Below are 57671 nucleotides of genomic sequence, written 5' to 3'. Positions count from 1 at the left end.
TTCTGGCGGTAACCGACGAACGCCTGCACGACCTCGGTCGCGTTGCGCCGGAAATCGGTTTCGAACTGATAGAAGAGGTGATCGCCGATCGTGCCAATCGCGCCGACGCGAAACTGGCGCAGCGTCGAGACGGTGATGTTGCGACGGTCGAAATCCGACCCCCCGGTCGAGGAGATATCCGCCAGCAACCGCCCGCGCATCTTGAACGTGAACTTTCCGTCGCGGCTGCTGAACACGGGCGCCCCCCGGCTCCAGTCGACCGCGAGATCGGCGGGCAGCGCGACGCCGCCGGCATTGACGACCTGCGGGTTGCCGACCGGCACGGGGGCGATCTTCGCGCCGGGATCGGCCGTCTGGTTGGCGACCTGCACGCGGGTCGGGGCCGCTGACGGGGGTGCTGGCACAGGCGCTGCCAGTTGCGGGGCCGTTGATGGCGCAGCGGCCGGAGGTGGGGCATTTGCGGCAAGCGCACGGCCGGCTTTCGCCTTGGCATTGGCGATCAGCGTATCGGCGCGCTCGCGGCTGACCAGCTTGTTCTCGACCATCTCGTCGATCAGCGCCAGCATCGTCTGGTACGACGGATCGGTATCGAGCGGAGACGCCGTCTGCGCCCGCGCTGCCGATGGCAGCACGGCTAGCAACGCACACAGCGATACGGCGTACGAATGACGCATACAGACATCCTCATCGATTGGGATCGTCCGTCTTGCGCGGCGCGACATCCTGGAACCAGCTTCACTGGCGTAAGATGATCCTAATGTCCGTACAAATGCGCTGTCAACACGGTTTTGCGCGGCGACCCGATCCGGGGTGCACCGATCAGGGCATATGCGGGATCGTCGTACGTGGCGCGAGATCGGGCCGCATCCGGATTAATCCCTCCTGCGTGACATGCGCGATCGCTCGCCCGTCGCGGCTATGGAAGACACCGCGTGCGATGCCGCGGCCATGTCCCGACCACGCGCTTTCGCTGGTATAGAGCAGCCAATCGTCCAGCGGCACGTCGTCGTGGAACCACATTGCGTGATCGAGGCTCGCGGTCTGCATGCTGTGCTCGAACATGTTGACCCCGTGCGGGATCAGCGACGCACTGAGCAGCGCATAATCGGACAGATAGGCGAGCACGCCGCGGCGCACGACGGGATCGGTTGGCACGCTTCCCCGAAACCGGATCCAGACATGGGATACGGGCGTGCCGGGCTTGGTCTGGAGGAACGCGGGAACGCCGCAGGGCCGGATATCGAAGGCGGACCGCTGGCCGAGGAACGCGACGGCTTGCGCGGAGATACCCGCATAGTCGCCAGCGAGGATGTCGAGCGAGCGCAGTTCCTCTGGCGGGGGAAGGTCGGGCATCGCGACCGCATGCTCCAGGCCGGATTCCGGGCGCTGGAACGATGCGGCCAGCGTCAGGATCGTCGCGCCGTTCTGGCTGGCGGTGACGCGGCGGTTCGCGAACGACTTGCCGTCGAAATCGCGCTCTACCCGGAAGATGATCGGTTGCGTCTCGGTGCCGGCGCGCAGGAAATAAGCGTGCATGCTGTGCGCCACGGCGGGTGCGTCGACCGAACGCTGCGCCGCCATCAGCGCCTGCGCCACGACCTGCCCGCCGAAGACGCGCGCGGTTGCGCCGGGTCGCTGGGGTCCGCGGAACAGGTCGGTATCAAGCGGTTCGAGGTCGAGCAGCGCGACCAGTTCGGCGGCGAGGTCGGGCGTCGATAAGGTTTCGGTCATCGCCGCCCGTACCGCGCGCGTCGCCAGCGGCAAAGTCGCGCGGTCAGCTTTGTTCGGCAGCGAGCACCTTGGTCGGGGCGATTTCGTCGACGCGACCGGCAAGGTCGAGCAGGTCGCGGTGAAGCCGTCCCGCGGCGAAGGCGAGCCCGAATACGCGGCCCGATGCGTCGAAATCCAGGGTCGCCGCGGCCTCGCTCCGTCGGAACAGATCGAGCGCGGTACCGAACATCCGATAACAGGCTTCGACGTCGCCCCGATCAACCTTGCCCCGCGTACGCAGCGCCTCCGAACACCGGCTCGCCAGCGCGGCATGCGCGGTCAGCATCGCCGCCGATGGCTTGGCGAGCGCTGCCATCGCCGCCGGGGGCAGCGGCTCGTCGAGTGCGCGACCGCTCAGCACCAAATCGTTGCGGATACGCCAGAGCGTGCGCGGTACGGCGGCGGGGATACCGTGATCGGCGAGGCGCGAGGCGCGTTCGCGGTCGGCGTCCTTCATCGCCAGCTCCACCGCGGCCAGCGCATGACGCAGCGCGGCGTGTTCGGGGGACGATGGCAGCGCCAGCCCGGTGGTCAACGCGTCGGCCTGCGCCCGCAGCATCCGTTCGATATGGCTCAGCACGGCAAGCGTCCGCGCGATCACCACGCCGTGCGAGCGTGCCGGCAGGATCAGCATCGCCGCCAGCACACCGATCATGCCGCCCAGGCCAATCTCGATGATGCGATCCCGGACGAAGATCTCCACCGAAGAGCCCGGCGGCGCGCTGAGCAGCATGATTGCCGCAGTGACCGGCGCGATCCGCAGCCGCGGTCGGATCGACGCGACGAGCGCCGCGATGCCGGTAACGGTGACGAGCACCAGCCCGAGTTCGAGCGTATCGGTTCGCCCGAGAGCCGCGCCGATGCCGCCCAGCACCGCGCCCAGCAAGGTTCCCAGCAACCGATCGGTCGCTGCGCCGAGCGTTCCCCCGATCGATGCCTGCATCACGATCAGCACGGTGAACACCGCCCAATAGCCTTCGTGCAGACCGAGCGTCTTGTACGCCGCAAACGCTGCTGCAGTAGCGACGATCACGCGGACCGTCTGGCGCAGGCTATCCGCATTCGCCTTGATCAACGCGCTCGGTCGGAGATCCAATGTCAGCGCTTTTCCCTCCAACTACCTGTAAATCAGTCCGTCGGCGGTAATGCTCGTACCTGCAATCGTAAATCGCCACGATTGGCTTAGCTACAGTTCGACTGGCTGATATCGCCGCCCTCCGGGCGAGGTCTTTGCCTCAGCCTTACGCTCGCGCAGGACGCCAATGATCTGATTCTCGGAAGATCGGCCATCCCGCATCACTCCCCTCCATCTGACGAGATAACTTGCCAATCGGATGAATTCTGAGGAGCGGGTCAAGGGAGATCATTGCACCAGATGTACGTCGCTTGCCCGCGCAAGCTGCTCCGTACCGCGGGCATGATTGAAAGCTCAAGTCAGCGGCGAACATGGACGGATATCGGAAGTTGGAACGGCAAAAGCCGCATCGGGATGACCGAATGTTGGTCTGGGCAGCCCTGCGATGCCCAACAGTTTCGCCCACTTCGGGACTTTTAGGCTGGCGATCCGGGCGCCAAATAACGGCTATTCGTTCAGCGCGATCTTTCCCATTTCTCCGTCTCCGATTGGCCATCTTGGGAAAGGCCAATCGGGAACGGATCTTGGGACGTAAGCTGCCCTAAGCTGTCTGCGTGATCGCCGGGGCGGCTGTCCCACTCTAAGTTCGTCTTTGGGAAGGTCTCTACAGTCACCCCGCCTGCGTCACTTTTCTTGTTGCGCCCCTCGCAGATCGGCATTGATCAGGGCCGCAACGTCGGTGACCGGAAAACCCTGCCGATCATTGAACGTGCCTGCCTTCGGCCAGGACACACCGCGACCGATCGCGAAGGCGGCGCGGTACTTACGCATCATGTTTTTCGGATCGTTCGCTAGCTCTTCCATCAGGAAAGGCACGGTCCAGACCGAACGCTTGAAGGCCCGGCCCAGTGCCACCTCCAACTTGTCTGCGACCTCACCATAACTGACGGTGTCACCGGCCAGGAAGACGATCTCGTTGCGGATCGTCGGCTCGAAGAACACGATCTCGGCAGTGAGCACACCGATGTCATCCGGCGTCGTCAGCGTCACAGCGGTATCGAGGCTGCCGAGCGCGTGAACCTCGCTCTTCTCCAGATCGACGACACCAAAGTCCGGCTCGAACAGGTAGCTCATGAACATGCCCGTGGAGATAATGACCCACTCGGTCCTCTCCTGCGAGCGCAGCAGCGCACGCACATCGAGCTGCGCATCGAAGATATCCTGCGGCCCGCCGCGGCCGATCGCCTCGAAGTCGACGCCGAACTGCCAGGGGAAATAGCGCGGAATCCCGGATTGCAGCGCCGCCTTGGCGAGCTTCATCGGCGTGTTGATCCCGGCTGCGTAGCCTGCACAGCCGATCACCGTATCGTAGTCCGAAAAGAGCGATGCCAGCTCCTCGATCGTGTCGTTCACCAGGTCGCCGAGCACGATCTCGATCCCGGCTTTGCGGATTTCGGCGATGTCACGCTGCTTGGAGGGATCGCCCGACTCCACGGCACTCTCGCGGAGAAGGACACTGATCCTGGCACCGTCGATGCCCTTGGCGTGACGCGCCAGATTGCGAAGCACGGGCATGCCAAGCTCGCCGGCACCCAGAACGAGGATATTGCGTGATTTCACATTGGAGACTGTATCGTTCATCGTTCTAACTCGTTTCACCGTGGATGCCGGTGATCTGGCAAGACACGGGCAAGCGTGAAAGACGGGTACATGCGTGATACTGCCGTTCAATCTCTAACCGAGGAGGACATCCTCCGATATTCGCAAACGGTTTGCGATGGCCTCCGGGACGATGACGACGGGGTGCGCCGTGAGGTGTTGGCCCATGCCGGTAACCGCTGGTCGCTTGGTGTCATCCATACGCTCGGCGTGTACGGCCAGCTTCGCCACGCGGAAATCGGCCGACGGATGCACGGTATTACGCAGCGGATGTTGACGCGCACGCTGCGCCATCTGGAGCGCGATGGATTGGTGGTGCGTCACGACTTCGAGGAGGTGGTTCCTCATGTAGAATATGCTCTATCCGAAACCGGATTGAAGCTACTGGTCATGATGGTCCCCCTGTGGACGTGGATCGTCGAGAACGTCGACAGCTTTCGCGCATCACGAGAGATGTTTGATCGGGAACATGCGGCAGAAGAGCCCTGAAGGCGACATCGGCTTACAGGCTTAACTTTCCAGAAATACCATCGTCTTTGGAAAAAGACCGCGTCCCGCTATGTCTGCCATTGCAATAAACCGCTCCGTAAGCCGCCCGTCGACGCACTTTCCTATGCGCGAACCGGCGGCATTCTCGTAGTATGGAAGCTCGACCGGCTTGACCGTACCATGAAAGAACTAAGAGGTGTCTGAGCCTTCATCTCGGGAGCGCCATTTAAAAGTCGGCGAATTCAAACGCTGTCGATGATCGGCAAAAATCAGCCAAGCTCGCTAAGCATTAATGTCGACTGGCTCGGTCGGAAAATCACTGAGATCAACTTATATCGTTTAAAGAACCCTAATTGCGTCGCCACCCGGTACAATAAGTCCGCTGCCAAATTATTATTAAATGTGGCACTTTCCACCGTCTTGGCATTCCGGCCCGGAACGAGGTTGGGCCCTAATGCTCAGTTTTGGCATCTTGGCTGTTGATGATTGCTGAGCCAGTCAGACGAACCAAGTTCTGCAGCGGTCAAATCCTGTCCCCGCAACCAAACCCTACGACAGCCCCGAAGCGAAATTTTTGGCGCTGTCGTCGTTATTATGCCAGCGCATGGTGCGAACACGAAGACCAACTCGCCCCATAGATAGATGGTGGAATCAGCTGTGGTCAAAGCCGGAGCGCTGGAACGTGCCTGCCCAAATTTGGCATTCGTTCACTGCGATGGATGCGAAACCGTAGCGATGCTCGACAGATCGGTTGTCGGATCGATCGGCACGCCGGAAGCCTTCCGTTCCGAATACCGGTCGACGAGCTGGGCCGCGTGAGGGCGGAGCAGGACCGTGAAGCGGACCATCTCCTCCATCACGTCGACGATGCGATCATAGTAGCTGGACGGCTTCATCCGGCCGGCGTCGTCAAACTTTTCGAACGCCTTGGCGACGCTCGACTGGTTCGGAATCGTCACCATCCGCATCCAGCGGCCGAGGAGGCGCAGCGTGTTCACGCTGTTGAACGACTGCGATCCGGCCGACACCTGCATGACGGCGAGCGTCCGGCCCTGCGTCGGTCGCATCCCGCCCATCGACAGCGGCAGGTGATCCACCTGCAGCTTCATGATGCCGGTGATCTGGCCGTGTCGCTCGGGGCTGCACCAGACATGCCCCTCGGACCACAGCGACAGCTCGCGCAGTTCATGGACCGCCGGATGGTCGTCGCCAGCCATCTGATCGGGCAGCGGCAGGGTCGAGGGATCAAATATGCGCGTCTCGGCTCCGAAGAACCGTAGCAGGCGCGCGGCCTCCTCGACGCAAAGTCGGGAATATGACCGCTCGCGCAGCGAGCCGTAGAGCAGCAGGATGCGCGGGGGCGGGTCTCCCGCACCCAGTCCGATGGCGGGCCGGTCGAGCGTGTAGCGTCGATCGAGTGCGGGCAGCTGGTCGGGGTCGGAAAGCGTGCGCAGGGGCATCAGGGGTATGTCCTGTCATTGGTTCGATTCCACGGCATCAGGCGGCACCGAGCCGCAGGGCGAGCGCGGCGAGCGTTACCAGCAGCACCGGGATCGTTAAGGTCGCGCCGATCCTGAAATAATAGCCCCAGCCGATGCGGATGCCCTTCTGCTCGAGCACGTGCAGCCACAGCAACGTCGCGAGCGAGCCGATCGGCGTGATCTTGGGGCCAAGGTCGCAGCCGATCACGTTGGCGTAGATCATGGCGTCCTTGATCGCACCCGTGGCGTGGGTCGCGTCGATCGACAGCGCGCCGACGAGCACGGTCGGCATGTTGTTCATGACCGACGACAGCAGCGCGGCGATGATGCCGGTGCCGAACGCCGCGCCCCACACACCGCCCTGGGCGGTGCGGTCGAGCAGACCGGCGAGGTGGTCGGTCAGGCCGGCGTTCCGCAGGCCGTAGACGACAAGGTACATGCCGAGCGAGAAGATCACGACCTGCCACGGCGCGCCGCGCAGCACCTTGCGCGTCTCGATGACGCGGCCGCGCCCGGCGACGACGAGCAGCAGCACCGCGCCGGCAGCGGCGACTGCACTGACCGGTATGCCGACAGGTTCGAGAAGGAAAAAGCCCGCCAGAAGGGCCGCAAGGACGACCCAACCGGCCCGGAATGTCGCCCGATCGCGGACGGCGTCGGCCGGCGCGCGGAGCTGCGCCACGTCGCAGTTTGCTGGGACGTCACGGCGGAAGTACAGCAGCAGCACGATCAGCGTCGCACCGATCGACGCGAGGTCGACCGGCACCATCACCGACGCATAGTCGGCGAACCCGATGCCGAAGAAGTCGGCCGACACGATGTTGACCAGGTTGGAGACGATCAGCGGCAGGCTTGCCGTGTCGGCGACGAAACCGGCCGCCATGACGAACGCCAGCGTCGCCCTGTCGCGGTAGCCCAGCGCCCGCAGCATTGCGATGACGATCGGGGTCAGGATCAGCGCCGCGCCGTCGTTCGCGAACAGCGCCGACACGGCCGCGCCGAGAAGGACAATCAGGACGAATAGCCTATGGCCATGTCCTCCCGCCCAGCGCGCGACGTGCAGCGCCGCCCATTCGAAGAAACCGGCCTCGTCCAACAGCAGGCTGACGATGATGATGGCGACGAACGTCGCGGTCGCGTTCCAGACGATACCCCACACCACCGGGACGTCGGAAAGCGAGACCACCCCGACGAGCAGCGCCACGACCGCCCCACCGAGCGCGCTCCACCCGATGCCGAGGCCCTTGGGCTGCCAGATGACGAGCGTGATCGTGGCGACGAAGATGGCCAGCGCGAGCAGCATCAAGCGACGCGCTGACCCAAGGCGTCCACCACCGCTTCGCCGTCTTCCTTGGCAAAGGCACCCAGTTGCGGCTCGGGAAGCAGACCGAGGACGGCTTCGGAAGGTCGGCACAGCTGCACGCCGAGCGGCGAGACGACCAGTGGCCGGTTGATGAGGATCGGATGCGCCATCATCGCGTCCACCAGTGCGTCGTCCGTCAGCGCCTCATCGCCAAGCCCCAACTCCGCATAGGGCGTCCCCTTCTCGCGCAGCAGTTCGCGAGGCGTCATACCGGCGCGGTCAATCAGCTGGACCAGCAAAGCGCGCGAGGGCGGGGTTTTCAGATATTCGATGACGTGCGGCTCGATGCCGGCATTACGGATCATCGCCAGCGTGTTGCGCGACGTGCCGCAGGCGGGGTTGTGGTAGATCACGATGTCGACGGCCATGACGCGTCCTTTCAGCAGCAGGGGGTGAGTTCGGCCAAAAGCGGCACGCACAGCTCGGGCGAGCCGGCGCAGCAGTCCTTGACCAGGAAGAGCGTGAGTGCGCGCAGGCCGTCCAGATCGGCGCGGTAGATGATCGACCGGCTCTGTCGCTCGGAGCGGACGATGCCGGCGCGCGCTAGGATGCCGAGATGCGCGGACATGGTGTTCTGCGGCACGTCGAGCCGGCGGGCGATTTCGCCCGCGGCCATTCCGTCCGGTTCGTGGCGCACCAGCAGCCGGAACACGTCGAGCCTTGTGCCCTGAGCGAGCGCGCCAAACGCAACGATAGCCGAATCATTATCCATAAATCCAGCATAGAGGATATGTTAGGCGGCAACAGCACGAACTTCCGACATGCCGGTTTTTGGAGACTGCCGACTGTTTTCGATGAGGGCGAGGGCGCAGCGCATCCCAGCCATCCACTTTGGATGCCCAATCGGACACCCCCGTGGCAATTCATACGCCCGAGAGCGGACATTCGCTCAGCCCGATGACGTCTGATCGTTCGTTTCCAGCGGTAACTTCCGAAAAGGTCTATCGAGAGAGTATTTCTTGAAAGCGGACTAACCCGGCGGATGTCAGTGCCAAAGGCGGGCTGTCCAACAGCGGGCTCCTGCTCCGGTAAACCGGCTCAGTGGGAACCGCCAAGATTTGCTAGCCGTCCAACATACACTATCCCTGCTGAACGGACTTGGCTGTTGATAAGCACTAGTGCTAATATCAACCGGCAGCTCAATAACGGAGACAAAGATGTTTGCCGTTGCTCTTATGTTTTCCGAGGCGGTGGCCGTCGCTTCCAACCCGCTCGAATCCGGCAACGTCGTCAGGAGCGTGCGGGAATCGATATGTGAACTGCGCGCACCCTCGATTGCCGATGACGCTATTGGTCTTCTGGCGCTGCCAGCGCCGAAGCAAAAGAACGAGATGGGGGTCTTGCTCCTGGTCAATTGTTCGAACCGAAAGATCATAAGCCTGCGGGACCCAAGTCGATCACGACGGCACGTGAACGAGTTTCCGTACGACCCGCGGGTCGTGACGAAATTGCGCCATGACCCCGGGCGCTACGAGATCCTCAACTTCAATGAGAGGGCCAACAATTCCGTTGGGGACGACACGACCCATTCAAAATCGACATATTGGACGGGGCCTTGCGAATATAAGGGGCTTCAACTGACAACCGCCGCCGCAGGCGACGATCCCAGCCGGCAAACGGTCGTCTTCGATCTCAACATCTGCAAGAACCAGATTCTCGCAATGCTCGAGCCCAACAAGGCGGGAATATCCCCGTAGGAAGACGCCAGAGAGCCGCCTGCAGAATACCATCGCGTGCCGCGATCAACGTCCTGCCCCGTACGTGGTTGGGCGAATGCCCCTCGTCAGGGCGGCGTCGCTGAAGTCATAGGGAGGCGGATGCGGTGGCGCAGTTAACACTCCACGTTCTGAAAACGTCCACCCGGCTTACCGCTCATCTATCGAGAGAGTCGGCATTCCTCTCCTGATCAGTCATTCACTGCTGCAAAGATAAAAGTTTCGCAATACAGTCGCTGATGCGAGGTCAGGCTTGCAGCGGTGCAAGGTGTGACTCGAAGTGGAGGCTTGGTGATGATTGCTTTATTCCTCGCATTGTCGCTGCAGGCAGCCGCCCCCGATATCGTAATTTCTGGCAGGCAGCTTTCGGAAGCGTATGCAGCCTGCGTCGAGCAGGGCTGTCCGCCGTTGCGAGATGCACAAGCCTCGATCGCCTTTGCCGAGCAGCAATTCCGGGATGGTGCGTACCTCAAGGCGCGTCACACGCTTATGCGCGCCATATCTCGCAACAAGCGTCACGCTGCGACCGACCCGAAACCGGTGTCCGCATTGTATGAAGCGTATGCGACCGTCTCTTTGCACGACGGTGATCTGGATGCGTTCAAGAGCGCGGTCGGTGAGCAGGTTCGCACGCTGCGCGACAATCTGCCGGCCAATGACCCGGCCGTCGTTGCAGCCGCATTTGCGACCGGCGATATGTGGCTCGCGATGCGCAAGGGGCGTAGTGCCGAGATTTCGTACAAGGCGGTGGAGCGTCAGGCGTTAGCGGACGGAAACGCGGTGCTCGCCCTGCAGGCGACGTTGCGCCGCGTCAGACTGGCCAACGCACGGGGCGACACGGCCGGTGCGGCCAGGCTTATGGCCGAAGCAGAAGCCCGGCCGATCGCGGCGGATCCAAAGCTTCGCAACCTGCTGCAAGTTGTCCGGTTGCGCTTGGCGGCGGGGCAAAAGGACAACGCGCAGATTGACCAGCTGGTGCGTGCGATCGGCCGCGATGGCTCGACCCGCCCTGAGCTGGTATGGGCGCCGCCTTATCGACCTACGGCGCTGGCGGCTGCGCAAGACGAAGCGCGCAAGTTCGACTTGCGCAATCCGCTTCCCGCGAGATCGTCCGATGTCGATCCGATCAAATGGGTCGACATCGGCTTCTGGATCCGACCCGACGGCAAGACGGACGAACCCGAAATCTTGCGCGGCTCGCGTTCGACGGGATGGGCAGGGTACCTCCTCAAGCAGGTTGCCGAACGACGCTACACCGGCTTTTCGACCAGCAGCACTGATCGGGGTGTGTACCGTGTCGAGCGGTTCACCTTACGCGGTACGTACCAGGTTCCAGTGGGGAGCCTGATTGCAAGGCGAGGCGACGCTGCAAGGTTGGAAGTGCTCGACTTGACGCAGCCAAATACATCCGGCTCGTCGAACCGCTCATAACGACAAATGTGAGACGGGCTCCGGCGGCGGCTGATGATGCAAAAGCTGCTTCGTTGGGGACGGCCATCTGGCGGGGCAGTTCGGGCATATTCATCGTTCGCCGTGCCACGTTGCAGGTACGACACCACGTCATCCGCGCCGACGACCCCGTTCCGGCGTCAGGCCATCACCCCATCCAGGCCGACGATGTTTGCAAAAGGTCGTCTGGAACTTCTGATGGTTCGATGGTCGCCGAAATGCGTATCGGCCGTCTGTATCTCGTTGCAGACGAAGGAGCACCAGCGTCAAAGGGGCGGCGCGATGGTGACCGGACGCCTTACATTGCATCGAAGGTGAACTATCTCAAAGCGGCGCATGACACTCGACCGACCTTTGATACTCGCAATCGGCGACAGCCTGATTGCCGGTTACGGCCTGCCCGCCGACGATAGCTTTCCCGGACAGCTCCAGGCATCGCTGCGGCGGGCATGCCCTTCTGCCCGCGTGGTGAATGCCGGGGTGTCGGGTGATACCACCGCTGATGTCCTACGACGCTTGCCCCGAATGCTCTCCGCGCTCGACCAGCGACCCGCACTTGCGATCGTCCAGGTGGGACCGAACGATGTCCTGCGGCAGGTGCCGGTGGGTCGCACCCGAGCGCAGCTCGGGCAGGTCCTGCTGAGCCTGGGCAGTTGTGGCATTCCCGTTTTGTTGACGACCGTCGATCCCCCGATGTTCATCCGTGATCGGGCTGCTGCATATCTGGACATTCATGCCGCGTTGGCGGCCGAACACGGCGCGACCGTCTGGCCGTTCTTTCCGCCGGGCGTATTGGGACATGCCGATATGGTGCTGGCGGACCGGGTGCATCCCAATGCGAAGGCGATTGCTGCGGTGGTCACAGCGATGCTGCCGATCGTGGAGAGGATGCTGTAATGACCGCATTTGAGCGTAATCGCGGACGCGTTCGTATCTCGGCCCCAGGGGCGGGCGGATCATGGTGACGGATCCGAAGTGGCTGAGAGTGGCGCGCACGAAGCTCGGCACGAAGGAAGCTGCGGGATCAGCGAACAGCGCGACGATCCTGGGTTGGGCAAAGCGGCTTGGAACGCGGGTGCTGGGCATGGTCTACAATGCCGACAGCGTCCCGTGGTGCGGCGTGTTCGTCGCATATTGCCTGCAGGACGATGGTATCGAGCCGGTCTCTATTGCGGTGCGGGCGACGTCATGGTCGACATGGGGATTGTCGTTGCGGCCGGAGCGTCTGGCGCCGGGAGCTGTGCTGGTGTTCGAGCGTCCTGGTGGCGGGCATGTCGGTTTCTATGTCGGCGAAGACGCGACGGCCTATCATGTCCTTGGCGGCAATCAGGGCGACGCGGTGACCATCGCCCGGATAGCAAAGGATCGCTGTGTCGCGCGCCGATGGCCAGCCGGCCGCCCCGTGATAGGCAAGCCGGTCCAGATGGCGGAACGGAAGCCGATCTCGACTGACGAAGCCTGATGGAGATGCGCTGATTTCGTAGTGCGCACATTGGATCCAGATCCATTCGTAACAGACCGTATCCGCAAGCAGTCGCTCAAGTGGTCGGTTTGGCCTGACCGCGCCGTACGGCCTCGACGATGAGATCCCCCGTCTCGAGCCGCTGCGTGTCTGGCTCCCGGAATCCAAAGCTTCGATCGCTCCGGTAGATACGGTGACCGAGACCGGCACGGATTTCCGACAGTGCGATTCCCACCTCTGTCGCGGTCAGTGCTCGTTCGTGCAGGACGACCTGTCCGTCTGCCGCGGCGAAATCCGTTGATACGACGCGATATGCGCGCAGTGGGTCCGACCCTGCCAACAGGACGCCGGCGAAATTTGCGGGGTTCAGGACGATCGGGATCGGATGTGTCGTCCCATCCCGCAGCAACGAACAGGGCACGCGCACGGGCGACCAGTGCTGCCTCCACAGCGGCATTGCGGGTCGCATCGCCCTGCATCATGGTCGGGCACATGCTTCAGTGGCGTCGAGCTCGACCATCCGATCGTCGATGACCACGATTGTCTCGGGATCCGCTCCACGCTTGACGAGTTCGTCGACGGCTTCCGCGCCCCACCCGCCATAGCAGCCGGAGCCAAACGGCGTTTTGCCGCGCCGTGTCGGGGTAAAACTGTGTCGATGCGGACGGCGCATGACGTGGTCTACGCAGAGTTACGAACGACCCAAGGGGCTGCCGATCCGTTTTCGCCGTCGTGGCTCCGCGCCCAGGGTTGATGGGGCAGACGATATGATTTTCCGAAGTCGTGCCGGCCTATCGCCGACCGAACCCCGCGGTGCTGTTTGCGCCATCGTCGGTCCGCTCACGACCAGCCAGAACGTTCTCGAGTTCAGCCAATGAATGGGGCACGTCGAGGTGCTGCGCCCCGATGAACAGGCGTGACCCGTTCCCTTCGGGCACTGCATGGGTCAGCTTGTCGATATCGACCAGCGCCTTGCCCTGCGGCAGTATTTCGATCTGAACAAATCGCATGTGATTTCCCATCTTGCGTCTGAGGGCTGGAGTGTCGCGCGGTCGATAACGAGATTTTGTGCCCTGAGGCTACCCGACATGCTGACGTACGTCGCTAGAGTCAGCTTAAGGGCGAGGTGACGAATCCCGGAGTCAGAAAGCCGGTAGGGCGGTCGGAATGCCTGCGAGTCGGTCTCTTTTTCGGCGAGATTAGTGGAGTTTGCTCTCACGCTCCTGTCTGCCTTGAGCATCCCACGCCGCCATCGCGTGTCCAATGCCGGCCCGCAGCGTCTCGGTCGGAACGCCGTCCCGCGCTTGGATCGAGATCCCCAGCACCAGCCCGTCGTACAACATGGTGAGCCCCGCGACGTCCGTGGCGGGATCGAGATCGCCGGCGGTGACGCCGGCGGCGATACACCGCTGCAACGCCTGCCGGGTGATCTCCCGCTCGGCACGGGTCAGCGCTCGGGTCGGCGCGCCGGCCTCGGACGAAACGATCGATGACAGCGTCATCATGCACCCCTTCGGATGGGCAGGATCGGTTTGCACCGCAACCGACGCGATCAAGGCCTGTTCGAGCCGTGAGCGTGGCGATAGCGTCTCGTCGTCGAGCGCGCCGACGATGCCGCCATGTACGGCGAGATAGCGCGCAAGCGTTTCGCGGTAGAGCGCTTCCTTCGACCCGAATGCCGCATAGAAACTGGCCGACGAGATGTCGCCCATCGCCTCACGCAGCGTGAGCAGCGACGCACCCTCATATCCGTGTTCCCAGAACAGATGCATCGCGCTGTCCAGCGCTGCAGCCCTGTCAAAACCACGCGGTCGTCCGCTCCGTGCCATATATGTCCGCTCCTGATTATGGACTAATCAATCCATTACTCGTTGACAAGCCACGCCACGTGGCCGAACGCACTGGAACAGTCGATCCAGAAGTGAGTGTTGCGTGATTCCAAGATCCGGTCAGACCGACGATGGCGCGAGTGAGACGTTGCCGATCTCCGCGTTGCTGGCGCTGGCAATGACGGGCTTCACCGCGATCCTCACCGAAACGCTCCCTGCCGGGCTGTTGCCGCACATGGCCGCCGGGCTCGACGTATCGGAGTCGCTCGCGGGGCAGACTATCACCGTCTATGCGGTCGGGTCGCTGCTCGCGGCGATCCCGCTGACGCTGTACACGCAAGGGTGGCGCCGCAAGCCGACCCTGCTCGTCGCGATCGTCGGCTTCCTGATCTTCAATTGCGTGACCGCGGTGTCCACGTCGTACGCGCTGACGCTCGTCGCGCGGTTCATGGGCGGGGTTGCGGCGGGACTGGGATGGGGGATCATCGCGGGCTATGCCAGGCGGATGGTCGCCCCGCCGTTGCGCGGCAAGGCGCTCGCGATCGCGATGGTCGGTACACCGCTGGCACTCTCGATCGGCGTACCCTTGGGGGCGATGCTGGGCACGACGCTTGGCTGGCGCATGGCATTCGGGCTAATGGCGATTACTACCCTCATCCTGATCGGCTGGGTGTTGTGGCGCGTCCCGGACTTTGCCGGCCAGCCTGCCGAGCAGCGGCTGTCGATCGCGAGCGTGTTTCGCACGCCGGGCGTTCGTCCCGTCCTGATCACGCTGTTTGCGTGGATCACCGGGCACAACATCCTCTACACCTACATCGCGCCGGTCGCCGCCTTGTCGGGCGTGCGGCAGAGGCTAGATCTGTTGCTGCTCGGATTCGGACTGGCCGCGCTGGTCGGGATCTGGGTGACGGGCGTGCTGATCGATCGCGCGCTGCGTCCGCTCGTGCTGGTCAGCCTCACGATGTTCGCAGTTGTCTCGCTGGCCTTCGCGCTGTTCGCGACTACCCCCGCGATGACGATCGCGGCGACGATCCTGTGGGGACTGTCGTTCGGCGGCGCAGCGACACAGCTGTCGACCGCGCTCGCTGATGCGGCGGGCGAGGGCGTCGACCTGGCCAATGCTATGCTCACGACGGTCTGGAACGGCGCGATCGCGACGGGCGGGATCGTCGGCGGGGTGATCCTCGACCATGCGGGAGCAGGACCGCTCGCCTGGGCCGTACTGGTGCCAACCCTTCTTGCCCTGGCGCTCGCAGTCCGCGCGCGCCGCCATGCCTTCAAGCCTGGTCCCCGTGCCTTCGAATAACGTGCCTTCGAATAAGGCGCCCATCGTGCGTGCCCATCAGGAGAAGATTGCGATGAAAGCCTTTCACATCGGTGCCCAGAACGGCATCAGCGGACTTGTCGCCACGACCCGGCCCGCGCCGGTCGCCGGTCCCGGCGAAGCGCTGGTAGCGCCGCGTCTCGTCGGCCTGATAAGCCGCGACGTTCAGCTGCTGTGCGGCACCTACGGCGCCCGACAGCCCGAAACCCGCATTCCGATGTCCGAAGGCGTGGGCGAGGTCGTGGCGATCGGTGCGGGCGTGACCGAGGTCTCGGTCGGCGATCGCGTCGTCTGCGGTCATTTCGCGACCTGGCTGGACGGCCCGTTCCGGCCGGACGTCTTTGCGCATGATATAGGCATCACGCATGACGGCTGGCTTGCAGAGAGGGTCGTTCTTCCCGCGGCTGCGCTGATCCGGGTGCCCGACGCGCTGGCCGATGCGGATGTCGCAGGCCTCGCCTCCGCCGGCCTGACCGCCTGGAATGCACTGGTCGAGGTCTGTCGGGTCGGGGCAGGCGACACCGTGCTCTGCCTCGGCACCGGTAGCGTTGCGCTGGCGGCACTCAAGATCGGCAAGACCCTTGGCGCACGGGTGGCGATCACGTCGTCGCAGGACGCGAAACTCGAAACGGCACGCAGCCTCGGCGCGGACATCACGGTCAATTACCGGACGTCGCCGGATTGGGCGGCCGAGGTGATCGCAAAGACCGAGGGAAAGGGCGCCGACATCGTGATCGAAACCGGCGGCGTCGATACGCTGGGGAACTCGATCGCAGCCGCGGCGATCAATGCGCGGATCATCGTCATCGGCGTTTCACCGGGCGAGGGGCCGGCGATCCCCGACTATCTGTCGCTCATCACGAAGAACGTGACGATCCGCGGCATCGCCAATGGCAGCCGCGCGATGTTCGTCGATCTGCTCGACGCGATGGTGGCGAACCGGATGACAACCGTCGTCGACCGGACGTTCGCCTTCGACGATGCACCGGACGCCGTCCGCTATTTCGCCGCGGCAGGGCATCTGGGCAAGGTGATGATCGCGTTCTGATTACTGCAGCACGTCTGCCGCTGCGCACGTCTCTCACGGGGTTTTCTGCGCTGCCGCGCTTGATCTGGGTAGGCACGAATGACCAGTGTTGAAAAGCTTGGAGCGCCTTTCAAATGACCAACCGTCGGTCAGGTCTGCGAAGGCGGCTTTCGTTCAGGCACGATCCAAGCCGCGCACATGCTCCCAGACATTGGAGATGACGACCGATCCTTCCCCTACCGAGGACGCGACGCGTTTCACCGATCCGGCGCGGACGTCCCCGACGGCATAGATGCCCGCGCAGGACGTGGCGAAAGGGGATAACGCGCCAGCCGCTTCGCCGGTGAGCACGAAGCCCTTGTCGTCAAGAGCGACCAGTTCGGAGAGCCAGCCCGTATTGGGTGCCGCGCCGACCATCACGAACACGGCGCAGCTTGCCACGGTGCGGTCGCCGTCTTCGTTGCGGATCGTCACCGCCTCCAGATTGTCCCCGCCATGAAGTTCGACGGCATGGGTGCCGTATTCGATGGTGATCGCGGGGTCCGCCTCGAGCCTGCTCGACAGATAGCTGGACATGGACGAGGCCAGGGTATCGCCGCGCACCAGCAGGCGAACGTGGCGCGCCGTACGGCTGAGGAACATCGCCGCCTGCCCGGCCGAATTGCCGCCGCCGATGACCAACACCTCCGTATCCCGGCAGAAGCGGGCCTCATTCTCGGTCGCTGCATAATAGATGCCCGTGCCCTCGAACTCGGCGAGGCGTGCGATCGGCAGGCGTCTGTACTGGACACCGGTGGCAACCACGACAGAGGCGGCGAGAACGCGCCGACCATTGGCGAAGGTCGCACAGAAGGCGCCATTGTCGAGCTGGTCCAGCGACTCGATCCGCCGGGGCATGACGAAGCGTGTGCCGAATCTCATCGCCTGCACCTCGCCGCGCCACACGAGATCGGCGCCGGAAATGCCGGTAGGAAAGCCCATATAATTCTCGATCCGGCTGGACGTGCCGGCCTGGCCGCCGATCGCGGTCTCGTCGACTACCAGCGCGCGCAACCCTTCGGCTCCCGCATAGACGCCAGCCGACACGCCGGCGGGGCCAGCCCCGACGATGAGCACGTCGAAGGCCTCGTCTTCGGGAACGTCCTGATCGAGTCCGAGCAGCCTTGCCACCTTTTCCGGCGTTGGATCGCTCACCACCACGTCGCGGCCGAACACCACGACGGGTTCGCGCGGCGTGGTTCCGCAACTGCTGGCGACATGCGCGGCCTCGGCGCTGCCGAGCGGGTAGGAGCGGTAGGGCAGGCGGTTGCGTGCTGCGAACTCGGCCACACGTCTGACGGCTCTGTCCTCGTCTTCGCCAACGAGAACCAGCATGCCGTCGCCGGCATCCAGCTGCCGCCGACGGCGCGCGGCCAGCACCGTGATAACGATGTCCGACATCTCCGGTATGGCCGCCATCAGGCGAAGCATCGCGGATCGCGGGACTTCGACGACGGTCGTGTCGCTCGCGGCGCGCATCGGCAGCGACCAGGTGCCGCCGGACAGCAGAGAGATTTCGCTCATGAACTGGGTGGGCCCCAGCGTCGACGGCACCAGCCGATCGCCCGTGAACGGGTTGACGACCTCGATCTCCCCCTCTTCGACATACACGAAGCGGTCGGCCGGCGCGCCGATCTCGGCGAGCATCATTCCCTTGGGATAGTGCTTACGCGTACCTGCGGCCCGGATCGCGGCAATATGCGCAGGCTGTAGCGGAACCCGCTGCATTTCCCGCAGGTCACGACCGATCGTTTCCATGAGCGCTGTCCCCTATCCCCCTCGACACTAGCCCGGCGAACGCGACGACGGCAATCGCCCGGGAACGGCCCAGGCCGAATGCGGGCGCGACCTGATACGCTGCCCGATCGCATTGACGCCGTTCGGGACAGCTTGCAGGACCACTGGGCGGGCAGGAAAAGGGGCGGCTTTGTGCATCCAGCGGCGAATTTCGAGCTGATCATCCTGATGTTCCTGGTGGTGCTGGGGCTTCACTATCTGGCCCGGCGCCTGTCGCTGCCACCAGCAGCCGCGCTGATCGTCGGCGGATGCGCCGTCGCCTTCGTGCCCGGCGTGCAAGGGATCGCGATCGATCCGGAGCTGGTCCTTGTCCTGTTTCTCCCGCCCCTGCTGATGGACGGCGCGTGGTTCACCGCGGTCGCGCCATTCCGGCGGCACATGGCCGGCATTCTCTCGCTGGCGGTCGGCGCCGTCTTCTTCACCACGGCGGTTGTGGCGATCGTGACCAGGCTGCTGATGCCGGAACTGCCCTGGGCCGCCTGCGTCGCGCTGGGCGCGATCCTGTCGCCACCCGATGGGGTATCCGCGCGTGCCGTGTTGCAGCGGGTGACGCTTCCGCGCAGGCTGACCACGCTGCTCGAGGGCGAAAGCCTGCTCAACGATGCCGCGGGTCTTGTGCTGTTCCGTTTCGCGGTGGCGGCGGTGCTGACCGGCAGCTTCCATCTGGGGGCGGCGACCGGAACGTTCTTTGTGCTGGTGGCGGGCGGCATCGCGGTCGGCGCGGCGATCGGCGGCCTCTGGGTGATCCTGCTCCGCCGGCTCGGCGATGATACGCTGATGATCGCAGCGACCGTGCTGGTCTGCTGGAGCGCCTATATCGCGGGCGAACTGCTGCACGTGTCCGGCGTCATTGCCGTCGTCACCGCGGGCCTTGTCTGCGGCTGGTATCAGCATGTCGTCTTCACCGCCCGCGTGCGCATTCGGGCGATGGCATTCTGGCAGGTGCTGGTGTTCCTCCTCGAAGCCACCGTGTTCCTGCTCATCGGCCTGTCCTTGCGGGGGCTGCTGGACCGGGTCGGCGGGCTCGACATTGTCATAGACACGATGGCGCGGCCCGTGCTGCTCATCGTCGTGGCGGTCGTCGCCGCGCGGTTCCTGTGGATCTTCGCGGTCGATGCCGGCGTCGCCACCGGTCGCCGCATTGGGTGGACGCGACAGCAACCGCTCGGAACGCGGGCGGCGGTGGTGATGAGCTGGGCCGGGATGCGCGGCGTGGTGACGCTGGCGGTCGCGCTCTCGCTGCCCGAGGCGATGCCGGCGCGGGATCTGATGCTCGTCACCGCCTTTGTCGTGATCCTCGTTACCGTCCTGGTGCAGGGCACCTCGCTCGGCTGGGTCATCCGGACCCTGAAGCCGCACGACGACGGCAGCGCGCGACCGCCGCTCGATCTGCACGCCGCCGAGATGATGCTGTTCCAGGCGCAGTTGGCGCTTGTCGAGCGCGAGGCGGTGGCGGTCGACGGCACGGTCATCCACCCGCAGCTCCTGCGGCGCTACCGGACCCGTGCAACCGCGGCGGATGCGTTCGACGGTACGGCGGAGGAGCGAAACGTGGCGATCGCCAGCCATTTCGACGTCATCATCGCCGCGGTCGCGGCCGGCCGCGCCGAGCTGGTTCGCCTGCACCGTGCCGGCCGCATCGATGACGAGACGCTCCATGATCTCGAGCACGATCTCGACCTTGAGGAGCTGGCCGCAGCGGCAGCGAAGGGGTGAACGAGTTCGGTTGCCCGGAGCCGCGATGAAGAGGCGCGGACATCGGCCGGATCAATAGGGCGGATCACGCCTCTCACGCTGGGCGCGGGCGGCCTGCGTCCACCAGCCGAGATCGTCGGCGAAGCGCGGGAAGGCACGGGTGAGGGCGGCGCCACCGTCGCCCGCCGGTTCTCCGCTCGCATCGAAGGCATGGCCGATCCCACCCACCGCGATCGTACTGGACACCACCACCATGCCCATTTCGGACAGGATGCCGTGCCATGCGAGGCCGGCACGCGCACCGGCGAAACGTCCGGCCGAATAGCTGACGATCGCCGCCGGCCGCCAGTACCATTCCTCCAAGAAATGGTCGGTGAGGTTCTTGAGCCCGGGCTGCACGCCCCAATTATATTCGCCGGCCACGAAGACGAAGGCGTCGGCCGTCCTGATCTTTTCGGCGAGTGCCTCCAGCGCCGGCGGTGCCTCGCCGGTGGGATGTTCCTTGTACATGCGGTCGAGCATGGGAAGGTCGACCGCCCTGGCGTCGATGAGCTCGGCCGATGCACCGCGTTCGGCAAAGGCGCGGACGAGCCACTCGGCGAGGCGGATGCCTTGCCGGTCGGAACGATAGGAGCCGTAGAAGATCAGAACCCGATCGGGCATCGCGGCAATTCCTCGTTAAGCGTGTCGTGCAGAAGCACGGAGCGCGCCATCGCTCCGTGCTTCTACCATGGATCAGCCTTCGATGAAGGCGAGCAGATCGGCGTTGATCCGATCGGCGTTGGTAACCGGCATGCCGTGGGGAAAGCCGGGGTAGGAGATGAGCTTGGCGTCCTTCACCTCGGCGCCGTCGCGGTTGTACCCGAAGAAGGGAAGCGTGAAGTCGTAGTAGAATTGCGAACGGTTCGTGGCCGTCTGCTCGCGCACCATGTCGAATACGTCCATCGGCACGCCGTCCGGGTTGGCATCGGTCTTGACCATGATCGGTGCGACCGCACTGACCAGCACGGCCTTTTTGACCCGCCCGGGCTTGGCGCGCGCGACATAGCGGGCGACCTCGCCACCGCCGGTCGAGTGGCCGACATGGACGGCATCGCGCAGATCGAGCGCGTCGGTCAGCGCGATGACATCGGTGACATAGCTGTCCATGTCGTGACCGCCCGCCGACTGGGTCGAACGGCCATGCCCGCGGCGGTCATGCGCGATCACACGATAGCCCTTCTGGACGAAGAACATCATCTGCGCGTCCCAGTCATCCGCGCTGAGCGGCCAGCCGTGGTGGAACATGACGACGGGCGCATCCATGTTGCCCCAGTCCTTGTAGAAGATTTCGGTCTTGTCGACGGTGGTGACGAACGGCATTCGATGTCTCCTCGGGCTTGGTCGGGTACGCGGCACGCTACAGAGTGAAGGTGACAATCAGGCGGCGTCGACGAGGACGATCTCTCTATCCTTGATAGCGGTCATGCGCAGCACGGCCTAGTCGGCAACGGTGGCCCCCTCTCGCCCATCGAGACGCGTGAAGTTGACCTTGATACGACCCGATCGCCGGTATCAAGTCGCTACTCTGATCGGCGCCGACTGGATATTCGGCGATTGCCTTCGGCAGGGCCTGCACCGCGTCGGAATGCGCCGCCTCGCGCGCATCGCGACACCGACCGAATAGACGTTGCCGAGGCAGAATTCGTCGGTCGCGAATTTGGGGAGCACGCAGACGTCGGCGGCCGTCAGGCTCGGTCCCCGCCGGGCAGCTGTTCAATGTCGGGCGAATGTGCATGATTGGCCATGACCGCAGCGCATCGGCAACGCCTTGTTCGCTATCTGGGCATTTGGGCCGCATGGCTGGCTGTCGCGGTGGTGACGGCGTTCCAGACCTATGCCGCGGGTTTCGCGGGTGGGCCAAAGCTCGCGCTGGGGCAGGCATTGGTCAATGGACTGATCTGGTATTCGGCCTGGGCAGCACTGACGCCCGGGGTCGTCGCGGTGGCGCGGGCGTTCGCCGACGAGCGGCGGCTGGGCAGGCTGCTGGCCATCCATCTGGCCTTCGGGCTGCTCTTCGCGGTGCTGCACGCGGCGCTCTACAGTGCGATGAACGCGATGATCTATGTCCGCGCGCCCTGGGCGCCGTGGAGCAATGGGCTGCTGATCACGAAGCTGGCGACCAGCATCCACGTCCATCTGATGATCTACGCGCTGCTCGTCGCGATCGTGCTCGGCGCGCGCGCCTATCGGACGATGCGCGATCGCGAAGTCGCGGCGGCGCGGCTGGAGGCGCAGCTCGCAGAGGCGGAAACCGCGGTGTTGCGCGCGCAGTTGCAGCCGCACTTCCTGTTCAACACCCTCAATGCCATTTCCGCGCTGGTGCCCGACGATCCGATCGTCGCCCAGCGGCTGATCGCGCGGCTGGGCGATCTGCTGCGACTGTCGATCGATCAGCGCAGGTCGCAGCACAGCGCGCTCGCCGATGAACTCGACTTTACCGACACGTATCTCGCGATCGAGGAAGCCCGGTTGGGCGAGCGACTGCGGATCGTCCGCGCCATCGCGCCCGGGTTGGAGACCGTCCAGGTGCCGGCGCTGCTGCTGCAGCCGCTGGTCGAGAACGCGGTGCGCCACGGGATTGCGCCGACGATCGAAGGTGGCACGCTGACGATCGAGGCGAAGCCCGCGGGTGACATGCTGTGGATCAGCATCGCCGACAACGGCAAGGGCGCGGGCGCGATCCGCGAGGGCGTCGGGCTCGGCAACGCACGCCTCAGGTTGCGCCACCTCTACGGCGAGCGCCAGTCGCTCGAGATCGACACAGCGCCGGGCGAAGGTTTCCGTGTCATCATCCTGGTGCCGCAGTGATCCGGACCCTCATTGTCGATGATGAGCCGCTGGCACGCCGCGCCTTGCGCCAGTCGCTGGCAGGGCACGACGATTTCGAAGTGGTCGGCGAAGCGGGGCACGGGGCGGAAGCAGTGGCGGCAATCGGCACGCTGCGGCCCGACCTTGTGTTCCTCGACGTCCAGATGCCCGAGATGGACGGCTTCGGCGTGATCGAGGCGATCGGCGTGGATGCGATGCCGCTGGTCGTGTTCGTGACGGCGTTCGATGCCTATGCGGTGCGCGCCTTCGAGGCGGAGGCGCTCGATTACCTGCTCAAGCCGTTCGACGACTAGCGCTTTGCCCGCGTTATCGAGCGGGTGCGGCGACACATCGACACGGGCGACGGCCAGCGCGACGGGATGCGATCGCTGCTCGGCGGGCAGGGCCGGCTAGTCGCGCGCGGCAATGGCGCGGCGCAACTGGTTCGGCTCGACGAGATCGACTGGATCAGTGCGGCGGGCGACTATGCCGAGGTCCATGTCGGTGGACGCAGCTTGCTGATCCACGAACCCCTGACGTCGCTCGAGACGCGATTGCCCCAGGCTGCGTTCGCGCGGATCCATCGCGCCGCGATCGTCCGGCTCGACCGGTTGGTCGAAGTCCGGCCCGGCACGCACGGCGACGGTGTGGTGCGGCTGGCGTGCGGCGCGCAGCTCCGGTTCAGCCGGCGATATCGCGAGCCAATCGACGTCTACCTTACCCGCTGATCCCGCTTGGCGATCCGCCGAACCCGCCCGGCGAAAATCCATTGCCGGCGAACTCCGTTCCGGGCCCGTATGCCGCTCAACCAAGACAGGGGGTGGGCATGGGGTTGAGGCACAGGGCATATGCCCTTTTCAGGTTTCCGACGGCGGTATTCGCGCTGGCGATCCTGTTCCACGCAAGCCCTTCATCGGCGCAACGCGCCAACCCCCGGGCCATGATCAAGCTTCACGCCGAAGGTCGCCAGGCCCCGCGTGCGACGATCGCCGACATGGCGTGGATCGAGGGCCACTGGATCGGCGACATGCCCGATGGCCCGGTCGAGCATGTGCTTCTCAGTCCTCGCTTTGGGCAGCTTCCGGGCTTCGTCCGCGCGCTCGCTCCCCAGAACCTGGCCTTTTACGAGATCGGCGTGTTCGCGGAGATTGGAAATTCGCTGACGCTTCGGGTCAAGCACTTCACGCCGGAACTCGCCGGTTGGGAAGCGCTGGCGGCCTATATCGACCGTCCGCTGGTCGATCGCGATTCGACCAGCTTCTACTTCGACGGCGCGACTTTCTCGCGAACCGGGCCGGATAGCTTCACGGTCTATTTCCTCAACCGCTCGGAGGGCCAGGAACGCGAGACACTCGTGATTCCCTTCCGGCGTACATCAGGCCCCGCGCGGCGAAGCGATGGAGCGTCGTCATGACCGGGCTCCGCAAGCTTTACGCCGTTGCCTGTTGCTTGCTGGCGCTGTTCGTCGCTCCGGCGATGGCGCAGCCGCAGGGCCGGCTCGTTGTCAGCGAGCTTCAATCAATCAGCTTCGCCGGCAGCAAGATCGGCATCTCGCCAGTCCGCAACCTCACGGTCTACCTGCCGCCGCGCTACGCCGAGCCGGGCAAGCGATTTCCCGTCATCTATTTCCTCAACTATTTCTTCGAAGATCACCGCGAACCCTTCGCCAGCCACGGCGCAAAGGCGCTGCTGGACAAGGCGATCGCGCAGGGTGTGATCGGCGACGTCATCGTCGTGACCGCCGACTTCACGACCCCCGCGGGCAGCGCATGGTATGTGAATTCGCCGGCGACGGGCAATTGGGAAGACTTCATGGTGCGCGAGCTGGTGCCGCACATCGATGCCACCTACCGCACGCTCGCCACCCGGCATTCGCGCGGGATCGCGGGGGACGGTCCGGGGGCGTATGGCGCGATCCGTTTCGGCATGCGCCATCCAGACATGTTCGGCGCGGTCTATGGCATGCAGCCGGTGGCGAGCGGCCCCAATATTCAGCCGACGCACAGCCGCCCGAACTTGGAACGCATGGCGCGCGCGACATCGCTCGACGATCTGCGGGACGACGGCTTCTCGCTGATCTTCACGTCGATCTATCAGGCCTTCTCGCCGAACCCGAACCGACCGCCGCTGTTCTTCGATCCACCGGCGCGGCGTGTCGACGGGCGCATCGTAGTGGACAGCGACCGTACGGCGCGTTTCAAACAGGGATTCGCGCTGACGGCTTTGCTCCCCGCTTATGCCGACAATCTCAAATCGCTGCGGGGCTTCAAGTTCGACTGGGGGCGTCAGGACACGCTGGTTGACCATGTCTATGGCGCGCAGGCCTTTTCCAATCTCCTCGCTGAATATGGTGTGCCGCACGAAGCCGAGGAACATGGTGGCGGCTTTCGTGACCGGCACTGGGGCGAGCAGGGGCGGTTCTACACCGATGTGCTGCCCTTCATCGCGCGGCACCTGTTGTTCGGACCTCCCGCGACGCCGACCGAACGCGTCAACGCCGCACACGCGAAGCTGCGTCAGGCGATGCTCGCCAATGATGCCGATGCTCGCGCCATGCTCTACCGCGCAGATGCGCGCTCGATGCCCGAATATCAGCCGGTGCTGATCGGCACGCGCCAGATCGCGGCCTATCACCGCGCGATGCGCGAGCGGCGGCGTGTGACCAGCTATGTGCCGGTGGCGAGCGAAGTCCTTGAGCTGGACGACACTTTGGTCGAGATCGGAACCTTCACGATCCGCTGGTCCGACCGCACCGACGAAGAGCGGGGAAAATACGCGCATGTCTGGGGCGTCGAGCGGGACGGCGGCCTCAGGCTCAAGGCCGACAGCTGGGGCTATTTCCGCCCGCTGGCCGATCCCGCGGGCTTCTTCACCGCGATCCCGGTGCCGTCGTCCTCGCCCATCCGGCTAGCCGCAGGCGATCGGTCCGTGGGCGAATTCCTGCGAGCCCATAACGACCGCGACGCCGAGGCCGTGCGGACCAAGGATGTCGAGGCGAAGCTCGTGGATTATACCGACGACGCCGTCTTCATGCCTTTCGCCGAAACGCCCAAATGCGGCATGGCAGAGATCCGCCCCTATCTGACCGCCTATACCGCAGCGGGAAGCGGCGCGACCTTCCGCGACGTGCGGGTCTGGACCCTGGCATTCGAAAATCACGGTGCGTGGGTGATTGAATATCCCAAATTCCGCGTCGAGTGGACCGCGGGGGGCCAGTCGGGCACCGTCAAGGGCGGGGGCATCCGGTTGTGGCAGCGTCAGGCTGGCGGCTCGCTCAAGCTGCATCGCCAGATCGGAACACACGACTATGTCGTCCCGTCCCGTTGAGGCGGCCCCCCGCTTGGTCCGGACCGGAAGCAGGCATTCCGCTATCAGCCTGAAATCGGAGTTCTTCGTTCGAGGCGGGCATCTACGAGCGTAGCGAGTTTCTCAGATCACGATGGGGCAAGGCTCAAGAAACGTGGTTTGCTTAAAGAGATTACGATTTCGCGTCATTTAACAATTATTTGCGGCGCTGTCGGCGAACGTAACCGGGCCTGAAGATTGGGCGCGCAAACGTTTTTTGGAATGTCCCGGAGGGGTGTCGTGATGGCCGTTGTTCAGGCGGGCACTCCTTGCGCTGCCGGCAGTGCAGTGATGTCAGATGATCCCGACCAGAGATTGACGCCGCCATCGTCGGCCGCGTTGTCGATCGCGGTGAGTTCGTCGGCGGAGAAGTCGAGCGTCTTCACCGAGTCCAGCGAGTCGTCGAGCTGTTCGACCGTGCGGGCGCCGATCAGCGCCGATGTGACGCGCGGGTCGCGCAAGACCCACGCGATCGCCATCTGGGCCAGGGTTTGTCCGCGCTCACCCGCGATATCGTTCAGGGTACGGATGGCAGCAAGGTTTCGATCCGTGAGCAAGGCCTGCGACAGCGACCCGTCACGGGTGGCTCGCGCATCCTGCGGGACGCCCTGAAGGTATTTATTCGTCAGCATGCCCTGCGCCAAGGGTGAGAAGGCAATGCAGCCGACGCCCAGCTCCTCCAGCGTCGCCAGCAGATCGCGCTCGATCCACCGGTTCAGGATCGAATAGCTGGGCTGGTGGATGAACAGCGGCAGCTTTTCCGCGGACAGGATCTCGGCCGCACGGCGGGTCAGCCCCGGTTCGTAGGAGGAGATGCCGACATACAGTGCTTTGCCTTGTCGATGGAGTTGCACCAGCGCGCCCATCGTCTCCTCGAGCGGGGTCGCGGCATCCACCCGATGCGAATAGAAGATGTCGACATAGTCGAGGCCCATTCGCTTGAGGCTCTGGTCGCAACTCGCAATCAGGTATTTTTTGGATGAACCGACATCGCCATACGGTCCGGGCCACATGTCCCAACCCGCTTTGGTCGATATGATGAGTTCGTCGCGATGGGCCGCGAAATCAGAGGCGAGGATGCGACCGAAATTCTCTTCGGCCGAGCCATAGGGCGGGCCGTAATTGTTGGCGAGATCGAAGTGGGTCACGCCACGATCGAATGCCTGCCGCAGGATGGCTCGCCCCGTCTCGAACACATTCTGTCCGCCGAAGTTCTGCCACAGCCCCAGGCTGATTGCCGGCAGCCTCAGGCCGCTTCGGCCGGTGCGTCGATAGGGCATGCCGCTGTCATACCGGAGCGGCGACGCGACGTACGGACGGGGAAACGACATTGGTGACTCCTTGTAAACGTCTTCGATGCGCAACGCGCAAACCGTTTCGGCGCAGCGTGCATCACTTTTCTGAACTGCCTCGATCGTGTTGGGCAGGTGCGCGATGCAGCGCTGCAGTTAGGCACGGAAGCTGCGCTAACGCTGGCCTAGATCAGCCATTCAAAAGCACGCTTCAGTCGGGCCGCACCATTGGTGTCGAACGGCCGACCATGAGCGAAGATCACCCGGTCCGGCTCGAGCGCCACGATCGCTCGCACCGCCTTTCTAGCGTCCGCGCCGCCTAGCCGTACTGGTAGTCGAAGGTACCGCGCGGTCGTGCCGTCCGTGGCGGCGGAGGCCTGCATCAATAGCCGCGTGACAGGCGGCAGCTTGTCAGGATCGAGGTTTTCGATGAGGTCGACGAGCACGAGCGTCCTGGTCTGCCGGTGGAAGAACCAAATCTCGTTAAAGCCAGCCCCTGCCGGCACCATGCCTTGATCAAGCGTGTCCGACCATTCGGCCGGGGCCGTTCCACCGAGTTCGGCATCGAACCGCACCGACGATGCGCGGACCTGTGCCCGGTCCCGCAGTCCTGGCGCAGCCCAGGTGGTCGCATCCGGATAGGCCCGTTGCCAATCGGCAATGTATGTCCAGTGCGCGATGTTGGGGGCAACGAGATGCCGTACCCGGCCCAGCGCTTCGACCGCCTTGGCCAGCGCGGCCGAATAGGGGGTCGGCGAATGCAGCAGCAGATCGCCGTTTTCGAGGCGGACGATCGTCATGCGCACGGGCAGCGCCAGCCCCATCGCGTTTATCGGTCCGCTGTCGACGATCCAGACGCCCTCGGCAAAAGCTTTCGGGACATCCAGTGGCGGGTAGGTCGCGCGATGCCGGGCTTGGGTATCGTCCGGGCATCGATGACTGTCCGCCAACGTCCAAAATCCAAGGGCGGCAACGCCGACGACACCCGCCGCGGCGGCGATCCGACGCCGTCTGCGCCCCTTTGAGGACGCCTGATCGGCAAAGAAGCGTCGCATATCCGCCAGCAGGAGCCCGGGCTGTTCGAGCGCCGCGAAATGGCCACCTGCCTCCATCTCGTTCCAGTGGACGATGTTGTAGGTCTTGCGTGCCTGTGAGCGCGGGGGCGGCGGGAAGACGGGATCGGGGAAGGCTGCGACGCCGGTCGGCACCTTGATACGGCTGCCTGCCGGAAGTTCGCCCGAACCCTCCAGCATGCGGCCGCGATACATCCAGGTGGACGTGATGAAGGACCCCTCGACAAGGTACAGCATGATGTTGGTGAGGAGCGTATCTTCGTCGAACGCCTGCCAGAGATCGGGCCGACCCTGTTCATCACGCGGCACGTCCGCCCAAGCGCCGAACTTCTCCAGAATCCAGGCGGCAACGCCGACGGGGCTGTCCGACATGGCAATGCCGAGCGTCTGCGGACGCGTGCCTTGTTCGTGCGCGTAGCCGGTCTCCTCTTTCGCCAGCGACGCCCGTCGTGCCGCCCAGGCGAGTTCGTCGGGCGTCTTCGGCGATATGTCCGCCGCCTGAAGGAGAACCATGTTGAGATGCAGGGCGGCCACGGCTTCGGGATGATCGTGCGCCATCCAGCTCCCGATCGCCGCGCCCCAGTCACCACCTTGCACCAGATAGCGCGCATCACCGAAAAGCTCGGTCATCAGACCGTGCATCAACGCGCCTGTTCGGCGCGGTCCGATCGGCGCGGCAGGGCGCCCGGAAAAGGCGTAGCCCGGAAGCGAGGGCACGACGACGTCATGGCCGTCGGCGACCAATGGCGCGATGAGCGCCTCGAATTCCAGGAACGAGCCCGGCCAGCCATGCAGCAGGAGCAGGGGTGGGCGCGAACCATCGCCCCGCGCATGGATGAAGTGAAGCTTTTCGCCCAGCACCTCCGTCGTGAACTGCGGTAGAGCATTCAGCCGACGTTCCTGTGCGCGCCAGTCGAACCGCATGCGCCAATGGTCCACGAGCCGCTTGAGGTCCGCAAGGCCGACCCCTGACGTCCAGCTTCCGGCGTCCGGCAGCGCACCCCAGTCGAACGATGCGACCTTGGCGTTGATGCCGGCGAGCCGCTCGTCGGGTACTGCAATCGTAAAGGGCTTTGCCATCTCGTGTCCTAGCGTTCCAAGGGCGCGCGCCCCGTCTCGAGCAACACCAACGCACGCACCTGCGTCGCGTTCAAATCGGCCGGCATTCAGTAGTGAGAGCACCGCTCGAAGCTCGAGCCCGATACGGTAAGATAGGTTCTGCGGCGCTCGTGGGACACCGCAGCGCCTTAGAAACGTTGAGGGGCTATGCATGATGACAGGCCAGCCCCTCCGACTCGACAGCGTCCTCCCGCCGACGCTGTGCGGCCAAGCACCCCGAGCATGGTCCAATGAGCGCGGACCACCCACTGGCGGGACACCGGGTGGTGATCACCGGTGCATCGAGCGGTATCGGCGCTGCGACGGCGGTGGCCTTCGCGGCGGCGGGCGCACGGGTTGTTCTGGGTGCCCGCGGCAGGGAAGGGCTGGACGACGTCGCTAGCCGCTGTGCCGCGGCGGGCGGCAACGCGATCGTCCGGCCCGTCGACTGTACGGATGCAGCAGCGGTGGCGACATTCGCCGCCGAGGCTCGCGACCTGCTCGGTGGCATCGACCTGTGGTTCAGCTGCGAGGGGGTTGGCGTGCTCGGCCGGTACGAGGACGTGCCGATCGCAGACCATGCGCGCGTCGTCGACGTGAACCTCGTTGCTCACATGAATGACGTGCACGCGGTGCTGCCGATCTTCCTCGCGCAGGATCGCGGCACCTGGGTCAACATGATCTCGGCCGGCGGCTTCGTCGCGACGCCGTATGCGGCGGCTTATTCGGCGAGCAAGTTCGGGTTGCGCGGGTTCAGTGCGGCACTCCGCGGCGAGGTGTCGAAGCGCCCGCACATCCATATATGCGACGTCTGTCCGACCTTCGTCGACACGCCTGGCGTCGACCACGCCGGCAACTATACGGGCGCACGGCTCGCGTTGCCGCCGGGTTCGCTCGCGCCCGAGACGGTTGCGAAGGCCGTCGTGCGGCTCGCCACGCGACCCCGCAATCTCACCGCAGTCGGCGCGCCGGCGATCGCCTTCAAGCTGGGGGAGTTCGCAGCGCCGAACCTGCTGGCGGCGATCCTGAGCGGCTTCCTCGACACCTGGTCAGCCCGCGCACCCGACGGGGACGACAGCGACGGGGTATTGTTCGAGCCCGGCGTAGCAGTCGGTCCGGATGGCGGCCGACGCGATCCGCACCGGGGGCGCAAGGTCGCGGCTGCGACGTCCGGTATCGCGGTGCTCGGCCTTGCGGGTATCGGCATCTGGCTCGGTCGTCGCCGGTGAGGGAGAACGACCGCAATCCTTCACTCGCGCCCGGCCAGGAGAGCGTGTGGCGCTTTCCCCGCCCGGCCGTTGCCGAAGCGAGCGAGCGATGGATCCGCATAGAGCATCGCGGCGTCCTCGTCGCCGATACGCGCCGCGCTGTCCGCACGCTTGAGACCAGTCATCCGCCCAGCTGGTACCTGCCGCCCGACGCATTGAGCCCCGGCCTGCTTCGTCGTTCGGAGCGACGCTCGTTCTGCGAGTGGAAGGGCCACGCAGTCTATTGGCACCTGGCGATCGGCGGCGAGGTTCTGCGCGACGTGGCGTGGAGCTATCCGCAGCCGACGCCGGCCTTTGCGGTATTGCGCGACCATGTCGCTTTCTACGCCGGTCCGCTCGATACATGCACGGTGGACGGCGAGCAGGTGGTCCCGCAGCCCGGCGGATTTTACGGCGGCTGGATCACGTCAGACCTTGTGGGGCCGTTCAAAGGCATACCGGGCAGCATGGGATGGTGACGGCCGTTCTGCCTGCCGGTCTTCACGACTGGCGAGAAGCGCCGCGCGTGCGGGCGCTGAACGACCGCGCGGTGAACGCTAGCGGCCGATACGTCCTGTGCTGGCTGCAACAGGCGCTGCGGGCACGCGACAATCCGGTGATTGACGCGAGCATTCTGCTCGGCAACGCGCTCGGCGTGCCGGTCCTGGTGTACCACGGCGTGCGCGAGGATTACCCCTATGCCTCCGACCGGCTGCACCATTTCATCCTGGCGGCGAGCCGCGACCTTGGTGCCGGGTGCAAGAGGCGCGGTCTCGCCTGCGTTCAGCACGTCGATCGGGCTGGGCACCGTGAAAAAGGTCTCGTGCACCGGCTTGGCGCCGATGCGGCGGCGATTGTGCTGGAGGACCAGCCGACCTTTGTCGCCCGCTGGCAGTCCGAACGGGTCGCCGCCCGCGCCGCGGCGCCGGTCTATGCGGTCGAGGCCGCGTGCCTGGTGCCCCCGGCCGTGCTGGGCGGCGACATCCGTGGACGATCGGGGTTCCTGCGACGGCACGAACCCGAGCGCTCCAACTGGGTGGAGACGGAGGAGGCGGTGCCGGAACAGCCCGCTTACGCCGGGACTCTGCCCTTCACGCCGGACAGGTTGGACACATGCGATCTCGACGCGCTGGTGACCAGTCTCGCGATTGATCATACGGTGCCGGTCAGCGACCTGCACCCGGCTGGTCGGGGCGCGGCAGAGGAACGGCTGCGGCGGCTCGTGACCGAGGTGCTGCCCGGCTATGCATCAGCGCGCAACGACGCCACGCGCGCGGACGGCGCCAGCGGATTGTCGCCCTATCTGCACTTTGGTGTGCTCGGCCCGCGCGAGGTGATGGCCGCGGTCGCCGCGGCTGATGCAGGTAGCAGGCACAAGGCAAAGTTCGCCGACGAGCTTCTCGGCTGGCGCGAGTGGTTCCACTACCAGGCGCGGGATCTTGCCGCGCCGGAGCGCTACAACCGCATCGCCGGCTGGGCAGTCGACACGCTCGCAGAGCATGCCGCCGATCCCCGACCCGAGCTGGAGACGTTGAGCGCGATGCTTCACGGCGAAACGCGCGACGAGACCTGGAACGCCTGCCAGCAGCAATTCCTGGTCGACGGCTGGATGCACAACAATCTGCGGATGTACTGGGGCAAACGCATCATCGCGATGACGCCCAGCCCGGAAGCGGCATGGTCCACCGCCTGCTATCTCAACGACCGGCTCAGCCTCGACGGTCGCGACCCGTCGACCTACGGGAATATTGCCGCGATGTTCGCGGGCTCGCCATCGGACCGCGAACGACCGATCTACGGGCGCGTCTCGACACGCGGTGACGGCTCCACCCGGCGCAGGGACGGCGGCGACGAATGGCTCGCTGCGGCCGCGTCAAGGGCGGTGCCGCGGGTATCGGTTCCGGCGGAGGTGCCGGTCGATCCGTATCTCACCGGCGAGCCGACTATCTGAGCGGTCGTGCGACAGGGGGGCTTTGACCTGCAGATGCGGCCGAACAATCGCCTGCATTCCCGGCCTCTCTGTCATAGCTTCCCATGCGTCACCACCGCGCCCGTATTAAGAATGCCAATGATTTGCTGCTTCACCCGTCCATTCCGATTGCGGATCCCGGCTCCAAATCGAGGGGAAAAACGGGGGCGCGTCTCATCCGGCGCCCGCTGGCATTCTCTCGCATTGGTTTGTCAGGATCGCCGATAGTCGATCGCCGAAAGTCGGAGCCGCCCGACCCGACCGAGCCTGCGTCCCACGAAAAAACGGGGCGGCCGTGCGCCGCCCCAAGGGGGGGGGTGTTAGCGACCAGTGTACCGGTCGATCGAGGGTGTCCGATCGGCACGCTGCTCGTTATTTGCGTTTTCCCCGTATCTGTTCGATCACGTCCGTAGCAGCGTAGATTGTCGGCTGCGTAGTGAGCCCTGGAAACGAGGCCTGGTCGCCTGATCCCATCTGGATCACGACCGTGGTCTGCGCAGACTGGCTCGGACGCCAGCGTTCCAGCACCTGGTAGGGAACGTCACCGCCGCCAAAACCACCCGTCGTAGGGCCATTGGGTACGGCTGCATCGGCCACCCCGGGAGGGCTGCCCGCCTGACTGGCCGACCCCATCGAAGCGCTGGCGCCGGTCCCTGTAGAGAAGCTCGGCCCGGTTTTGTCGGGCAGGTCGGAGCCGCCACCGGCAGTAAGGTCGCGCGTCTCGGCCTTGATGACGGCGAACCACTCCTTACCCGCATCCTGGGTGAGTTCCGCCGCCCGCAACATGGCGAATTTGGCGACATCATCGGGCTTTGCGCCTTTTGCGCCGGTGTAGACGATGGTTACCCTGCCGTCGGCGCCAACGGACGACTGATAACCAACGTCACTTGCCGCCTTCGCTGCCTTATACCCCTTTTGCGCAGCAGCCGGGGTGCAGATCAGCGCCGCTACTATCAGGACTGCATATTTCATCATGCCCTCCATCACGAAAGAAGATCGGGACGGTTTCGACCGTCCCGATCGCATAGCTTCAATACTGCAACAGGATGCCGAAGACGATTCGCCGATCGTTCAGAAAACTGAACCGATCATACAATTGTCCGCTCTGGTCGATTTGCACGCGCGCCTTGCTTTTCGTGTCGAGGATGTTGGCGACCGACGTGCGCAGCGTCAGGGGGCCGATCCTGTATCGAACCGAAGCGTCAAGGAACCCGGCCGCTGAATTGTAGACGGGGTTGCCCGTCACATAGTCGCGGTAGGTCGTGAGGTATTTCGAGCGCCAGTTATACGCCAGACGCATCTCGAGCGCGGAGTCCTGATAAATTCCAACGACGTTGAGGATGTGATCGGATTGTCCGAGAAGATCATCGACGCCAAACCGGAAGAAGGTCGTCTGGTCATCGACATTGCCGTCGCCATCACTATCGACGCCGTTCGCAGGCGGTGTCGTCGACGAGTCGATATAGGTATAGTTTCCCTGGAAGCCGAGATGGCTCAGCACCCCTGGCAATTTGTCGAAGAACTGCTGGTAGCTGACCTCGATGCCTTTGACCTTGGCCTTGGCCTGATTCACCTGCCCATTGTAGATGATATTGACCGTCTGCCCGTCAAGCGTCGTCGTTCCCAACGCCAGATCGCCATTCGTGACGATATTGGACAAGCTCTTGTAGAATCCAGCGACGGAGAAATATCCCCCGCGGAAATAGCGCTCGATCGAGAGATCGAAGCTGTCGGCCGTGGTCGGTCGCAGCAGCGGGTTTCCGCGATTCACGCGGATGTCGCCTGCCGTGATGTTCTGCGCACCCCGATCAATGCCGAACAGCGGGTCATTCTCATCGGTGATCGGCGGGAAGTTCACGCGGTTCGTGGTCACGACATATTCCTGCGACGCGCGCAGGTCCTGTACGTTCGGCCGGCTCAGCCCCTTGCTGTACGCGAACCGCACGAGTTGCTGTGAGTCGACATTCCAGCGCAGGTTGAAGGACGGAAGCCAGTTCTCGTTGGTCTGCTTGAAGCTGATCGGTACAGCCGCCTGAGCCCCGTACGCGATTGACTGGGGCAGAAAGTCCGCGGGATCGTCGCGGCTCTCCGCATCATCGGTTCTGGTTCGCTCCAGGACACCATCGCCATCGGTGTCGGCAAACGCGGGTGTCTGGGCATCGGCCACGAACGGCCGGAACGCCTGGAACCCGGTCGATCGCAATTTGGTGCGGACGTATCGGACGCCGAAGTTTGCGGCGATCGACATGCCGTTGTCGAACTCGTGCTTGAGATCAAGGCGAGCGTACGCGTTCGCCGTCTGCTCCGTGATATTGGACGTGTCCTCGGGGCGGAATATGGGGACCCCGAATTTACTGCCGTCGTCCGTACCCCTGGGCACCCAATTGTAATTGGCGTTTGCGAGTTGCGGCTCTGCATTCAGATATTTGCGGAATGCGGAATAGTCGTTGAGAAGTGCGGAGTTCGCAAAGACGAAGGTCTGGTTGGGACCTTCGACCACGCCGCCCCGGAAGAAGTTGGCGAAGCTGATGGCCTCCGCAGCCTTGGTCGGTTCCTGAAAGGTGCCGACCACGCCGTAACCGCCGCGACCATCCCATGCAGGCGAGATGGCACCCCAGTTCAGCGCCATTTCCGAGTTCGTCTGGCTCCGCTCGGAGTAGCGACCGCCGAATTTGACGCTGTCGAACCAGCCGGCAAGTCCGTCACTCCCCGACACGTCGTACGCGGTATCGGCACGGAAGGCGTAGAGATCGCCCTTGCCGACCTGGAACTGGTCGGCCGCGAATTGCCAGGTCGCGCCGTTCAGATCGCCGGACGATGTCGGCGACGCGAGCGGATTGGCATCGCTGTCACCGCTGAAGCGCGTATTGCCCGGATTGAAGCGATGGGCCGGATTGACGGAGAAGGCGATCCGCGGATTGTCGAGATCGGGCGCAATCTGCCAGTCCAGATAGGTGTTGAAGCCGCCCCAGATCTGACGCTGCCGTGCGCTTGCCTTGGTATATTGGCCGTCCACCGTCACCAGCAGGCGTTCGGTCGGCTGCCACCGCAGATTGAGGCTGAAATCCTCGGTCTTGCTCTCTTCCGTCCTGCCGATGCCAAGCGATCCGACCGGCGATCCGACCGCGCCCGTCCAGGCATCGATCCGGTTGGTGACGAAGCCCGATTCCATCAGACCACCGCGGATCGGGATCAGCGTCTCGCAGTCGCCCGGGTTTGAAGGAAAGCCGCCCGCACCGCTGCACATGGCGACACCATCAGATCCGAAGCCCGGCTTGACCTTGAGATTGCTGATCCCTGCCGTCGTGCCCGTATCGTGCTCGGGGAACCACTCGAACGTCCGCTCGATGCTGTCCGTGTCCTCCTCAACCCGGATATACTTGGCCGTGAGTTGCAGCGTATCATTCTTCCACTGCAGCGCGCCGTAGTAGCTTCGACGATCACGATCGACGTCGTTCGTACGCAACTGAAATCCCGGCGTCGTACCAAGGATGCGTGACGGATCCACGCCCGTGAACTCGGACAGCTTCGCCGCGCCGGTCAGGCTTGTCTGCGGAACGTTGCCGGTCGCGTCGAGCACGCGCGGAAACGGCGAATTCTGCTGCCAGCCGTTGATACGCGAACTCAGCTTTGACCGCGAAACCGACGCTACCACGCCGAATTCACCGATCCCCGTCTTCCATCTGCTGCCGCCCGTGATGCTGCCCGACGGCGACGACTTTTTACGAAGGTCGGTGTAGGTATTGTCCGCCGAGATCGCGAGAAACGGCTTCTGGCGATCGAATGGTTCCAGGGTGCGCAGGTTGATCGTGCCGCTGATGCCGCCCTCGATGAGATCGGCCGTCTGGTTCTTGTACACATCGACTGCGCCGATGAGCTCCGGCGGAATACTCGAGAAATCGAGCACGCGCCCGCCATTGGCGCTGAACGCGTCGCGGCCGTTAAACTCGGAGCGGACAAAGCCCAGACCGCGGATCAGGTTGCCCTGGCCTTCGGGTGAGGGGAAGTCGGGTGACGCGCCGCCGGTCGCGAACCGCGAGATCGTCACGCCCGGGACGCGCCCGAGAGCCTCTGCCACCGACAGATCGGGCAAGGTGGCGATGTCGGAGGCTGTGATCGAGTCGACGACCGTGTCGGCGTTGCGCTTGATGTCCTTCGCGCTTTCGAGTGCGGCGCGGATGCCCCTTACGACGATGTCCTCGGTCGTCGTCTCGTCGAGCTCGGTCGTCTGAGGCGCGGTCGCCGGGTCGGTATCCGGCAAACCGGATTTCGGCGGCGAGGTCTGCTCGTTTGCCGGTGACGAAACCGTCTGGGCCATGGCTGGTGACCCGATCAACGCTATCGAGAGCGCCGAAGTCGAAAGCAGAAAGCGCTTGGTCGAGCTTGATAACGCCGGAAAAACCGAATTTTGCATCACAGCATCCCCTCTTTGTCCGGTTTGTTCCGGGCTTCCTCCTCACCTGCGCCAGCTTCTGAGTGATCTGAGCTTTTGAGCTCTTCATCACGACCGGTCGTCAAATGTAAGAGTAATGCTACGTCCGCTTTCTGCGACAATCAAGACCTGAATATTGCGACAGAATGCTTGTCTTTTAATCACTTGCCGACGTTCGCGACCGCGCTTGCCTTCCCGAGCTCAGGCTTTAATCAGGCGTAAGGCGCCAATAGGCGCGGGGAACAGGAGGGGCAGCGGCGATGCCATATTGTGGTGCACCCGCAAGATACGTGGTGGGCGTTCGTGGCAGAACAGTCTGACATTAGCAGCATCTGCATTGTCGGCGGCGGCACCGCAGGATGGATGGCCGCGGCCGCCCTGGCGGCCAAGCTGGCGGGGCTCCCGATAGCGATCACTTTGGTCGAGTCGGACGAGATCGGCACCGTGGGCGTTGGCGAAGCGACGCTGCCGCATATTCGAGCATTCAACCTCGCGCTCGGCATCGACGAAGCGGAAATGATGCGGGCGACGGAGGCCACCTACAAACTGGGCATCGAATTTTGCGACTGGGGCCGCCGCGGCGATCGATATATCCACCCGTTCGGTGATTTCGGGCCGACGACCAACGACGTGCCATTCTATCAATACTGGCTGAAGCTGCGCCAATCGGGAGACCGGAGCCGGATCGACGAATATAGTTACCCGGTCATCGCCGCGGAGCAGGGCCGCTTTCGACGGCCCTCTGGTGACCTGGACGCCGTCGAGTCGACCTTCGGTTACGCCTACCAGTTCGACGCGGGGCTCTATGCGAAATTTCTCCGAGGCTTTGCCGAGAAAAGGGGGGTGTCGCGCACCGAGGGGAAGGTGGTCAGGGTCGTACAGGACGGTGAAACCGGCTTTGTGCGCGATGTCGTGCTGACGAACGGCACGACGCTATCCGCCGACCTGTTCATCGACTGCTCCGGATTTCGAGGACTGCTGATCGAGACCGCCCTGCAAAGCGGCTATGACGATTGGAGCGCATGGCTGCCGTGCAATCGGGCGATCGCGGTCCCGACGCAGAGCAATGGCGCGCTGCGCCCGTTCACCCGGGCGACTGCACGCACCGCCGGGTGGCAGTGGCGGATCCCGCTGCAACACCGTGTCGGCAACGGCCATGTCTATTGCAGCAGCTTCATTTCCGATGACGAGGCACATGATCAGCTGGTTGCGGGGCTCGACGCACCGATGCAGGCAGAGCCGCGCCGGCTGTCGTTCACGACGGGGCGACGGCGCGAGTTCTGGAAAAAGAACGTCGTGGCGATCGGGCTGGCAGGCGGCTTCCTCGAGCCGCTCGAGTCGACGTCGATCAACCTGATCCAGGATGGCATCACCGAACTTCTCGCGGTCTTTCCGGACAAGGGTTTCGCTGCGCGCGACATCGCCGAATATAACCGCCGCATAGGCCTTCACTATGAGCGCATCCGCGACTTCCTGCTGCTGCATTACGTCGCGACGCAACGCGACGACAGCGAGATGTGGCGGCACTTCCGAAATCTACGCTTGCCCGACAGTCTATCCGAGCGGATCGACGCGTGGCGTACCCGCGGTCACCTGATCCAGTACGAATTCGGCCTCTTCCTGTCGCCGAGCTGGGTCGCGGTGTTCCTGGGTCAGAATCTCGTTCCCGACCGGCATGATCCGCGCGTCGAGAACATGAGCGTCGATGCTCTGACGGCCAGAGCATCGGACGTGCGCGCCAAGGTAGATGCTGCGGTACGGAGGACACCCGAGCACACCGCCTTCATCCGGGAAAGCGGAGGAGCGGCGCGTCTTGCCGTTGCCGGGGCTTGATCGGCGCACCGGGAACACCTGTTGCATTTACGCCGGGTAATGACATCAGGCACATCGTGGTCTGCGGTGGAGGGCTTGCCGCCTGGATGACGGTGGCGACGCTTGCGCGCCAGCTCCCGGACACCGTGCGGATCACCTTTGCAGAGATCGATAGCGATCACCGGTGCACCGACCTTTTCTACGGCACAGTGTCCGGTCCAGGCAGCTATGCGTTCAACCTGGCGGCCGGTGTCACCGAGCCCGCTCTCGTACTTGGCAGTTCCGCCGCCTTTTCCTGGGGTAGCAAATATGTGCACTGGGCCGAAGGCGGGCGATCCTGGATCCAGTGCTTCAACCTGACGCTGCCGGTGATCGACGGCGTCCTGATGCACCAGTATCTGGTACAACAGGGCATGACGCGGCTCGACCCGTTTCTTCTCGGTGCCGTCGCGGGAAGTCGGGGTACGTTTGCGCATCCCCCGCGATCACCCGGCGCGGCCGGTCAGCAGCCGCTGGCGCGTGCGGAATATGGCTATCATTGCGACCCGGCAAGCCACGCCCGGTGTTTCGCCGCCGCCGTACCGCCCGGCCGCATCCACCATCTGAAGGGGGCGCTGACCCGGGTCGCGGTGGGCGACGGAGCGATCACCGGCATCGCACTCGATGGTGCCGACATGGTGACGGCCGACCTGTATCTCGATTGCAGCGGACCGTCGGCCGAGCTCCTGTCTCGGCTCGATCCCGCGTGGCTGGGCGGGCGCGCGCTGCAGATCTCCGCAGACGACGTGGCCGAGGCCCGGCTCGGCCCGCCGGTCCGCAGCGTGTCGTTTCACGACAAGGGCTGGGCGGCACAGACCCCGCTGCGTGGGTCGACGCGATCGCTGACGGTCTCCGATGCAACTGCGTCGTGCAACGCGAGAGGCGGGCTGAGCGCGTCTGCGACGCTCGGGCGGCGCCAACGGGCCTGGGCGGGGAACTGTGTCGGTATCGGGCACGCGGCCGGCATCGTCGAGCCCCTCACACCGGCGCCCATGATGCTGCTCGAACGCGACATCGAGCGGTTGATGACGCTGATCCCCGTTTCGACTGCGTCGATGACCGTCGAAGAACGCGAATATAACCGCAGGCATGGCGAGGATCACGATCATGCGATGCGCTTCACCCGCGCGCTTCTCGAAACGTCCGCCCTGCCGGACAGCGATTTCTGGCGCGCGGCGCGCGACACGCCGGACGCGGAACTCGAGCACAAGCTCGCGATGTTCGCCGAACGCGGGTTGCTCGTCTCCTACGATCTCGAGCCCTTTCATCCCGAGGACTGGCTGATTATGCACTTCGGTATCGGGCGACGTCCGCGACGCCATGATCGCCTGGCGGACCGCGCCGATGCCAAACGGGTCCGCCGCTATCTCGACGATGCGGCACAGCAGGTCGCGACTGCCGCCGCCGCGTTACCGTCGAACCACGTCTACATGACGCAACTGGAACGCTATCTCCGCCAGGATCCACGCAAATGACGCAGGCCCCCCTAGGATCCATCGTCATCGTCGGCGGCGGCTCGGCCGGCTGGATGACCGCCGCCGCGCTTTCCAGCCTTGTCGAAAGCAAGGACGTGTCCATCACGGTCATCGAGTCCGATGCGATCGGCACCGTTGGTGTCGGAGAAGCCACCATTCCGGACATGCTGGTCTTCAACCAGATGCTCGGCATCAGCGAAGCCGAGTTCATGCGTGCCACCGAGGCGACGTTCAAACTCGGGATCGAGTTTGTCGACTGGGGTCACAAGGGCGACCGCTACATTCACCCCTTCGGTCAGCACGGTGTCGACATGGAGGGAATCGACTTCCACCAATACTGGCTGCGCCTGAACAGGGATGGCGGCACTGCACCGATCGAGGACTACAGCCTCTCCGCGGTTGCCGCCGGCGCAGGTCGCTTCGCCCTGCCTGACCCGAACCCGCGATCGGTGTTCTCGCATCTTCGCTATGCCTATCACTTCGATGCGACGCTCTACGCGCGATATCTGCGGCGTTACGCCGAGAAGCGGGGCGTCAAGCGCATCGAGGGTGTCGTGAATGAGGTTCACCGGACCGCGCGGGGCGACGGCATCGCCGCCGTGACGATGGACTCGTGCTCGCAGGTCAAGGGCGACTTCTTCTTCGACTGCACGGGATTTCGCGCGCTGCTGACCGGGCAGACGCTGGACATCGATCTCGTCGACTGGAGCGCCTGGCTCCCGTGCGACAGCGCGCTGGCGGTGCCGAGCGCGCATGTCGGACCGCCCCCGCCCTATACCCGGTCCACGGCGCGCCCCGCCGGTTGGCAGTGGCGGATCCCGACACAACGCCGCGTGGGCAATGGCCATATCTACAGCCGCAGCTTCATGGACGATGACGAAGCGGAGCGGGTCCTGCGCAAGGGGGTCGAGGGCGCGCTTCTTGCAGAGCCCCGCTCGATCCGTTTCAAGGCCGGGCACCGGCGGCAGTTCTGGCGCGGCAATTGTATCGCTATCGGGTTGGCGGCTGGTTTTCTGGAACCGCTTGAGTCGACGTCGCTGTATCTGATCCAGGAAGGAATCAGCCGCTTCATCTCGCTGTTCCCCAACGGGGATATTCCCGATATACTCAGAGTAGAATATAACCGCTACATGCAGAAGAAATTCGAGCAGGTGCGCGACTTTATCGTGCTGCACTATGTCGCGACGAACAGGGACGATACGCCGTTCTGGCGCTATTGCCGGACCATGACCGTGCCGGACAGCCTCAGGCACAAGTTGGAACTGTTCCGCGAAACGGGGCGCATCTTCCGCTATGATGACGAGCTTTTTGCCCGCCCGAGCTGGGTGGCGGTGATGCTGGGCCAGGGAATCATGCCCAAACGATGCGATCCGATCGTCGCGGCGCTGCCCGCGCGCGACGTGGCGAACAGCCTGCAATCCATGGCGTCGGCGATGAAGGACGCTGCATCGCGCATGCCGACACATGCGAGCTTCATCGCGTCCTACTGCGCCGCGACGGAGGGCTGAGCGATGGAAGACCTTGCCATTCGCAGGATCGTTGTAGTCGGTGGCGGCACTGCCGGCTGGATGGCGGCGGCAGCCCTATCCCGCGTCCTGGGTCGCGCGGTCGAGATCGAGCTGATCGAATCAGAGGCGATCGGCACGGTCGGCGTCGGCGAAGCGACCATTCCGCACCTGCAATATTTCAATCGGCTGCTCGGGATCGACGAGGACGACTTCGTCCGCCGCACCGCCGCGACGTTCAAGCTGGGGATCGAGTTCGTCGATTGGGGTCGCATCGGCGACCGCTATTTTCATCCGTTTGGTACCTATGGTCAGGAAATGGAGGGTTTGCACTTCCATCATTTCTGGCTTCGTCAGGCCCAGCTCGGCGGGGCTCTCGAACTCGACCGCTTCAGCATCGGCGCCGATGCCGCGCGGGCTCGGCGTTTTCAGCGACCTGATCACAGCCGCGCCGGCTCGCCGCTCGGGACGATCAGTTACGCGTTCCAGTTCGACGCATCGCTCTACGCCCGCTACCTGCGCGAGCGGGCCGAGGCCAGTGGCGTACGGCGCACCGAAGGGCGCATCGTCGATGTCGCCCTCGACAGCGGCAATGGTCATGTCCAGGCGGTGACACTGGAGGACGGCAGCCGCGTTGCGGGCGACCTGTTCATCGACTGTTCGGGCTTTCGCGGCCTCCTGATTAGCAAAGCGCTTGGCGCCGGCTTCGAGGACTGGAGCCATTGGCTGCCCTGCGATCGCGCGGTGGCGCGCGCCTGCCGCCGGACCACCGACCCGCTTCCGTACACCCGCGCCACCGCCAAGGCGGCGGGCTGGCAATGGCGCATCCCGCTCCAGTCCCGCACCGGCAACGGCTATGTCTACTGCTCCGATCACCTGAGCGATGATGAAGCGCTCGCTGGGCTTAACGCCGCGCTTGACGGTGATCCTCTGTCGGAACCGAACTTCCTGAAGTTCAAGGCCGGCGTCCGGCACAAGGCCTGGGACCGCAACGTCGTCGCGCTCGGTCTGGCGAACGGCTTTCTCGAACCGCTCGAATCGACGTCGATCCACCTGATCCAGTCGGCAATTGCGCGCCTGCTCACCAACTTTCCGGACCGTCGTTTCAACCAGCACGACATCGACTATTATAATCGCCGCACGCGCGTCGAATATGAGCAGGTGCGCGACTTCATCATCCTGCATTATGCCACCACGACCCGCGATGATTCGCCGCTGTGGCGCTACTGCCGGAGCATGGCTTTGCCCACGTCTCTCGAAGAGCGCATCGCGATATTTCGCGAGAATGGTCGGCTATATCGCCATGACAATGAACTGTTCAGCGAGACGAGCTGGCTCGCGGTCATGCACGGGCAGGGCCTTGTTCCCAGACGCTACCACCCGCTCGCCGATCTGCTGCCCGAAGACGAACTTGACAAGCGCATGGCGCACATCGCAAATGCGATGCGGCTGGCGGTCGACCGTATGCCCTCGCACCAGCAGTTCCTTGACCAGATCGGTCGCCCTGCGGCTTGATGTCGGGCCGGCAGAGGTGACGCCGGGAGGGCTTATCGCGCGCCTAGTGCGTGGAGCAGATACTGCTTGATGCGATCCGTCCGCGACGGCGACGCCGCCCCGAGCACGCCGCGTGCTGCCTCGGGCAGGTGATCGGCAACCCGGTCGGCCGCGTCGTCGAACGCATAATGATCGAACCATTTCCGCCATACCGCGCGCTCGCGCGGCGGTAGGTCGCGTACCGCCACCAGCGCATGGATCATCGCGGTAAACGGACTCGTCGCCTCGGTCCCTTCGGCCCAATAATTCACCAATATGTTGAGCGGCTCGTACGAGCGCACATTGTGCCACCACAGTGCCGGAATGAAGATCGCGTCGCCCGGCCCAAGGTCCGCGACCCGCGCATGGCGCATCGCCTCGGCAAAGCGCGGGTAGCGTTCCAGGTCGGGTTCATCGGGGTCGACCATGCTCGCCGGCTGCCCCGCCATCGTATGATCGAGCGGCCCGACATAGAGATTTTCGAGCTGTTCGGGCGGGAACAGGACGAAGCGGCGACGGCCCGCCACGACGCACGCCAGGTTTGCCGATCCGTCGTAATGCGTCGAAATCCGCGTCGCGTTGCCGATCCACACCCGCGCCTTCGCGCCCGGTAGCGTCAGGTCGAGCGGGTTTGCCTCGCTCCAGCCGGGCAGGAGCTGTCCTGTCGGCGCAGACCCAGCATAGAGACGGGCGCCGCGGGATCATTTTCAAAACGAAGCAATTCCGACAGCAGCAACCGCAACGGAACCATCTGACGGTTGAAGTTGAAGCCCTGGACGGCATCGTCGTAGAAGAAGCGGCCTTGTATCTCCGGCCGCCCCGCCATCACCTGAACGGGGACACCACCGTCGAACTTTTCCATATAGTGCGCCGCGTGCCGGGCGCCGCCGCGTGCCGCCACGACGGACGGCCAGGCAGAGACTTGAGCACGCAGGACGACCGGCTCACCACGGTTGAGGATTTCGGCTTCGAACGTTGCTGAGTCCACCCGCGCACGCTCGGCAAGCGGGCGCGCCCAGTCCAGATTGCTCACCCCTCGTCATCCTTTCATCCCGCCCCGCCAAGAAGTTCTGGCGCTGCGCTACCCCGGTTTCTCCGGATATAACTGGCTGCGAAGCTGGTGGCGACCGCGTATTCGATCTTCGAACGCCCGCTCGATGACGAGCAATGGCCGAGCCCCGAGAAACCCGACGCCCTAGATCAATCCGTGACCCTCGATTTTGACGACCGGAACGAAGCCGTCGCCGCGGCCGGCGGGCATTGCGAAATGCAGGCCGTGCGGGTCGCGGCGGTGCGCTATGCGGTCGCCGCCGAGCAACGTTACGCGCTCGACGACGCCGTCGGCAAAACGGTGGCGTGCGAGGGCCTCGATCGTCACGTCGCCGCGTGGCCAGCCGAGGAACAGCGCATAAAGCGCGCCCTTGTTCGTGGTGAAGCGCACGTCGCGCGGCGTGAACACCCCCGCCGACTGCTCGTTCTGCATGCCCGTCTGCAGCTTGGTCGGGCCTTCGCCGTAGATCCGCCACGGTCGCGAGCCGAAGATCGCCTCGTCGTTGATCGCGATCCAGCGGCTCATGCCGTCGAGGATCTTCTCCTCCTCGCCGTCGATCGAGCCGTCCCCGGGCTGCGGGATCGAGAGCAGCAGATTGCCGTTCTTCGACACCACGTCGGCAAGCCGCTGGATGACCTGTTCGGCGGTCTTGTAGCTTTTATCGTTCAGGCGGGCGACGTTGTAGAACCAGTCGCCGATACATGTATCGGTCTGCCACGGCTCGTCCCACAGATGGTCGGTGAACCCGCGTTCGACGTCCTGCACCAGGCCAAACCGGGCATAGGGCTTCAACTGCTTGGCGGTCAGCACGACGTCGATCTTGCCGTGCCAGGCGATCGACCGGTTATAGTAATCCGCCGCCGCGTGGAGCCCGATCGGGCCGAACGGCAGCTCGTAATCGTCGAAATAGCAGAAGTCCGGCTTGTACTTGTCGATCAGGTCGGTCTGCCGAAGCAGCCATTTCGCGGCATAGGACGGGTCGTTCGGCGGCGGGGTCTCGATCCACTGGCCGTCATGCGCATCGTGCCAGGCGTTCATCGCCGCTATCGTGTCGATGCCGTTCGGTAGGACCGCGTGCGCGCCCGTATAGAGCTGTTGCGGATCTAACCCGTCCCACCATGTACCGTGGCCATCTGCGGACCGGAGCGTGAACGCGTCGTAGCGCTGGCCCTTGCGCGGCCCGACCGGATCATAGCCATAGGCGGTCTGATACCAGTGCCAGCTATGCGCCGCATGATTCGAGACGCCGAACTTCAGCCCGGCCTTGCGCGCTGCCTTCTCCCAGATGCCGACGACGTCGCGCTTCGGCCCGACGCGAAGCGAATTCCACGCGTGATACCGACTGTCGTAGCAGTCGAGATTGTCGTGATGATTGGCGAGCGAGACGAAATATTTCGCGCCCGCCCTGGCATAGCGGGCGATCAGCGCGTCGGGATCCCAGCGCGCCGCGGTCCAGCGGTTCATCACCTCCATCATCCCCGATCGGGTCGGATGGCCATAGGTCTTGAGGTGATCTTCGTACGCTGGATGGCCCTGCATATACATGAAGCGTCCATACCAGTCGCCTTGCTCGGGCACCGATTGCGGGCCCCAATGCGACCACAGGCCAAGCTTCGCATCGCGGAACCATTCGGGGTAGCGATAGTGATCGACCAGCGATTGCCAGGTCGGCTGCACCGGGCCGCGCGCCAGCCCCATCGGGCTCTGCGCGAGCGCGTGCGTTGCTGGCCCGAGTGCGGCGATGCCGGCGAGAACCGAACGACGGCTGAGATCGATGCTCACGGGGTCGCAACGAATCCGACGGCCGCGCCGGCAGAGGACGCACGCAGCGTCGTGGGATGCGAAGCCGTCGGCAACCCGGACCAGAGCCGTGCGGTGGCGGGGATACCGATCACTTCGGCGCCACGATCTGGATCAGGGATGCAGCGTCCTGCCCGGTCGGCAGCTTGCCCGACGCGGTCAGGCGCCGGGTCTTGTCGTCCCAGCGGAGGGTCGCCTTGCGTCCGCCCTTGGTCCGATAGTCGTTGGTCACGCCGTCGTCGTCGTAGAGCGCGAAACTGGCATCCGCGCCGGGATAGACGCGAATGGCCTCAAGCGACTGCGCCGTCGCGGTGCTCGGGACCTGGACGCCCATCGGGATGATCGACCCGGCGCGCACGAACAGCGGGATCCTGTCGATCGCTGCGTTCGCGGTGACGGTCTGCCCACCGGTGAAGCGCTGGTTGGTCCAGTAATCATACCAGTCTGCCCCGGCCGGCAGATAGACCTGGCGACTGGTCTTGCCCTGTTCGGTGACGGGGGCGACGAGGAAGGCGGGGCCGAACATATATTCATCGCCCATGTCGGCGACGTTGGGATCGTTCGGGAAATCCATGAACAGCGCGCGCATCATCGGTGCATTGCTCTCATAGGTGTGGCGCCCGAGCGAATAGATGTACGGCATCAGCGAATAGCGCAGCTTCAGGAAGTTCGCGAGAACCGGTTCGGCCGCGGTCCCATATTCCCAGAGCGCGGTGGCGGGGCGCTGGCCGTGGATCCGCAAGGTCGGCGTGAACACGCTATAGGCGAACCAGCGTGTGAACAGCTCGGGATAATCCGCATAGTCGGGCGCCATCGCGGTCGCGCCTGCCGGATCGAGCAATACCGGACGGGTCGCCTTGGGCCCGTTTGGCCACTGCCAGCCGCCGATGTCGCTGCCCCAATAGGCCATGCCGCTCGCGGTGAAGCCAAGCCCGGCGGGCACCTGCCGGTGCAGCGCCTCCCAGGTCGACTTGATGTCCGACGACCAGAACAGCCCGCCATTGCGCTGGGCGCCCAGATAGGCGGCACGCGACAGGATCAGGTTGCGCATGGTGGGGCGATCCCGTGCCGACCCGTCCGCGACGCTCATCGTGTGCAGCAGCGGGAAGACGTTGTGATAACGGTCGCCCGAGCCGATCGAATAGAAGCTGCCGTCGGGCACGAGATCCGGCTCGGTCTCGTCGAGCCAGAACCAGTCGAAGCCCTGGCTGGCGATATTGTCGCGGATCCGCTCCCAGAACCAGTTGCGCGCGTCGGGGTTGGTGCTGTCGAGCAAGGCGCCGGCGCGATCTGACCGGATCGGCAGTCCGTCGACGGCGTTGCCATCCTTGTCCTTCAGCAGCCAGGACTTGCTCGACAGCAGATTGAAGTAGCGCGATTCCTTCTCGAAGCGGGGCCAGACGCTGATGATCGAGTGCATCCCCATCGCCTTGAGCTTGTCGTTCATGCCCTTGGGATCGGGGAAATAGGTGCGGTCGATGTCGAGCTGACCCATGCGCGTCCAGTAGAACCAGTCGAGCACCATGATGTCGAGCGGCAGGCCGCGGCTGCGATACCCGTCGGCGATGCCGAGCAGTTCCTTCTCCGTCTCGTACCGCGCCTTGCTTTGGATAAGCCCGAACGCGGCCTTTGGCGGCAGCGGGGTCGTCCCGGTCAGCGTGGCGTAGCCGGCGTAGATCTCGTCGGTGGTCGCGCCCGTGATGACGAAGAACGAGACGCGCTCGCCGACTTCCGACTGCCAGTGCGTCGCACTGTGGAGGCCGGGGGACACGACGGTCGAGGATGGATTGTCCCAGACGATGCCATAGCCCTTGTTGGTGACCATGAACGGCACGCAGACCGTCTCGCCTGCGGGCGCATCGTAATTGTGGCGGCAGTCGATCGTGCGGCCGCGCAGGTCGAGCTTGCCTTCCTGGTTCTGGCCCAGCCCGTAATAATGCTCGTCGGCGGGCGAGGCGAAGCTTGCACCGACGCGGAACGTCTTTTCGCCGTTGACGGTATGCGGCCCCATCTCCCACCCGGTCATCTGCGTCAGCATCGTGCCGTCGGGCTTGCGGATCGTCACCGACACCGGCGGCAGCGATGGCGCGAAATAGCGCTCCATCTGCGTGGGCGCCTTGGGCCAGGGCTTGGCATCGACCGAAAGCGACAGCGCGGCGGACGTGAAGATATCGGCCCCTGCATCGTTGCGGTGCGTCCAGCCCGCGGCATTGGGCTTGGCGTTGGGACCGTCGCCCGGGGGGGCGTCGACCTGCCCGCGGTCGGTTGCGATCGTCACGCGGACGATGTTGGGGGCATAGGCCTCGACCGAAACCAGGCTGCCGTTGCGATCGACCGTCGCGATCGGCGCCGCAATCCCGCTCGTCGCAATCGTCGCCAGCGAAACCCCAACGGCAAATCGCGCGATCAGGCGCGACCAGCCCGGCGATACCGTGCTGCGGGAATCGTCGGACGGCTGCGTGACGACACGGGCTGGGGCGATATGCATTGAAATCCTCTCCGCGGGTCTGTGCCCGTTATGGTACCGCAAACTTCGCCAAAGCGGCAAATTTGTCGTATAATTGCAGGTCCGCGCTACAGATCAACCGAATTTTCTGCCAAAAATATGACTTGTCAGACAATTCGTCGATTGATACCGATACCACACTTCGACCGCAGAGCGCTTCATGGCTCAAAATGCGGCATAAATTTCGAGCGGTGGTCCGTTCGGTATCCTGGGGAGATGGTGTTTGAACCGCGTAAAATTCCGTTCGGCTTGTGTGCTCAAGGCGCTGGCAAGCGGGGCATCTGCCCTCGCGATTGTCTCGGCATTCACGGTAGCCGCGAGCGCCCAGCAGGCGCCCGCTATCGTCCCCGACACGGCCGAAGAGGTCGCCCCGTCACCGATCGATCAGGGCGCGCAAGCGGGTACCGTCGCACCGAGCGGCGACGTTGCGAATGCGGATGCGAATGCGGATGCGGACATCGTGGTCACCGGGGTCCGCGCCAGCCTTCGGAGCGCACAGGCGCGCAAGCGCAACGCCAGCCAGATCATCGATTCGATCGTCGCAGAAGACATCGGCAAGCTGCCCGACAACAATGTGTCCGAGGCGCTGCAGCGGATCAGCGGCATCCAGATCGAGCGCAACCAGGGCGAGGGCAGCCGGATCGCGATCCGCGGCCTGACCCAAGTCCGTACCGAGCTGAACGGCCGCGACTATTTCACCGCGGGCGACGGCCGCACGATCAGCCTTGAGGATATTCCCTCCGAGCTGCTCGCCGGGATCGACGTCTACAAGAACCCCGCCGCCGACGTGATCGAGGGTGGTCTGGGCGGCACGGTCAACCTGCGCACGCGGATGCCGTTCGACTTTTCGAAGCCGACGATCAGTGGCAGCGCGCGGGTCACGCATCACGATCTGGCGGACAAGACCAAGACCTCGTTCTCGGGTCTGATCACCGACACCTACCAGACCGGTCTGGGCGACATCGGCTTCCTGCTCAACGGATCGCTCCAGCGCGGCGCCTATCGCACCGATGCCTTGTCGATCGAGCCCTATCAGCTGCGCACCGGCATCGTCGATCGGACCGGCAATGGCAGCACGGCTGATGCCGCCGACGCGGTGATCGTGCCCAACGGCGTCGGCCAGTTCAACAATGTCGGCGATCGCCGCCGCATCGGCATTTCCGCGGCGGTCCAGTGGAAGCCTGCCGACAATCTCGAAGTCTATGGCCAGTTCGACTATGCCAACTACAAGTTCAACCAGGTCGGCTATCTCGTCTACCCGTTCGGCCGCGGCGGTGCGCCGATCACGCCGGGGCCGGCGAGCAGCTTCACGTTCGACGAGAATGGCGAGTTCCAGAGCGGCACGTTCCAGAACGTGTTCGTCGAGGGCAATACCTATCGCAGCGATCGCCGTTCGAAGACCGCATCCTATTCGGGCGGGCTCAAGTTCAATCCGACGAGCCAGCTCACGCTGACCACGGATGTCAGCTATGTCGACAGCCGCACGAAGACGGAGTTCTTCGCGCTCGGCGTCGGCAGCGACCAGCCCAACACGCTCAGCGTCGACATTACCGGCAAACTGCCCGTGATCGGCGTGACCGGGGCAGGATCGCCCAGCTTCCTCACCGATCCGGCGAACTTTTCCTATCTCTACATCCTCGATTCCAGCAGCCGCAGCCACAACGACCAATGGTCGGTACGGCAGGACGTCGAATATGAGACCGATGGCGGCTTCTTCACGTCGATCAAGGCGGGTGTGCGGTACACCAAGCTGAACGCGGTCGTCGAAAATCCGGTGTTCGGCTATGTCGACCTGTTCGATACGCCACGCGTGCCGCGTACGCCGCTCTCGGCGATCCCCGGCTATTACAACCCCGTGCCGGTGAAGAACTTCTTCCGCGGCGATGCGGCCGGGCTGGGCAGCTTCCTGATCCCGCCGTTCGACGTGATCCGCGGCGATCTGAACGCGGTTCGCCAGACCTTCGCCTCCTATTATCCCAATGGCCAGGTTGCCGTTCCGGAATATCTGCCGACCGGTCGCAACGACGTCTCGGAGCAGACGATCGGCGGCTATTGGGTCGCGCGGTTCAAGTCCGAGACCATCCTGCCGTTCGACGGCAATCTCGGTGTGCGCATCGTGAATACCAAGACCAATGTCGCCGGCTTCCAGACGCCGTCGGGCGGTCCGACCATTCCGATCGACCAGACCAACAGCTACACCTCGGTCCTGCCGAGCCTGAACATCCGCTTCCCGATCACCGAGACGCTGCAGCTGCGCCTGGCCGCGTCGAAGGGCCTGACGCGACCGGATTACAATCTGCTCAACTCGGTCCTGACGTTCGATCCCGTCAGCCGGCGGGGCTCGTCGGGCAATCCCGATCTGAAGCCGCTGCGCGCCGATCAGCTCGACGTCTCGTTCGAATGGTATTTCAACAAGACCAGCTCGGTCTACGCGGCCGCATTCTACAAGGCGGTCAACGGCTTCATCGCGCGCGTGGACGATCCGGTGGTGATCGACGGCACGCAATATCAGATCAACCGGCCGGTCAACGGCGCGAACGGCAAGATCAAGGGGTTCGAAGTCGGCTATCAGCAGTTCTTCGATTTCCTGCCGGGGCCGCTGTCGGGCTTCGGGGTGCAGGCCAACTATACCTATGTGGACTCCAAGGCGCCCAATCCGAGCGCCGGTGCGATCCCCGGTGCGCCGATCTCGGTGCCGCTCGAGGGGCTGTCGAAGAACAGCTACAATCTGGTCGGCATCTACGAGAAATACGGACTGTCGGCGCGCGTCGCGTATAACTGGCGCGACGATTACGTCCGTACCACGTCGGCCAGCGGGACGGGCAATCTGCCGATCTACGACCGGGCGTTCGGCCAGCTCGACGCCTCGATCAGCTACGACGTCACGCCCAATATCACCGCGTCGGTTGATGCCACCAACCTACTCAACACACGGCGTGAGACGTTCTTCGGCTTGGACAGTCGGCCGCGTGACTATTCGGTCGTCGATCGCCGCTTCGGCGCGACGCTCCGCGTGAACTACTGACCGGCCGAAGCCCGGGGGTCTCGAAAGGCTCCCGGGCTTCTGGTGCGCTCCCGTGCGATGTTGCGACCTGGACCTGTAGCGCAGCACCGCGATCGGCGACGCGGGGGTTGCAATGCCGTCGCCAGGGCGCCCACCAGTGTCCGACGAATGCGAACACCAGCATTGACGGTGCAACGAACGGGGCCCGCCCGGCAGCGATGGATAGGAAGCCAGAGATGACGGATGCGCACGAGACGGGTCGGCTGAACCGGCGGCATTTCCTGGGAAGCGGAACCGCGATGGGCGTGGCGCTGGCTGCGGACGGTGTCGCGCAGGCTGCACCGGTGCAAGCGCCAGCGATCGGCGCCTTGTCGATGCCTGCGATCCGCGACGATCTGCCGCTGCGTGTGCCGGTCGAGGATCCCAACCGGCTGCTGCTCGATCGCAGCTGGCGCTTCCATCTCGGCGATATCCCGATGCCGGAGATCCGCGGCCATGGCTGGTCCTACAACAGCGCCAAGGCGGGGCAGGCGCAGGGCGCGGCGGCGATGCAATATGACGATTCGGACTGGCCCGAAGTCGATCTGCCGCACGATTGGGCATCGACGATGCCGTTCGAGGAAAGTGCCAATGTCTCGCAGGGCTATCGCCGGCGCGGCTTCGGCTTATACCGGCGCGCGCTGCGGCTCGATCGGGCGGATCGGGGGCGGTATCTGGAGTTGCAGTTCGGGGGGATCGCGACGAATGCGACGATCTGGTTCAATGGATCGATCGTCGCGCACAACTGGAGCGGCTATAACTCCGTCTATATCGATATCACTGATCTGGCGCGGTATGGCAATGATCTGAACAGCATCGTCGTGCGGGTCGATGCGCAGACGATGGAGGGGTGGTGGTACGAAGGTGCCGGGCTGTACCGCCATGTCTGGCTGGCGAAACGCGATGCGACCTACATCGCGACCGACGGCATCCACGCCGATCCGCGCCGCGCCGCCGATGGCACATGGAGCGTGCCCGTCACCGCGACGCTCGGCAATATCGGCAAGAACCCGGCCGAGGCGAGCATCGAGGTGTCGCTGATCGATCCCGACGGCCGCACGATCGCGACGCAGACCGCAGCGGCGCGTGTGCCGTCGCTGAAGCCGGGCAGCGCGACGCTGACCATCCCGGTCCCCGCGCCGCGGCTATGGTCGATCGACGCGCCGACGCTCTACACGCTGCGGACGCGACTGATGCGCGGCGACAAGCCCGTCGACGAACGCACGTTGCGGATCGGTTTTCGCACGCTGCGCTTCGACGCCGCGACGGGCTTCCATCTCAACGACCGTCCGCTCAAGATCAAGGGCACGTGCAACCACCAGGATCATGCCGGTGTCGGCGTCGCGGTGCCCGATGCGCTGTGGGACTGGCGATTGCGTCGTCTGAAGGACCTGGGGTGCAACGCGATCCGCTTCGCGCATAGCGCGATCGCGACCGAGGTGCTCGACGCGTGCGACCGGCTCGGCTTCCTGGTGATGAGCGAGAACCGCAACTTCAACACCAGCCCCGATTACATGGACCAGCTCGAATGGCTGGTCCGCCGCGATCGCAACCGGCCAAGCGTGTTCATGTGGTCGGTGTTCAACGAGGAACCGATGCAGGGGACGCCCGCCGGGTATGAGATGGTCCGCCGCATGTCGGTCGCGGTGAAGGCGCTCGACGACAGCCGACCGGTCACCGCGGCGATGAACAGCGGGATGTTCGCCCCGGTCAATGTCAGCCAGGCGGTCGACGTGGTCGGTTTCAACTATCAGCGCGACCAGTATGACCGGTTCCACGCCGCCAACCCGATGCTGCCGCTGACGAGTTCGGAGGACACCAGCAGTTTCATGACGCGCGGGGCGTGGGAGACCGACCGCGCCGCGCACGTGATGGCGTCCTATGACGAGGAACCGGCGGACTGGGGCAGCACCCACCGCGAGGGCTGGAAATCGGTCGCCGAGCGGCCGTTCGTCGCGGGGACGTTCGTTTGGACCGGATTCGACTATCACGGTGAGCCAACCCCGTTCGAATGGCCGTCCGCGGGCAGCTATTTCGGGATCATGGACCTGTGCGGCTTTCCGAAGATGGCCTTCTATCTGCACCGCGCGCAGTGGGTCGACGACGTGCCGCTGCTCGATCTGATGCCACACTGGAACTGGCCCGGGCGCGAGGGGCAGGCGGTCAAGGTGATGGCGCTGACCAATGTCGAGTCCGTGCGGCTGATGCTTAATGGCGGTCTGATCGGCGAGCAGAAGGTCGATCGCTACACGATGCCGAGCTGGCAGGTGCCCTATGCGCCGGGCCGGCTCGAGGCGATCGGCTATCGCGGCGGACGCGCGGTCGCGCGCAGCGTGGTCGAGACGACCGGCGTTGCGGTCGCGCTGCGGATCACGCCCGACCGGCGTGCGATGGCGGCGGATGGCGAGGACGTGCAGCCCTATACGATCGACGCGGTCGATGCGCGCGGGCGGCATGTGCCGACCGCCAATCTCGACGTCACCTTTGCGGTCAGCGGCGGCGCGATCATCGGCCTCGGCAATGGCGATCCGGTCAGCCACGAAGCCGAACAGGGCAATCGTCGGCGCCTGTTCAACGGCCTGGCGCAGGTGATCGTTCGCGCGGGCGGCGGCGGCGCGGGCACCGTCAAGCTCTCGGCCAGCGCGGCGGGATTGCGCCCGGCCATCAGCATTGTGCGTCGCCTCGCCACGCCGGCCCGTCCGTTCGTCGCGCCCGCCCGCATGACGCTGACGGTGCAGGACTGGCGGCAGTCGCCCGCCGCCACCGCCAAGCCGTCGCCCGACATCGTGCTGGCGGACAATGACATGAACAGCTGGCTGTATGTCCGCGCGGGTGAGATCCAGCCGCCGCAGGGCAGTGGCCGCTGGACCGTGCTGCGCGCCAAGCTCACCCCGCACCGCGGCACGCGCGAACGGGGCGGGACGATCGTGTTCAAGGATCTGGTCGGGCGCGGCGAAATCTGGATCGACGGCAAGCGCGCCGCGACGAAGCCCGATTTCGGCGCCGCCACGCTTCGCGTCGCCTTTCCGCCAGGACCCGGCGAGCGGACCGTCACCCTCCTGCTCGAAAGCGATGGCACGGTCGCATCGGGCCTGGGCGGCCTCGTCTTCGTCGAGGACTGATCCGTGCCGGCTTTCCCGTTTTTCGTTCGAGGTACTGCATCATGATCTTCCGCCCCTCCCGCACACTCGCCGGCCTGACCCTCGCCGCCGCACTGTTCACCGGCACCGCGCACGCGCAGACCGCGACCGAGGTACCCAGGTTGGTGACCCGCGACGGGCATCACGCGCTGATGGTCGATGGCGCGCCGTGGCTGATGCTTGGCGCGCAGGTCAATAATTCGAGCAATTATCCGGCGATGCTGCCCAAGGTCTGGCCGACGATCCACGCGATGCACGCCAACACCGTCGAGGTGCCGATCGCTTGGGAGCAGATCGAGCGGACCGAGGGGCAGTTCGACTTTTCCTTCCTCGACCAGCTGCTCGCCGAGGCGCGGCAGAACAAGGTGCGCCTCGTCCTTTTGTGGTTCGCGACGTGGAAGAATACCTCGCCCAATTATGCGCCCGCCTGGGTCAAGCTCGACAACGCGCGGTTCCCGCGGATGACCAACGCCAAGGGCGAGACGCATTATGCGCTGTCGCCGCTCCATCGGTCGACGCTGGAGGCGGACAAGCGCGCCTTCGTCAAGCTGATGCAGCATCTGAAGGCCGCCGATCCGCAGAACACCGTCATCATGGTCCAGCCCGAGAACGAGGCCGGCACCTATGGCAGCGTCCGCGATTTCTCGCCGGTCGCGCAGAAACTGTTCGACGGCCCGGTCCCGGCAGCGTTGCTCAAAAAATTCCGCAAGCCCGCGGGCAGCTGGAAACAGGTGTTCGGCGCCGATGCCGACGAGTATTTCCACGCCTGGTCGATCGCCCGCTACATCGAGGAGATCGCGGCGGCGGGCAAGGCGGTGAAGCCGGTGCCGATGTACGTCAATGCCGCGCTCGCCTCGGCCTTTGGACGGCAGGCGGCAACGACCTATTCGAGCGGTGGGCCGATCCATCACGTGATCGACGTGTACAAGGCCGCGGCGCCGTCGCTCGATCTGGTCGCGCCCGATATCTATGCGCGCGATCATGCCGCGTATCTCGAATATCTGAAGCTCTACGGCCGTGCCGACAACGCCCTGCTGATCCCGGAGACGGGCAATGCGCCCGAGTTCGCCCGCTATTTCTATCCGGTGGTCGGCAGGGGCGGGCTTGGCTTCGCGCCGTTTGGGATGGACGATAGCGGCTATTACAACTTCCCGCTCGGTGCGAAGACGCTGGACCCGCCGACGATGGAGCTGTTCGCGCGCAACTACCGCGTGTTCGAGCCGATGATGCGGGAATGGGCGCGGCTGGCCTTTGCCGGCAAGACCTGGGGCGTGGCCGAGCCGACCGACCCCAAGGCCGAGCACAGGCAGGTCATGGACCTCGGCAAGTATCGCGCCACCGCGACGTTCGGCCAGTATCAGTTCGGCACCGACAAGCCGACCGGCAATCCGCAACCGACCGGCGGTCTGGCTATCGCCGAGATCGGCCCCGACGAATATCTCGTGACCGGGTTCGATACGCGCGTCTCGTTCGCGCTGGCGGATTCAAACAGCGGGCGTTCGATGCTCTACGATCGGGTCGAGGAAGGGCATTACGACGTGCAGGGGCACTGGGTGTTCGACCGTGTGCTGAACGGTGATCAGACCGACTACGGTATCAACTTCACCGATCGTGCGCAGGTGCTCCACGTCAAACTTGGCAGCTACAAGGGCAATCCGGTCATCCCGGTCGGCAATCCGAATTAGGAGGCCTCTGGGCGGTCAGAGCGGGGCGTGTCCCATGACCGGCCACGAGAGCCGTCATCTTATTGGAACCATGTCATAATCGTTGGATCGAAAGCTATCGTCGGCCAGATCGGTTGTTCAACATCCTGTTAACTGGCAACCATTGAGAACAGCCCAAATGGAGGGCTGTTTTATCATGATTTACCGTAAGATGACGAGCAGGGTTCTGGGTATTGCGGTCGGCATGATCGCGGTGTCTGGCGTGGCGACATCGGCACATGCACAAACCGCCAGCGGCACGATCGCCGTGTCCCTGAACATCCTCGCGGCCTGTGCGGTGAATGGCGGCAACAGCGCCGCGACCATGGGGCGGATCGGGACGATCGCCTTTGCCGATCAGTCGGGCGTCTTCGGCAACGCCGATGCGACGATGGTCGCGCAAGGCAGCACGAATGCGGTCACGGTGTTGTGCACACCGGGCCTCGCGCCGAAGGTCACGGTCGGGGCGGGCGCGAACGACGCGGGCAATGTCCGTCAGCTGGCCTATCTGGGGCAGACCGTCGCATATCGGCTGTATACGGACGCGTCGCGGCAGGACGAAATCACCATCGGCAGGCAGATCA

The 57671-nt window shown here is 64.5% G+C and carries 46 protein-coding genes (1 of these 46 running past the window's edge); 25 read left to right on the top strand and 21 right to left on the bottom strand.

The features are described from left to right. The 4 genes from IFS44_RS17755 to IFS44_RS17740 all read right to left on the bottom strand — a co-directional run. Positions 1 to 674, bottom strand: partial view of an OprO/OprP family phosphate-selective porin gene (locus IFS44_RS17755; protein ID WP_192099455.1) — the 5' portion only. It extends 889 nt beyond the left edge of the window; the window shows 674 of its 1563 coding nt (coding positions 1–674); the start codon lies at positions 672 to 674; its stop codon lies beyond the left edge, outside the window. A gap of 145 nt (positions 675 to 819) precedes the next feature. Beyond that, complete coding sequence (locus IFS44_RS17750; RefSeq protein ID WP_192099454.1) at positions 820 to 1731, bottom strand: acyl-CoA thioesterase; 912 nt, start codon at positions 1729 to 1731, stop codon at positions 820 to 822. 43 nt (positions 1732 to 1774) lie between these two features. Further along, entirely contained in the window at positions 1775 to 2845 is a 1071-nt protein-coding gene (locus IFS44_RS17745; protein ID WP_206757863.1) for an FUSC family protein, read from the bottom strand. A gap of 684 nt (positions 2846 to 3529) precedes the next feature. Then, a complete protein-coding gene (locus IFS44_RS17740) occupies positions 3530 to 4486 on the bottom strand; it encodes an aromatic alcohol reductase (RefSeq protein WP_192099453.1) in 957 nt (318 codons plus the stop codon). Between the two features lie 69 nt (positions 4487 to 4555). On the opposite strand from IFS44_RS17740, the gene IFS44_RS17735 reads away from it, so the two are divergent. Further along, a complete protein-coding gene (locus tag IFS44_RS17735; RefSeq protein ID WP_192099452.1) occupies positions 4556 to 4993 on the top strand; it encodes a winged helix-turn-helix transcriptional regulator in 438 nt (145 codons plus the stop codon). 707 nt (positions 4994 to 5700) lie between these two features. Here the strand turns inward: IFS44_RS17735 and arsH are convergent. The 4 genes from arsH to IFS44_RS17715 are packed head-to-tail and all read right to left on the bottom strand — an operon-like array spanning position 5701 to position 8549. After that, the gene (gene arsH / locus IFS44_RS17730) at positions 5701 to 6453 is read right to left on the bottom strand and encodes an arsenical resistance protein ArsH (RefSeq protein WP_192099451.1); all 753 of its coding nucleotides are present in this window, start codon (positions 6451 to 6453) and stop codon (positions 5701 to 5703) included. Between the two features lie 37 nt (positions 6454 to 6490). Continuing rightward, positions 6491 to 7777 carry an arsenic transporter gene (locus IFS44_RS17725; RefSeq protein ID WP_192099450.1) on the bottom strand — a complete coding sequence of 429 codons (1287 nt, stop codon included), beginning with the start codon at positions 7775 to 7777 and terminating at the stop codon, positions 6491 to 6493. Then, the gene (gene arsC / locus IFS44_RS17720) at positions 7777 to 8205 is read right to left on the bottom strand and encodes an arsenate reductase (glutaredoxin) (RefSeq protein ID WP_031441424.1); all 429 of its coding nucleotides are present in this window, start codon (positions 8203 to 8205) and stop codon (positions 7777 to 7779) included. Before arsC ends, IFS44_RS17725 begins: the two co-directional genes overlap by 1 nt. 11 nt (positions 8206 to 8216) lie before the next feature. Next, positions 8217 to 8549: an ArsR/SmtB family transcription factor gene (locus IFS44_RS17715; RefSeq protein ID WP_031395703.1), complete on the bottom strand. Its 333-nt coding sequence runs from the start codon at positions 8547 to 8549 to the stop codon at positions 8217 to 8219. A 445-nt stretch (positions 8550 to 8994) separates the two neighbouring features. Here IFS44_RS17715 and IFS44_RS17710 point away from each other — a divergent pair, with 445 nt between their 5' ends. From IFS44_RS17710 to IFS44_RS17695, 4 genes are all read left to right on the top strand, one after another. Further along, positions 8995 to 9534 (top strand): hypothetical protein, encoded by a 540-nt coding sequence (locus tag IFS44_RS17710; RefSeq protein WP_192099449.1) that lies wholly within the window; start codon positions 8995 to 8997, stop codon positions 9532 to 9534. Positions 9535 to 9846: 312 nt separating this feature from the next. Beyond that, positions 9847 to 10983, top strand: coding sequence for a hypothetical protein (locus tag IFS44_RS17705; RefSeq protein ID WP_166747259.1), 1137 nt, complete (start codon positions 9847 to 9849; stop codon positions 10981 to 10983). Between the two features lie 354 nt (positions 10984 to 11337). Next, positions 11338 to 11898, top strand: a complete 561-nt coding sequence (locus IFS44_RS17700; RefSeq protein WP_192099448.1) for a GDSL-type esterase/lipase family protein — start codon at positions 11338 to 11340, stop codon at positions 11896 to 11898. Positions 11899 to 11959: 61 nt separating this feature from the next. Further along, positions 11960 to 12463, top strand: a complete 504-nt coding sequence (locus IFS44_RS17695) for a TIGR02594 family protein (RefSeq protein WP_192099447.1) — start codon at positions 11960 to 11962, stop codon at positions 12461 to 12463. Between the two features lie 791 nt (positions 12464 to 13254). On the opposite strand, the gene IFS44_RS17690 is transcribed toward IFS44_RS17695, so the two are convergent. Beyond that, positions 13255 to 13485, bottom strand: coding sequence for a hypothetical protein (locus tag IFS44_RS17690; protein ID WP_206757862.1), 231 nt, complete (start codon positions 13483 to 13485; stop codon positions 13255 to 13257). Positions 13486 to 13662: 177 nt separating this feature from the next. Continuing rightward, positions 13663 to 14235, bottom strand: a complete 573-nt coding sequence (locus IFS44_RS17685) for a TetR/AcrR family transcriptional regulator (protein WP_244650410.1) — start codon at positions 14233 to 14235, stop codon at positions 13663 to 13665. Between the two features lie 160 nt (positions 14236 to 14395). On the opposite strand from IFS44_RS17685, the gene IFS44_RS17680 reads away from it, so the two are divergent. Both IFS44_RS17680 and IFS44_RS17675 read left to right on the top strand, forming a co-directional pair. Continuing rightward, a complete protein-coding gene (locus IFS44_RS17680; protein ID WP_342366476.1) occupies positions 14396 to 15598 on the top strand; it encodes an MFS transporter in 1203 nt (400 codons plus the stop codon). A gap of 52 nt (positions 15599 to 15650) precedes the next feature. Next, positions 15651 to 16664 (top strand): zinc-dependent alcohol dehydrogenase family protein, encoded by a 1014-nt coding sequence (locus IFS44_RS17675; RefSeq protein ID WP_192099445.1) that lies wholly within the window; start codon positions 15651 to 15653, stop codon positions 16662 to 16664. Between the two features lie 153 nt (positions 16665 to 16817). Here IFS44_RS17675 and IFS44_RS17670 read toward each other — a convergent pair whose 3' ends face one another. Next, entirely contained in the window at positions 16818 to 18440 is a 1623-nt protein-coding gene (locus tag IFS44_RS17670; RefSeq protein WP_192099444.1) for an FAD-dependent oxidoreductase, read from the bottom strand. Between the two features lie 171 nt (positions 18441 to 18611). On the opposite strand from IFS44_RS17670, the gene IFS44_RS17665 reads away from it, so the two are divergent. Then, the gene (locus tag IFS44_RS17665) at positions 18612 to 20195 is read left to right on the top strand and encodes a Na+/H+ antiporter (protein ID WP_342366475.1); all 1584 of its coding nucleotides are present in this window, start codon (positions 18612 to 18614) and stop codon (positions 20193 to 20195) included. A 51-nt stretch (positions 20196 to 20246) separates the two neighbouring features. Here IFS44_RS17665 and IFS44_RS17660 read toward each other — a convergent pair whose 3' ends face one another. After that, entirely contained in the window at positions 20247 to 20837 is a 591-nt protein-coding gene (locus IFS44_RS17660; RefSeq protein ID WP_192099442.1) for an NADPH-dependent FMN reductase, read from the bottom strand. 72 nt (positions 20838 to 20909) lie between these two features. Further along, a complete protein-coding gene (locus IFS44_RS17655) occupies positions 20910 to 21536 on the bottom strand; it encodes an alpha/beta fold hydrolase (RefSeq protein WP_192099441.1) in 627 nt (208 codons plus the stop codon). Between the two features lie 423 nt (positions 21537 to 21959). On the opposite strand from IFS44_RS17655, the gene IFS44_RS17650 reads away from it, so the two are divergent. The 5 genes from IFS44_RS17650 (at position 21960) to IFS44_RS17635 (ending at position 26351) form a co-directional block, all read left to right on the top strand. Next, positions 21960 to 23024, top strand: coding sequence for a sensor histidine kinase (locus IFS44_RS17650; RefSeq protein ID WP_192099440.1), 1065 nt, complete (start codon positions 21960 to 21962; stop codon positions 23022 to 23024). Further along, complete coding sequence (locus tag IFS44_RS21845; protein WP_197977934.1) at positions 23021 to 23338, top strand: response regulator; 318 nt, start codon at positions 23021 to 23023, stop codon at positions 23336 to 23338. Before IFS44_RS17650 ends, IFS44_RS21845 begins: the two co-directional genes overlap by 4 nt. 24 nt (positions 23339 to 23362) lie before the next feature. Beyond that, positions 23363 to 23752, top strand: coding sequence for a LytTR family transcriptional regulator DNA-binding domain-containing protein (locus tag IFS44_RS21840; RefSeq protein ID WP_197977933.1), 390 nt, complete (start codon positions 23363 to 23365; stop codon positions 23750 to 23752). Positions 23753 to 23964: 212 nt separating this feature from the next. Next, positions 23965 to 24438 carry a DUF6265 family protein gene (locus IFS44_RS17640; protein WP_192099439.1) on the top strand — a complete coding sequence of 158 codons (474 nt, stop codon included), beginning with the start codon at positions 23965 to 23967 and terminating at the stop codon, positions 24436 to 24438. Then, complete coding sequence (locus IFS44_RS17635) at positions 24435 to 26351, top strand: alpha/beta hydrolase-fold protein (protein ID WP_192099438.1); 1917 nt, start codon at positions 24435 to 24437, stop codon at positions 26349 to 26351. The genes IFS44_RS17640 and IFS44_RS17635 overlap by 4 nt, the downstream gene beginning before the upstream one ends. Positions 26352 to 26623: 272 nt before the next feature. On the opposite strand, the gene mgrA is transcribed toward IFS44_RS17635, so the two are convergent. Both mgrA and IFS44_RS21835 read right to left on the bottom strand, forming a co-directional pair. Continuing rightward, the gene (gene mgrA, locus IFS44_RS17630; protein WP_192099437.1) at positions 26624 to 27700 is read right to left on the bottom strand and encodes an L-glyceraldehyde 3-phosphate reductase; all 1077 of its coding nucleotides are present in this window, start codon (positions 27698 to 27700) and stop codon (positions 26624 to 26626) included. A gap of 146 nt (positions 27701 to 27846) precedes the next feature. Beyond that, positions 27847 to 30084 (bottom strand): alpha/beta fold hydrolase, encoded by a 2238-nt coding sequence (locus tag IFS44_RS21835; protein WP_206757861.1) that lies wholly within the window; start codon positions 30082 to 30084, stop codon positions 27847 to 27849. On the opposite strand from IFS44_RS21835, the gene IFS44_RS17620 reads away from it, so the two are divergent. Genes IFS44_RS17620 through IFS44_RS17610 form a run of 3 tightly spaced genes read left to right on the top strand, consistent with a single transcriptional unit; the run spans position 30084 to position 33030 of the window. Then, positions 30084 to 31061, top strand: a complete 978-nt coding sequence (locus IFS44_RS17620) for an SDR family oxidoreductase (protein WP_192099436.1) — start codon at positions 30084 to 30086, stop codon at positions 31059 to 31061. The two genes, IFS44_RS21835 and IFS44_RS17620, sit on opposite strands and share 1 nt — an antisense overlap. Continuing rightward, positions 31058 to 31558 (top strand): DUF427 domain-containing protein, encoded by a 501-nt coding sequence (locus IFS44_RS17615; protein ID WP_192099435.1) that lies wholly within the window; start codon positions 31058 to 31060, stop codon positions 31556 to 31558. Before IFS44_RS17620 ends, IFS44_RS17615 begins: the two co-directional genes overlap by 4 nt. Then, a complete protein-coding gene (locus IFS44_RS17610) occupies positions 31552 to 33030 on the top strand; it encodes a deoxyribodipyrimidine photo-lyase (protein WP_192099434.1) in 1479 nt (492 codons plus the stop codon). The genes IFS44_RS17615 and IFS44_RS17610 overlap by 7 nt, the downstream gene beginning before the upstream one ends. 390 nt (positions 33031 to 33420) lie before the next feature. Here the strand turns inward: IFS44_RS17610 and IFS44_RS17605 are convergent, their stop codons facing one another. Together IFS44_RS17605 and IFS44_RS17600 are read right to left on the bottom strand one after the other, a co-directional pair. Further along, positions 33421 to 34020: a CC0125/CC1285 family lipoprotein gene (locus tag IFS44_RS17605; protein WP_192099433.1), complete on the bottom strand. Its 600-nt coding sequence runs from the start codon at positions 34018 to 34020 to the stop codon at positions 33421 to 33423. 58 nt (positions 34021 to 34078) lie between these two features. Then, entirely contained in the window at positions 34079 to 37366 is a 3288-nt protein-coding gene (locus IFS44_RS17600) for a TonB-dependent receptor (protein WP_197977931.1), read from the bottom strand. Between IFS44_RS17600 and IFS44_RS21925 the strand changes: the two genes are divergently transcribed. The 5 genes from IFS44_RS21925 to IFS44_RS17580 all read left to right on the top strand — a co-directional run bounded on the left by IFS44_RS21925 (position 37365) and on the right by IFS44_RS17580 (position 43826). Then, positions 37365 to 37541: a hypothetical protein gene (locus tag IFS44_RS21925; protein WP_197975285.1), complete on the top strand. Its 177-nt coding sequence runs from the start codon at positions 37365 to 37367 to the stop codon at positions 37539 to 37541. The genes IFS44_RS17600 and IFS44_RS21925 overlap by 2 nt on opposite strands. A 242-nt stretch (positions 37542 to 37783) precedes the next feature. Then, complete coding sequence (locus tag IFS44_RS17595) at positions 37784 to 39313, top strand: tryptophan halogenase family protein (protein ID WP_342366473.1); 1530 nt, start codon at positions 37784 to 37786, stop codon at positions 39311 to 39313. A gap of 56 nt (positions 39314 to 39369) precedes the next feature. Continuing rightward, positions 39370 to 40806 (top strand): tryptophan 7-halogenase, encoded by a 1437-nt coding sequence (locus tag IFS44_RS17590; protein WP_342366472.1) that lies wholly within the window; start codon positions 39370 to 39372, stop codon positions 40804 to 40806. Next, on the top strand, positions 40803 to 42314 hold the full coding sequence (locus IFS44_RS17585) for a tryptophan halogenase family protein (protein WP_192099429.1): 1512 nt from the start codon (positions 40803 to 40805) through the stop codon (positions 42312 to 42314). The genes IFS44_RS17590 and IFS44_RS17585 overlap by 4 nt, the downstream gene beginning before the upstream one ends. A gap of 3 nt (positions 42315 to 42317) precedes the next feature. After that, positions 42318 to 43826, top strand: coding sequence for a tryptophan halogenase family protein (locus IFS44_RS17580; protein ID WP_192099428.1), 1509 nt, complete (start codon positions 42318 to 42320; stop codon positions 43824 to 43826). 32 nt (positions 43827 to 43858) lie between these two features. Here IFS44_RS17580 and IFS44_RS22985 read toward each other — a convergent pair whose 3' ends face one another. The 4 genes from IFS44_RS22985 to IFS44_RS17565 all read right to left on the bottom strand — a co-directional run bounded on the left by IFS44_RS22985 (position 43859) and on the right by IFS44_RS17565 (position 49183). Then, positions 43859 to 44437, bottom strand: a complete 579-nt coding sequence (locus tag IFS44_RS22985) for a cupin-like domain-containing protein (RefSeq protein ID WP_446740867.1) — start codon at positions 44435 to 44437, stop codon at positions 43859 to 43861. A 23-nt stretch (positions 44438 to 44460) separates the two neighbouring features. After that, a complete protein-coding gene (locus IFS44_RS22980) occupies positions 44461 to 44877 on the bottom strand; it encodes a cupin-like domain-containing protein (protein ID WP_244650408.1) in 417 nt (138 codons plus the stop codon). Between the two features lie 162 nt (positions 44878 to 45039). After that, positions 45040 to 46671, bottom strand: a complete 1632-nt coding sequence (locus tag IFS44_RS17570; RefSeq protein ID WP_342366481.1) for an alpha-L-fucosidase — start codon at positions 46669 to 46671, stop codon at positions 45040 to 45042. A gap of 115 nt (positions 46672 to 46786) precedes the next feature. Beyond that, the gene (locus IFS44_RS17565) at positions 46787 to 49183 is read right to left on the bottom strand and encodes a glycoside hydrolase family 31 protein (RefSeq protein ID WP_192099427.1); all 2397 of its coding nucleotides are present in this window, start codon (positions 49181 to 49183) and stop codon (positions 46787 to 46789) included. 241 nt (positions 49184 to 49424) lie between these two features. On the opposite strand from IFS44_RS17565, the gene IFS44_RS17560 reads away from it, so the two are divergent. From IFS44_RS17560 to IFS44_RS17545, 4 genes are all read left to right on the top strand, one after another. Further along, entirely contained in the window at positions 49425 to 52226 is a 2802-nt protein-coding gene (locus IFS44_RS17560) for a TonB-dependent receptor (RefSeq protein WP_197977930.1), read from the top strand. A 215-nt stretch (positions 52227 to 52441) separates the two neighbouring features. Continuing rightward, positions 52442 to 55366 (top strand): beta-galactosidase GalA, encoded by a 2925-nt coding sequence (galA, locus tag IFS44_RS17555; protein ID WP_192099426.1) that lies wholly within the window; start codon positions 52442 to 52444, stop codon positions 55364 to 55366. Positions 55367 to 55407: 41 nt separating this feature from the next. After that, positions 55408 to 57069 (top strand): DUF5597 domain-containing protein, encoded by a 1662-nt coding sequence (locus IFS44_RS17550; protein WP_192099425.1) that lies wholly within the window; start codon positions 55408 to 55410, stop codon positions 57067 to 57069. A gap of 175 nt (positions 57070 to 57244) precedes the next feature. Next, the coding region (locus IFS44_RS17545) for a spore coat protein U domain-containing protein (protein WP_192099424.1) at positions 57245 to 57671 on the top strand (427 nt) is incomplete at its 3' end.

This window comes from Sphingomonas sp. CFBP 13706 (assembly GCF_014842355.1).
In the GTDB taxonomy this organism is placed as follows: Bacteria; Pseudomonadota; Alphaproteobacteria; order Sphingomonadales; family Sphingomonadaceae; genus Sphingomonas; species Sphingomonas aerolata.
This window is presented reverse-complemented; position numbering and strand designations above follow the sequence as displayed.

Excerpts from the sequence above, each read along its gene's own strand:
- IFS44_RS17750 (WP_192099454.1), bottom strand. The coding sequence starts at position 1,731 with ATGACCGAAACCTTATCGACGCCCGACCTCGCCGCCGAACTGGTCGCG.
- IFS44_RS17740 (WP_192099453.1), bottom strand. The coding sequence starts at position 4,486 with ATGAACGATACAGTCTCCAATGTGAAATCACGCAATATCCTCGTTCTG.
- IFS44_RS17735 (WP_192099452.1), top strand. The coding sequence starts at position 4,556 with ATGCGTGATACTGCCGTTCAATCTCTAACCGAGGAGGACATCCTCCGA.
- arsH (WP_192099451.1), bottom strand. The coding sequence starts at position 6,453 with ATGCCCCTGCGCACGCTTTCCGACCCCGACCAGCTGCCCGCACTCGAT.
- IFS44_RS17725 (WP_192099450.1), bottom strand. The coding sequence starts at position 7,777 with ATGCTGCTCGCGCTGGCCATCTTCGTCGCCACGATCACGCTCGTCATC.
- arsC (WP_031441424.1), bottom strand. The coding sequence starts at position 8,205 with ATGGCCGTCGACATCGTGATCTACCACAACCCCGCCTGCGGCACGTCG.
- IFS44_RS17715 (WP_031395703.1), bottom strand. The coding sequence starts at position 8,549 with ATGGATAATGATTCGGCTATCGTTGCGTTTGGCGCGCTCGCTCAGGGC.
- IFS44_RS17710 (WP_192099449.1), top strand. The coding sequence starts at position 8,995 with ATGTTTGCCGTTGCTCTTATGTTTTCCGAGGCGGTGGCCGTCGCTTCC.
- IFS44_RS17705 (WP_166747259.1), top strand. The coding sequence starts at position 9,847 with ATGATTGCTTTATTCCTCGCATTGTCGCTGCAGGCAGCCGCCCCCGAT.
- IFS44_RS17700 (WP_192099448.1), top strand. The coding sequence starts at position 11,338 with ATGACACTCGACCGACCTTTGATACTCGCAATCGGCGACAGCCTGATT.
- IFS44_RS17695 (WP_192099447.1), top strand. The coding sequence starts at position 11,960 with ATGGTGACGGATCCGAAGTGGCTGAGAGTGGCGCGCACGAAGCTCGGC.
- IFS44_RS17690 (WP_206757862.1), bottom strand. The coding sequence starts at position 13,485 with ATGGGAAATCACATGCGATTTGTTCAGATCGAAATACTGCCGCAGGGC.
- IFS44_RS17685 (WP_244650410.1), bottom strand. The coding sequence starts at position 14,235 with ATGCATCTGTTCTGGGAACACGGATATGAGGGTGCGTCGCTGCTCACG.
- IFS44_RS17675 (WP_192099445.1), top strand. The coding sequence starts at position 15,651 with ATGAAAGCCTTTCACATCGGTGCCCAGAACGGCATCAGCGGACTTGTC.
- IFS44_RS17670 (WP_192099444.1), bottom strand. The coding sequence starts at position 18,440 with ATGGAAACGATCGGTCGTGACCTGCGGGAAATGCAGCGGGTTCCGCTA.
- IFS44_RS17660 (WP_192099442.1), bottom strand. The coding sequence starts at position 20,837 with ATGCCCGATCGGGTTCTGATCTTCTACGGCTCCTATCGTTCCGACCGG.
- IFS44_RS17655 (WP_192099441.1), bottom strand. The coding sequence starts at position 21,536 with ATGCCGTTCGTCACCACCGTCGACAAGACCGAAATCTTCTACAAGGAC.
- IFS44_RS17650 (WP_192099440.1), top strand. The coding sequence starts at position 21,960 with ATGACCGCAGCGCATCGGCAACGCCTTGTTCGCTATCTGGGCATTTGG.
- IFS44_RS17640 (WP_192099439.1), top strand. The coding sequence starts at position 23,965 with ATGATCAAGCTTCACGCCGAAGGTCGCCAGGCCCCGCGTGCGACGATC.
- IFS44_RS17635 (WP_192099438.1), top strand. The coding sequence starts at position 24,435 with ATGACCGGGCTCCGCAAGCTTTACGCCGTTGCCTGTTGCTTGCTGGCG.
- mgrA (WP_192099437.1), bottom strand. The coding sequence starts at position 27,700 with ATGTCGTTTCCCCGTCCGTACGTCGCGTCGCCGCTCCGGTATGACAGC.
- IFS44_RS17620 (WP_192099436.1), top strand. The coding sequence starts at position 30,084 with ATGAGCGCGGACCACCCACTGGCGGGACACCGGGTGGTGATCACCGGT.
- IFS44_RS17610 (WP_192099434.1), top strand. The coding sequence starts at position 31,552 with ATGGTGACGGCCGTTCTGCCTGCCGGTCTTCACGACTGGCGAGAAGCG.
- IFS44_RS17605 (WP_192099433.1), bottom strand. The coding sequence starts at position 34,020 with ATGAAATATGCAGTCCTGATAGTAGCGGCGCTGATCTGCACCCCGGCT.
- IFS44_RS21925 (WP_197975285.1), top strand. The coding sequence starts at position 37,365 with ATGGCTGGTGACCCGATCAACGCTATCGAGAGCGCCGAAGTCGAAAGC.
- IFS44_RS17600 (WP_197977931.1), bottom strand. The coding sequence starts at position 37,366 with ATGGCCCAGACGGTTTCGTCACCGGCAAACGAGCAGACCTCGCCGCCG.
- IFS44_RS17585 (WP_192099429.1), top strand. The coding sequence starts at position 40,803 with ATGACGCAGGCCCCCCTAGGATCCATCGTCATCGTCGGCGGCGGCTCG.
- IFS44_RS17580 (WP_192099428.1), top strand. The coding sequence starts at position 42,318 with ATGGAAGACCTTGCCATTCGCAGGATCGTTGTAGTCGGTGGCGGCACT.
- IFS44_RS17565 (WP_192099427.1), bottom strand. The coding sequence starts at position 49,183 with ATGCATATCGCCCCAGCCCGTGTCGTCACGCAGCCGTCCGACGATTCC.
- galA (WP_192099426.1), top strand. The coding sequence starts at position 52,442 with ATGACGGATGCGCACGAGACGGGTCGGCTGAACCGGCGGCATTTCCTG.
- IFS44_RS17550 (WP_192099425.1), top strand. The coding sequence starts at position 55,408 with ATGATCTTCCGCCCCTCCCGCACACTCGCCGGCCTGACCCTCGCCGCC.